General features: G+C 39.3%; 53 protein-coding genes and 3 tRNA genes (2 of these 56 cut by a window edge). 42 read left to right on the top strand and 14 right to left on the bottom strand.

The genetic code is table 11. The annotated features are described in order from the left end of the window. A protein-coding gene (locus tag MED134_RS13100; protein ID WP_038599952.1) for a hypothetical protein crosses the window boundary here: on the bottom strand, positions 1-309 show its 5' portion. It extends 138 nt beyond the left edge of the window; the window shows 309 of its 447 coding nt (coding positions 1-309); the start codon lies at positions 307-309; its stop codon lies beyond the left edge, outside the window. Positions 310-668: 359 nt separating this feature from the next. Here MED134_RS13100 and MED134_RS13095 point away from each other — a divergent pair, with 359 nt between their 5' ends. Both MED134_RS13095 and MED134_RS13090 read left to right on the top strand, forming a co-directional pair. Beyond that, complete coding sequence (locus tag MED134_RS13095; protein ID WP_038599949.1) at positions 669-2,264, top strand: hypothetical protein; 1,596 nt, start codon at positions 669-671, stop codon at positions 2,262-2,264. Between the two features lie 82 nt (positions 2,265-2,346). Then, a complete protein-coding gene (locus tag MED134_RS13090) occupies positions 2,347-4,167 on the top strand; it encodes a cytochrome c peroxidase (protein WP_038601277.1) in 1,821 nt (606 codons plus the stop codon). Between the two features lie 82 nt (positions 4,168-4,249). Here MED134_RS13090 and MED134_RS13085 read toward each other — a convergent pair whose 3' ends face one another. The 4 genes from MED134_RS13085 to MED134_RS13070 form a co-directional block, all read right to left on the bottom strand. Beyond that, the gene (locus tag MED134_RS13085) at positions 4,250-4,693 is read right to left on the bottom strand and encodes a rhodanese-like domain-containing protein (protein ID WP_237747120.1); all 444 of its coding nucleotides are present in this window, start codon (positions 4,691-4,693) and stop codon (positions 4,250-4,252) included. Positions 4,694-4,696: 3 nt separating this feature from the next. Further along, positions 4,697-5,002, bottom strand: coding sequence for a rhodanese-like domain-containing protein (locus tag MED134_RS13080; protein WP_038599946.1), 306 nt, complete (start codon positions 5,000-5,002; stop codon positions 4,697-4,699). Positions 5,003-5,168: 166 nt separating this feature from the next. Further along, on the bottom strand, positions 5,169-5,792 hold the full coding sequence (locus MED134_RS13075; RefSeq protein WP_038599943.1) for a thioredoxin family protein: 624 nt from the start codon (positions 5,790-5,792) through the stop codon (positions 5,169-5,171). Positions 5,793-5,795: 3 nt separating this feature from the next. Further along, complete coding sequence (locus tag MED134_RS13070; RefSeq protein WP_038599940.1) at positions 5,796-6,299, bottom strand: TlpA family protein disulfide reductase; 504 nt, start codon at positions 6,297-6,299, stop codon at positions 5,796-5,798. 166 nt (positions 6,300-6,465) lie between these two features. Here MED134_RS13070 and MED134_RS13065 point away from each other — a divergent pair, with 166 nt between their 5' ends. From MED134_RS13065 to MED134_RS15285, 12 genes are all read left to right on the top strand, one after another. Beyond that, positions 6,466-6,927, top strand: a complete 462-nt coding sequence (locus MED134_RS13065) for a MarR family winged helix-turn-helix transcriptional regulator (protein ID WP_038599936.1) — start codon at positions 6,466-6,468, stop codon at positions 6,925-6,927. Positions 6,928-6,931: 4 nt separating this feature from the next. Then, positions 6,932-7,504, top strand: coding sequence for a YceI family protein (locus MED134_RS13060; protein WP_038599933.1), 573 nt, complete (start codon positions 6,932-6,934; stop codon positions 7,502-7,504). Positions 7,505-7,745: 241 nt separating this feature from the next. After that, the gene (locus tag MED134_RS13055) at positions 7,746-9,143 is read left to right on the top strand and encodes an anthranilate synthase component I family protein (protein ID WP_038599930.1); all 1,398 of its coding nucleotides are present in this window, start codon (positions 7,746-7,748) and stop codon (positions 9,141-9,143) included. A 3-nt stretch (positions 9,144-9,146) separates the two neighbouring features. Further along, the gene (locus MED134_RS13050) at positions 9,147-9,716 is read left to right on the top strand and encodes an anthranilate synthase component II (protein ID WP_035336124.1); all 570 of its coding nucleotides are present in this window, start codon (positions 9,147-9,149) and stop codon (positions 9,714-9,716) included. A gap of 11 nt (positions 9,717-9,727) precedes the next feature. Then, positions 9,728-10,249 carry a hypothetical protein gene (locus tag MED134_RS13045; protein ID WP_038599928.1) on the top strand — a complete coding sequence of 174 codons (522 nt, stop codon included), beginning with the start codon at positions 9,728-9,730 and terminating at the stop codon, positions 10,247-10,249. Continuing rightward, positions 10,249-11,241: an anthranilate phosphoribosyltransferase gene (gene trpD, locus MED134_RS13040; RefSeq protein ID WP_035336121.1), complete on the top strand. Its 993-nt coding sequence runs from the start codon at positions 10,249-10,251 to the stop codon at positions 11,239-11,241. Before MED134_RS13045 ends, trpD begins: the two co-directional genes overlap by 1 nt. 1 nt (position 11,242) lies before the next feature. After that, positions 11,243-12,019 (top strand): indole-3-glycerol phosphate synthase TrpC, encoded by a 777-nt coding sequence (gene trpC / locus MED134_RS13035; RefSeq protein WP_038599925.1) that lies wholly within the window; start codon positions 11,243-11,245, stop codon positions 12,017-12,019. Positions 12,020-12,021: 2 nt separating this feature from the next. Continuing rightward, a complete protein-coding gene (locus MED134_RS13030; protein WP_038599923.1) occupies positions 12,022-12,384 on the top strand; it encodes a hypothetical protein in 363 nt (120 codons plus the stop codon). A gap of 10 nt (positions 12,385-12,394) precedes the next feature. Next, positions 12,395-13,003, top strand: a complete 609-nt coding sequence (locus MED134_RS13025) for a phosphoribosylanthranilate isomerase (protein ID WP_237747119.1) — start codon at positions 12,395-12,397, stop codon at positions 13,001-13,003. Continuing rightward, complete coding sequence (trpB, locus tag MED134_RS13020) at positions 13,000-14,199, top strand: tryptophan synthase subunit beta (protein WP_038599918.1); 1,200 nt, start codon at positions 13,000-13,002, stop codon at positions 14,197-14,199. Before MED134_RS13025 ends, trpB begins: the two co-directional genes overlap by 4 nt. 77 nt (positions 14,200-14,276) lie before the next feature. Next, on the top strand, positions 14,277-15,038 hold the full coding sequence (gene trpA / locus MED134_RS13015) for a tryptophan synthase subunit alpha (RefSeq protein WP_038599915.1): 762 nt from the start codon (positions 14,277-14,279) through the stop codon (positions 15,036-15,038). 78 nt (positions 15,039-15,116) lie between these two features. Beyond that, positions 15,117-15,257 (top strand): hypothetical protein, encoded by a 141-nt coding sequence (locus MED134_RS15285; RefSeq protein ID WP_157496178.1) that lies wholly within the window; start codon positions 15,117-15,119, stop codon positions 15,255-15,257. A 76-nt stretch (positions 15,258-15,333) separates the two neighbouring features. Here MED134_RS15285 and coaD read toward each other — a convergent pair whose 3' ends face one another. Continuing rightward, positions 15,334-15,831 (bottom strand): pantetheine-phosphate adenylyltransferase, encoded by a 498-nt coding sequence (gene coaD / locus MED134_RS13010; RefSeq protein ID WP_038599912.1) that lies wholly within the window; start codon positions 15,829-15,831, stop codon positions 15,334-15,336. A gap of 47 nt (positions 15,832-15,878) precedes the next feature. Beyond that, complete coding sequence (locus MED134_RS13005) at positions 15,879-16,925, bottom strand: D-alanine--D-alanine ligase (RefSeq protein WP_052084287.1); 1,047 nt, start codon at positions 16,923-16,925, stop codon at positions 15,879-15,881. 79 nt (positions 16,926-17,004) lie between these two features. Here MED134_RS13005 and MED134_RS13000 point away from each other — a divergent pair, with 79 nt between their 5' ends. The 5 genes from MED134_RS13000 (at position 17,005) to MED134_RS12980 (ending at position 20,930) form a co-directional block, all read left to right on the top strand. Continuing rightward, on the top strand, positions 17,005-17,598 hold the full coding sequence (locus MED134_RS13000) for a PASTA domain-containing protein (protein ID WP_035327865.1): 594 nt from the start codon (positions 17,005-17,007) through the stop codon (positions 17,596-17,598). A gap of 3 nt (positions 17,599-17,601) precedes the next feature. Further along, positions 17,602-18,645, top strand: a complete 1,044-nt coding sequence (locus MED134_RS12995; protein ID WP_038599909.1) for an RluA family pseudouridine synthase — start codon at positions 17,602-17,604, stop codon at positions 18,643-18,645. Positions 18,646-18,808: 163 nt separating this feature from the next. After that, positions 18,809-19,450 (top strand): hypothetical protein, encoded by a 642-nt coding sequence (locus tag MED134_RS12990; protein WP_148305674.1) that lies wholly within the window; start codon positions 18,809-18,811, stop codon positions 19,448-19,450. 229 nt (positions 19,451-19,679) lie between these two features. Beyond that, complete coding sequence (yaaA, locus tag MED134_RS12985; RefSeq protein ID WP_038599903.1) at positions 19,680-20,444, top strand: peroxide stress protein YaaA; 765 nt, start codon at positions 19,680-19,682, stop codon at positions 20,442-20,444. Positions 20,445-20,447: 3 nt separating this feature from the next. Next, on the top strand, positions 20,448-20,930 hold the full coding sequence (locus tag MED134_RS12980) for a hypothetical protein (protein ID WP_038599899.1): 483 nt from the start codon (positions 20,448-20,450) through the stop codon (positions 20,928-20,930). Here the strand turns inward: MED134_RS12980 and MED134_RS12975 are convergent. After that, entirely contained in the window at positions 20,927-21,046 is a 120-nt protein-coding gene (locus MED134_RS12975; RefSeq protein ID WP_035327856.1) for a 30S ribosomal protein THX, read from the bottom strand. The genes MED134_RS12980 and MED134_RS12975 overlap by 4 nt on opposite strands. A gap of 41 nt (positions 21,047-21,087) precedes the next feature. Here MED134_RS12975 and MED134_RS12970 point away from each other — a divergent pair, with 41 nt between their 5' ends. From MED134_RS12970 to MED134_RS12960, 3 genes are all read left to right on the top strand, one after another. Next, positions 21,088-21,750 carry a uracil-DNA glycosylase family protein gene (locus MED134_RS12970; RefSeq protein ID WP_038599896.1) on the top strand — a complete coding sequence of 221 codons (663 nt, stop codon included), beginning with the start codon at positions 21,088-21,090 and terminating at the stop codon, positions 21,748-21,750. 398 nt (positions 21,751-22,148) lie between these two features. Then, on the top strand, positions 22,149-35,147 hold the full coding sequence (locus tag MED134_RS12965; protein WP_038599892.1) for an HYR domain-containing protein: 12,999 nt from the start codon (positions 22,149-22,151) through the stop codon (positions 35,145-35,147). A 118-nt stretch (positions 35,148-35,265) separates the two neighbouring features. After that, the gene (locus MED134_RS12960) at positions 35,266-37,017 is read left to right on the top strand and encodes a M14 family metallopeptidase (RefSeq protein WP_038599889.1); all 1,752 of its coding nucleotides are present in this window, start codon (positions 35,266-35,268) and stop codon (positions 37,015-37,017) included. Here MED134_RS12960 and MED134_RS12955 read toward each other — a convergent pair. Then, positions 36,985-37,608, bottom strand: a complete 624-nt coding sequence (locus MED134_RS12955; protein WP_038599887.1) for an NUDIX hydrolase — start codon at positions 37,606-37,608, stop codon at positions 36,985-36,987. The two genes, MED134_RS12960 and MED134_RS12955, sit on opposite strands and share 33 nt — an antisense overlap. Positions 37,609-37,615: 7 nt before the next feature. Between MED134_RS12955 and pyrE the strand changes: the two genes are divergently transcribed. The 5 genes from pyrE (at position 37,616) to MED134_RS12930 (ending at position 41,357) form a co-directional block, all read left to right on the top strand. Beyond that, a complete protein-coding gene (gene pyrE / locus MED134_RS12950; protein ID WP_035327849.1) occupies positions 37,616-38,254 on the top strand; it encodes an orotate phosphoribosyltransferase in 639 nt (212 codons plus the stop codon). A 23-nt stretch (positions 38,255-38,277) separates the two neighbouring features. After that, entirely contained in the window at positions 38,278-38,670 is a 393-nt protein-coding gene (locus tag MED134_RS12945; RefSeq protein ID WP_038599884.1) for an orotate phosphoribosyltransferase, read from the top strand. Between the two features lie 112 nt (positions 38,671-38,782). Further along, the gene (locus tag MED134_RS12940; protein ID WP_038599879.1) at positions 38,783-39,628 is read left to right on the top strand and encodes a transketolase; all 846 of its coding nucleotides are present in this window, start codon (positions 38,783-38,785) and stop codon (positions 39,626-39,628) included. 47 nt (positions 39,629-39,675) lie between these two features. Then, positions 39,676-40,629, top strand: coding sequence for a transketolase family protein (locus MED134_RS12935; RefSeq protein ID WP_038599876.1), 954 nt, complete (start codon positions 39,676-39,678; stop codon positions 40,627-40,629). A 98-nt stretch (positions 40,630-40,727) separates the two neighbouring features. Next, positions 40,728-41,357 carry an outer membrane beta-barrel protein gene (locus MED134_RS12930; RefSeq protein ID WP_038599874.1) on the top strand — a complete coding sequence of 210 codons (630 nt, stop codon included), beginning with the start codon at positions 40,728-40,730 and terminating at the stop codon, positions 41,355-41,357. Between the two features lie 207 nt (positions 41,358-41,564). Here the strand turns inward: MED134_RS12930 and MED134_RS12925 are convergent, their stop codons facing one another. After that, a complete protein-coding gene (locus MED134_RS12925; RefSeq protein WP_038599871.1) occupies positions 41,565-42,632 on the bottom strand; it encodes a hypothetical protein in 1,068 nt (355 codons plus the stop codon). Between the two features lie 89 nt (positions 42,633-42,721). Here MED134_RS12925 and MED134_RS12920 point away from each other — a divergent pair, with 89 nt between their 5' ends. Then, complete coding sequence (locus tag MED134_RS12920) at positions 42,722-43,117, top strand: RNA-binding S4 domain-containing protein (RefSeq protein WP_038599868.1); 396 nt, start codon at positions 42,722-42,724, stop codon at positions 43,115-43,117. Between the two features lie 41 nt (positions 43,118-43,158). After that, positions 43,159-43,662: a phosphoribosyltransferase family protein gene (locus MED134_RS12915; RefSeq protein ID WP_038599865.1), complete on the top strand. Its 504-nt coding sequence runs from the start codon at positions 43,159-43,161 to the stop codon at positions 43,660-43,662. On the opposite strand, the gene MED134_RS12910 is transcribed toward MED134_RS12915, so the two are convergent. Next, complete coding sequence (locus MED134_RS12910) at positions 43,654-44,175, bottom strand: shikimate kinase (RefSeq protein ID WP_038599863.1); 522 nt, start codon at positions 44,173-44,175, stop codon at positions 43,654-43,656. The genes MED134_RS12915 and MED134_RS12910 overlap by 9 nt on opposite strands. A gap of 120 nt (positions 44,176-44,295) precedes the next feature. Here MED134_RS12910 and MED134_RS12905 point away from each other — a divergent pair. The 9 genes from MED134_RS12905 to MED134_RS12865 all read left to right on the top strand — a co-directional run bounded on the left by MED134_RS12905 (position 44,296) and on the right by MED134_RS12865 (position 50,822). Further along, positions 44,296-44,368, top strand: a tRNA-Lys gene (locus tag MED134_RS12905). A 135-nt stretch (positions 44,369-44,503) separates the two neighbouring features. Beyond that, positions 44,504-44,576: transfer RNA gene (locus tag MED134_RS12900), tRNA-Lys, on the top strand. Between the two features lie 144 nt (positions 44,577-44,720). Next, positions 44,721-44,803: transfer RNA gene (locus MED134_RS12895), tRNA-Leu, on the top strand. 220 nt (positions 44,804-45,023) lie between these two features. Continuing rightward, entirely contained in the window at positions 45,024-45,953 is a 930-nt protein-coding gene (locus MED134_RS12890; RefSeq protein WP_038599861.1) for a MerR family transcriptional regulator, read from the top strand. Next, positions 45,946-47,406 (top strand): phytoene desaturase family protein, encoded by a 1,461-nt coding sequence (locus MED134_RS12885; protein WP_038599858.1) that lies wholly within the window; start codon positions 45,946-45,948, stop codon positions 47,404-47,406. Before MED134_RS12890 ends, MED134_RS12885 begins: the two co-directional genes overlap by 8 nt. Then, a complete protein-coding gene (locus tag MED134_RS12880; protein WP_038599855.1) occupies positions 47,406-48,245 on the top strand; it encodes a phytoene/squalene synthase family protein in 840 nt (279 codons plus the stop codon). The genes MED134_RS12885 and MED134_RS12880 overlap by 1 nt, the downstream gene beginning before the upstream one ends. Positions 48,246-48,262: 17 nt before the next feature. Next, positions 48,263-48,730 (top strand): sterol desaturase family protein, encoded by a 468-nt coding sequence (locus MED134_RS12875; RefSeq protein WP_035327817.1) that lies wholly within the window; start codon positions 48,263-48,265, stop codon positions 48,728-48,730. Between the two features lie 92 nt (positions 48,731-48,822). Then, positions 48,823-49,815, top strand: coding sequence for an NAD-dependent epimerase/dehydratase family protein (locus MED134_RS12870; RefSeq protein WP_038599851.1), 993 nt, complete (start codon positions 48,823-48,825; stop codon positions 49,813-49,815). Next, positions 49,806-50,822, top strand: a complete 1,017-nt coding sequence (locus MED134_RS12865; protein WP_052084240.1) for a glycosyltransferase family 2 protein — start codon at positions 49,806-49,808, stop codon at positions 50,820-50,822. The genes MED134_RS12870 and MED134_RS12865 overlap by 10 nt, the downstream gene beginning before the upstream one ends. 4 nt (positions 50,823-50,826) lie before the next feature. On the opposite strand, the gene MED134_RS12860 is transcribed toward MED134_RS12865, so the two are convergent. Both MED134_RS12860 and MED134_RS12855 read right to left on the bottom strand, forming a co-directional pair. After that, positions 50,827-52,149 (bottom strand): M24 family metallopeptidase, encoded by a 1,323-nt coding sequence (locus MED134_RS12860; protein ID WP_038599847.1) that lies wholly within the window; start codon positions 52,147-52,149, stop codon positions 50,827-50,829. Positions 52,150-52,236: 87 nt separating this feature from the next. Beyond that, the gene (locus MED134_RS12855) at positions 52,237-53,355 is read right to left on the bottom strand and encodes a BamA/TamA family outer membrane protein (protein WP_052084286.1); all 1,119 of its coding nucleotides are present in this window, start codon (positions 53,353-53,355) and stop codon (positions 52,237-52,239) included. A 179-nt stretch (positions 53,356-53,534) separates the two neighbouring features. On the opposite strand from MED134_RS12855, the gene MED134_RS12850 reads away from it, so the two are divergent. From MED134_RS12850 to MED134_RS12840, 3 genes are read left to right on the top strand one after another with little or no spacing between them, the layout of a single operon-like run. Then, positions 53,535-53,990: a tRNA (cytidine(34)-2'-O)-methyltransferase gene (locus MED134_RS12850; RefSeq protein ID WP_038599842.1), complete on the top strand. Its 456-nt coding sequence runs from the start codon at positions 53,535-53,537 to the stop codon at positions 53,988-53,990. A 2-nt stretch (positions 53,991-53,992) separates the two neighbouring features. Continuing rightward, positions 53,993-54,514, top strand: a complete 522-nt coding sequence (locus MED134_RS12845) for a hypothetical protein (RefSeq protein ID WP_038599838.1) — start codon at positions 53,993-53,995, stop codon at positions 54,512-54,514. 5 nt (positions 54,515-54,519) lie between these two features. Continuing rightward, on the top strand, positions 54,520-54,996 hold the full coding sequence (locus tag MED134_RS12840) for a hypothetical protein (protein WP_038599836.1): 477 nt from the start codon (positions 54,520-54,522) through the stop codon (positions 54,994-54,996). A 13-nt stretch (positions 54,997-55,009) separates the two neighbouring features. Here MED134_RS12840 and bshC read toward each other — a convergent pair whose 3' ends face one another. Then, entirely contained in the window at positions 55,010-56,605 is a 1,596-nt protein-coding gene (gene bshC, locus MED134_RS12835; protein WP_038599833.1) for a bacillithiol biosynthesis cysteine-adding enzyme BshC, read from the bottom strand. A gap of 121 nt (positions 56,606-56,726) precedes the next feature. On the opposite strand from bshC, the gene MED134_RS12830 reads away from it, so the two are divergent. Then, positions 56,727-57,671, top strand: the 5' portion of a protein-coding gene (locus MED134_RS12830) for a M14 family metallopeptidase (RefSeq protein WP_038599830.1). Its footprint extends 1,545 nt past the window's final position; the window shows 945 of its 2,490 coding nt (coding positions 1-945); its start codon is at positions 56,727-56,729; the stop codon falls past the right edge of the window.

Below are 57,671 nucleotides of genomic sequence, written 5' to 3'. Positions count from 1 at the left end.
TGTAGGATGTTGTGGTCGTTTTGACTTTCGCGTAAGCGGTAACTCATACCCACACGCTTTTAAGAAAACGGCTTCTATTTCTAATAGCTCGCTAGGGAGATACCCATAAAGCCTGCGGCCAAAACCTTCATTAACCTTCCCCACATAATTAAGCTGTAAAGAGCCGTGTGTGTCTGTAAAGTGCTTCCAGGCATCTACCGTATCACATATAGTACCCACCGCGCAGGCTGTACAACACTCGGGATTGAGCTTTCCCGTGTATAGCGCAGTGTACAATTTATCAAGTGCTTGTTCTAATCTAGGCGTCATTTTTTCTTTTAAAATTACGACATCTCACTTAAAAGCGGTGTTAAAAGATGCATTACGCTTTCGCGAAAGCGTAAACCAAACTCTTAAAAGTAAAGCGGCTCATTGCCAAAAGGTCTGTTCAATCCAAAAATAACTCTTCAATAATGATAGGTTTTACCCCTATAAAATAGAAATATCAAAAACCCAAAAGGTTAACTCTACGTAAAATCTGTCTTTAAATTACTGTAAAATCAGTAACAATAAATACACATCAATTTAATATAAAAGCTACGCTTAATTAACCTGTAAAAAGAGATACAATTCTAATTTAGAGCCTCATACAAACACACAAATTAACCACTCAAAAAAATTATTTTACAATGAAAACTTTCAAATCAGTTTTTTTAAGTCTGCTTTTTGTAGCAGCAACAGCAGCCTTCACAAGTTGTGAAGATGGCGTAGATGGAATGAATGGATTAGACGGAATAGATGGTGTAGACGGACAAGATGGTGCAGATGGACAAGACGGTGCAGACGGGTCAAATGGAGAAGATGGTGTAGATGGTGTAGATGGAGAAGATTTTGAACCAGGAGAGACTATGTTTTCTGACAAGTCTCCTACGGCTCCACTTGTAGCAATGAGCTCACAGTTTAACTACGTAGAGGCTTTCTCTCTTGTATCTACTCCAGATGTAATAGGAGGAGATTTTCAACTTGCAGGATCTGCAGATGGTGCAGGATTCTTACAAGATGGAGAAGACTACATATTTGTAACAAACTGTGAAGACAGTTATGCTGTTGCACGTATACGTTTTGACCAGAACTTAATGCCTATCTCTGGAGATTACTTACTAGACTCTGGAGTAGCAGACTTTGCACGCCAGTGTAGTGCTACTATGTGGGAAGCAGATATACACGGTGGTACAGAAGACATTTTCTTAAGTGCTTCAGAAAGTATACACTATGATGTAAAAGCTATAGACCCTAGAACGTCTACTCCAACTCCTCAAGCAGATTTTGGTCTTGACGCACTAGGAGAATTCTCTTGGGAAAACGCAACTCCATTACCGCAAAACGCTTATCCAGGTGCTACAGTAATCGTAGGTGGTGATGATGACTCTAGTAACTCAGAAGGTCAAGTATCTATGTACTACTCTACTGCTGGTGATGCAGATTTTACAGGTGGTTCTATTTACGTATTACGTCTTAAGCAAGTAGGTGACGGTGCTGGTAACGTTGTAGATGTTGCTCCTAACACGGCTTACAACGAGTCTTCACTAGACTTCCAGACAGAATATGATGTAGAGTTTGTTGAGATACCAAACGGTGCTGCTCTTACTAAAAATGAAATGGAAAGCGCTTGTAACGACGTATTTGCTTCTCAGTTTATGAGAGTAGAAGATGTAGATTACCAAAAAGGATCTGATGCAAATGGTAGAAATGTATACTTTGCAGTTACAGGTCGTGGTCCAGGTCAAGGTACTTACAATGACTGGGGAACGGTATACAAGTTAAACCTAGATGAAACAAACCCACTAGAAGGTAAACTTACTCAAATCATAAGTGGTAATACAGATACAAATAATCAAGATGGTAACCTGGCAGCTTTACAAAGCCCAGATAATATCACTGTAACTGAGAACTTTGTATATGTACAAGAAGATCCTAACTCTTTTTCTAGAGGTCACGCAGCATACATCTACCAGTCTGACTTAAATGGTGTAAACATACAGCAAGTACTTGAGCTTGTAGTACGTCAAGACCTTGCAGATGATAATAGCACAGGACTTAGTGGAGAGTTTGGAGCACTTATAGATATATCAGATAAAGTAGGAGTGCCTAACACTTTTATATTAAACATACAGCCACACTACTGGAGAAACAGTGACTTTGCTGGACTTGATGGACACATCAACTCTACATATGAAGATAACCAAGCATCTCAAGTAGTATTACTTAAAGGTTTGCCTAGATAATATCCTCCCGGATTAGCCATTCGGAAATACTAAAAGCGCAATCCCTTTAAGGTGATTGCGCTTTAATTATAATTACATTGTTATGAATTACTTACGTTTATTAATTTGCCTACTAGCGATACCCTTAACCCTTTCTTGCAAGCAAGAGCAAGACACTTCATATAAAAAAAATATAGCCCCAGACTGGGAAGCTGCAAGAGCTATTTACTTACAAGAACTAAATAATGCACTCGCAGGTCTTGACTCTCTTAATGAGATTACTGCATCACATCCAGATGCCAAAAAGATTTATAACAACGCTAGACTTGCGTTTAAAAAAGCAGAACCCTACGCCTCTTACCTCAATCCAGAAGTAGGTCATCGCGCAAATGGACCAGCCTTACCTATTTATAAAGAGGACAATGACCGCACAATGAATCCTGTAGGTTTACAAAAGATAGAAGAATCTATCTATGAAGGAGGAACACCAACTCCACAATACAAAAAAGAACTAAAGATTACCACAGGCCTACTCGCTACTCTAAAAAAGAATATTGAAAAACGAGCTCTTACTCCACAACGCTATTTTATAGCTACACACCAGCAACTGTTACGTGTACTTAGTTTTTCTATATCTGGTTTTGACACACCTGCAAGCCAGCTAGGTATTACAGAAGGTGCTGCTTCATTACAAAACCTTTTAGACACTTATAAAGTAACGATACAACCTATCATAAAAGAGAAGGACACCACACTAGACCAGACATTTATAAATCAGGTCGACAAAGCAATAGCTTTTATGAGTTCTAATACTGATTATAACAGCTTTGACCGTTATACCTTTGTGAGCACTCACCTCTCTCCTATCACAAAAACTTGGGTAGCTATAAGAAAAACTAGCGACCTATGGGAAGGAACAACAAATACACCTTTTAACTTTGATGCGCCTACATTTTTTGAAAACGATAGTTTTAATACGGAATTCTTTACTCCTAACGTAAATAAGAATCCCACAGCAACACAAATCGCCTTAGGCAAAAAATTGTTTTTTGATGATAAGCTCTCTGCAAATGGCACGATGGCTTGTGCTACGTGTCACGTACCAGAAAAAGCCTATACAGATGGAATGGTCGTAAACCTCTCTAACGCAGGTAAAAATTTACAGCGCAACACACCTACCCTCATAAATACCGTTTTCCAGCAAAACTTCTTTGCAGACGGTCGCTCTCCTACATTAATAGATCAAGTATCTTCTGTTTTTACAAACAAGGATGAGTTTAACTCAAACGTACACGAGTTTTCAAAAGAGGTACTAGAAGACAGTACGTATATCACACTTTTTGATGAGGCCTATGGCGGTGTTTCAAAAAGAAATATTGATGTGATAAAAGCCATCTCGTCATATGTAAGTACACTCAATAGTTTTGACTCAAAATTTGATAAAAATATGCGTGGCGATGAGCGTTCATTTACATCAAGCGAGCAACGAGGTATGAATCTCTTTATGGGGAAAGCCCTTTGTGCAACTTGTCACTTTATGCCACTTACTAATGGTACAGTACCACCATTTTATGCAGAGACAGAGCGCGAAGTAATAGGCGTACCAGAAACCGCACAAAATAAGATGCTAGATGATGACTTAGGTTACTACTGGCGTTTTAAAGAAGAGCTCCACAAGGGGATGTTTAAAACACCTACGGTACGTAACGCCGCAGTAACTGGTCCCTATATGCATAACGGTGTATATAGCACACTAGAAGAGGTTATGGACTTTTATAATAAAGGTGGCGGCGGTGGCCTAGGGTTTGACCTGGAGCATCAAACGCTTCCCTTTGATAATCTTAATCTATCAGAGCAGGAACTTCAGGATCTGGTGGCTTTTATTAAAACACTTACAGCGACTAATGTTGATGAAGTGTATTAGATTGATATAGATTCCGCTTTCGCGAAAGCGTAAAAAAACCCCATCCTACTAAGATGGGGTTTATACTTTTTATGAGTATGTGTTACTCTACGGTCTTGCCACTAGCCTTCCAGCTTGTGAGACCACCTTTAAGGTCATAAATGGTAGTAAAACCAGCCTCTTCTAGCTGTTTTGCACACCTAGCACTACGACCACCTTTTGCACAATATACATATACGGGCTCATCTTTATCTAGAGTCTCTAGCTGTGACTGCCAGTTTACATTGTTCATCTCAAAATGCTTTGCACCCTTAATATGGCCACTCTCCCACTCGCGATCGGTACGTACATCTACTAGTTGAATTTCTTGAGCACTCATCGCAGTCTCAAGCTCATCTGGAGAAATGCGATTGATGACTATCTTTTGTTCTTGCACTTCACTAACTGAAGCTTCTGGCGATGCTTGCTGTGAGGTCGCTTGGTTACAAGATAAAGCCATCATCATAATTGCAATAACACTGCAAATGTGAGTTACTTTCTTTCTCATACTCTAGTTATTTTCGCTCCAGGCCATATAGCCTCCTAGCAAGTTATATGTAGTCTCAAAACCCAGCTGTCCCATAAGGGCACACGCTTGTGCACTACGTGCTCCAGAGCGACAATAAACGTAGTAGTTTTTATCTTTATCTAGTTTTTCTACCTCATCTATAAAGCCTTGACCTTGGTATATATCTATCACTTTTGCTCCTTCTATGATACCGTTTTCTGATTCTTCTTCGGTACGCACGTCTAGTATTACGGCGTCTTTATCTTGAGCTATTTTTTCTTTCCACTCTGGGATTGTGAGGTCTTTCATAATTATTATTATTTAAAAATACATTGCTGTAGTTATTTTAGATATTCAAATTTACCCATTATTATGAATATTACTTTTGGGGTTTAGCACCTATTTTAACTACACATTCATACGTTCATAAAAAAAGCGAGCTCGTGCCCGCTTTTTTTATACATTTTCTCAAAACTTAGGATTTGATAGAGCAACCTATTGCTTTGGTTTCGGTTACCTGTACATTTTTTCCAGCTAGTAAGGCATCTACAGCATCTTCTACATAACGCTCTGTTACTGCTGCCTCATTACGTGTATTATTATCTATTGCTCCTATGTACTTTATTGTATTTCTGTCGCTTTCCTTTTTTATAATATAAACGTGAGGTGTTTTTGTAGCTCCATACTTTGGATATACTTCTTGCCCATCATCAAGTAAGTAAGGAAAGGTAAAACCTTTATCTTGTGCTCGTTGCTGCATTGCTTTAAAACTATCTCCAGGCTTTATTTGTGGGTTGTTTGGATTTATAGCAATTACTGGATATCCGAGTGTTTTGTATTTTTTATCTAGTGCAATGATTCTATCCTCATTTGCTACAGAAAAAGGACAGGTATTGCAGGTAAATACTACTATAAATCCTTGTGCATTATCGTAATCCTTAAGTGACACCATCTTATTATCTACATTACGTAGATAAAAGTCTGCTGCATCGTCTCCTATACTGTATCCGTTTCTCACGTTTTTGACAACAGCATTTGCCGCAAAAGCGGACACTACTACTACCAAGGCAAGAAGGGTTAATATTTTAAAAGTTTTCATTTTTTAATTAATTATGTATTTCAATTCGCTTTCTAACAAGCCATACGTAAATGATTGTTCATAAAAGCGTTTTCTTTTATCACCTATTATAAGCGTTGCTGGTATAGCTCCACTCCAATTTTTATCTACTTTAGGTATCCATTTATTTGCATCTCCATCATCTAGAAATACAACCTCAGATTGCAAATCCTTTTTTTCTATAAAACTCTTGAGATGATTCATCTGCTCTGGAAAATCAAGACTTACTAAAATAACGTGTACATCTTGAGCTGCATAGGTCTCTCCTAGTTTCTCAAAAGCTGGTAATTCCTTAATACAAGGAGCACACCAGGTAGCCCAAAAATTAACTACAAGTGTCTCTGATGGATGTTGTTTTATGTAATCATCAAGTCCCTCATAATCAAACATCTTTATATCTGCACCATCTACATAATGATATGCCTTTTCTTCTACCTCTTTCTTACAAGAGATTGTACATAGAACCAACAAGAGTATTAAAAATCGCATCGTACAAAATTATACAGAGACCCAGAACTAAGGACATCTCTTAACAGACTTTAGTAATAGGATGTTAAGATAATGGAAAAAATCAGAAATACATTAACGTTAAAAAAATCTAAATATACTTAATCTCTTGTAAAATAATTATACATTTGTATATACAAATATTGTAATGACAATAGAAGAACACATAAAAACTACGAGTCTCAAGCCCTCACAACGGCTTAGTATTAACCTAGCCTATACAGCACAATGGTCTAATGATATCTTGTTAATGGCATTAAAGCCTTATGATATATCATTACAGCAGTTTAATGTATTACGCATATTACGTGGGCAAAAAGGAAAACCTGCAAACCTATCTACGCTCAATGACCGTATGGTTACAAAAGCAAGTAACACAACACGCCTCGTAGATAAACTACTCAAAAAAGAACTTGTAAATCGCAGTACCTGCCCCTCAAACCGTCGTAAAATTGAGATTACAATTACAGAGGCTGGCTTGTCATTACTTAATGAGTTAGACAAAGTAGTGACTCAAGCCGAAAATAAAATAACCACTCAACTAGACAATAATGAGATAGAGCAGCTCAATAACTTGCTCAATAAACTAAGAACAGAAACTAAAAATTAGAAAAATGAAAAAGAAAATCACAACAGCATTCTTAGCTCTTATCGTAACCACTGGAGCCATTGCAAACACAGAACCTGTAGAAAGAACAGTAAACGTAAAAGAAAGCACCATTACTTGGACTGGTAAAAAAGTACTAGGACAACACACAGGTACTATTAACCTAAAGTCTGGAACACTTGAAATGGATGGTGACCAACTAGTAGGTGGTAGCTTTGTAGTAGATATGACTACCATTGCGGTAACAGACTTAAAAGCTGGCGAAGGAAAAGAAAAACTAGAAGGACACTTAAACTCTGCGGACTTCTTTGATACTACAAACCATAGCGAAGCTACATTTGTTATCACAGAAGTAGCAAAAAGTGGTAATGGGTATAGCGTAGTAGGTGATCTTACTATAAAAGGAACCACATTACCTACAAAAGTTAATATGACCATAGAGAATGGCGTAGCCACTACCGTTTTTAATGTAGATCGTACAAAATATGGTGTACGTTATGGCTCTGCATCGTTTTTTGACAACTTAAAAGACAATGCTATTTCAGATAATTTTGAGCTTGCAGTGAGCTTGACTCTCTAATAATTTCCTAATTATTCCCCCGTAAAAAGCTCAATGTATATTTTTTATCCATTGGGCTTTTTTATTATAAAATCGCTCCCTATCTTTACATCATAAATGAAAAACAATACAGTACATACTTGGTGGTGGATTACACAACAATCGTTGTCGTAAGCACGCACCTATGTACCATTCATATACAGCCTGTCTTTACGACAGGCTTTTTTTTTGTTCTCAATTTTGAGAAAACAATATGTAACAAATGAAATATCAATTAACTACATTTTCAAAAAGACTCCTAGCAGATACCATCACTCCCGTATCGGTATACTTAAGGCTGCGCGATCGTTTTCCTAATAGTTTACTGCTCGAGAGTAGTGACTACCACGCAAATGATAATAGCTTCTCTTACATATGCTGCAACCCTATTGCTTCTATAAGCGTGGGCGATGGTATAATCACACAACAATTTCCAGATGGCAAGAAGGAGGAAATTACAATTACAGCAGAGACTAATGTTGTAGAGGTTTTAGACGCTTTCGCGAAAGCGTTCTCATCTACAAAGACAGCACACAAGTTCATAAACAATGGCTTGTTTGGTTACCTATCGTATGATTCTGTGCAGTACTTTGAAGATATAGAAATCGCCAAAAAAGAAGGAGATCTCCACATACCGGATATTTACTATGCCGTTTACCAAAATATTATCGCTATTAATCATTTTAATAATGAGGCACATATATTTTGTCACAACACGACGGGAGACAATAATATCGATGAGATTGAGCAGCTTTTAAAATCAAAAAACTTTGCAGAGTTTAACTTCAACCGAAAGAACGAACTCACCAGCAACATCACAGATGCAGATTATAAAGCACTCGTAGAAACTTGTAAAAAGCACTGCCAGCGTGGGGATGTTTTTCAGATTGTGCCTAGTAAACGCTTCTCGCAGCAATTTACAGGAGATGAGTTTAATGTATACAGGGCTTTACGCAGTGTAAACCCGTCGCCATATCTATTTTATTTTGACTACGGAGATTATAAAATCTTTGGCTCATCACCAGAAGCTCAGATTATTGTGCAAGATGGTCTCGCAGAGATTCACCCTATTGCAGGTACTTTTAAACGTACCGGTAATGATGAGCAAGACGCCATACTTGCAAAAGAACTAGCCAAAGACGAAAAAGAAAACTCAGAACACGTGATGCTTGTTGATCTTGCTCGTAATGACTTATCACGCAATGGTCACGATGTAAAGGTAGACACCTATCGTGAGGTGCAGTTTTTCTCACACGTGATACACCTCGTGAGTAAAGTAACGGGACAAATGCACGAGGGTAGCAATACCTTACAAGTGGTAGCAGACACCTTTCCAGCAGGAACGCTCAGTGGTGCGCCTAAGCATATGGCAATGCAGCTACTTGAGAAGTATGAAAACCGCAATCGCACCTTCTACGGCGGAGCGATAGGTTTTATGGATTTTTACGGTAATTTTAATCACGCTATTATCATACGTTCTTTCTTAAGTAAAAATCACACCCTACACTGGCAAGCAGGTGCTGGAGTGGTATCTGGCAGTAATCCAGCTAAAGAATTACAAGAAGTTTACAACAAATTAGGAGCGCTTAATAAAGCACTTGACATCGCAGAAGATATTTAGACAATGAAAAAGATATTAGTAATAGACAACTATGATTCCTTTGTGTACAACCTTGTGCACTACCTAGAAGAATTAGATTGCATCGTTACCGTAAAACGTAATGACCAGTTTGCGCTTGAAGAGTGCGAGCAGTATGATAAAATATTACTTTCTCCAGGCCCTGGTATTCCAGAAGAAGCTGGACTGCTCAAGCAAGTAATAAAAACTTATGGAGGAAGAAAACCCATACTTGGAGTTTGCCTTGGGCAACAAGCCATAGGTGAAGTGTACGGAGGTACGCTTATTAATCTAGATAAGGTTTTTCACGGTGTCGCGACACAAGTGAGTATCACGCAGCCAGACACAGTACTTTTTAAAGATCTTGGTGAAGAAATAGCCGTAGGGCGTTACCACTCGTGGGTGGTAGCTACAGAAGATTTTCCGCCAGCATTAGAAGTTACTGCTGTAGATGAAAATGGCCAGATAATGGCACTGCGTCACAGAGAACTTGATATACGCGGTGTACAGTTTCACCCAGAATCTGTACTTACTCCAGAAGGAAAAACAATGATTAAAAATTGGGTGATTAGTTAATACTATATACGATGAGATTTACATTATTTCTACTAGCAAGTTGTTTTCTATTAATAGGTGGTTGTGAGAGCACAAAATCAACACCTAAAGAAACTACAAAACCTGCGACACCCGTGGTCGTAATAGAAGCCGAACCTGAGCCTCTTAAAGAAGTGGTAGAAGATGAGAATGTAGATGTCTATAAAAACCTGATTTTTAACACAAAACTTGGTGTAAGTCCTAAGCGACCTAACTGGGTACTTTTTTCTAACGGTACCTATATTATTTTCCCTACGGGAACGAGTAAAGAAGATATGCGTAAAAGCGCATTAGGTTTCTTGCAACGCTTTACGGGCGAGAGTGCTTCTGTAAGAAAGTCACCACTTACAAAAGGATGGATAGCAAGCACACCAAAGGGAGTTTACAATTACGTAGCACTTAACCAAGCTAGTTCAAGACTAGCAACAGATCAAGAACTAGCAACAATAGGATTGCAAAACATAAAGAAAGATAAAGCAGACCCTATTATTGTTCACATCAACACGCCTAAATAATGAAAGCCATACTTAATAGATTAATTAACCACGACCAACTCACAAAAGCCGAAAGCCGTGAGGTTCTGGTAAACATCTCTGAGGGTAAATACAACCAGAGTCAGATTGCTTCTTTCCTTACCGTTTATATGATGCGTAGCATTACGGTAGAGGAGCTAGAAGGTTTTAGAGATGCCTTGCTGGATCTTTGCCTTGCCGTAGATTTTTCTGAGTATAATGCCATAGATCTTTGTGGTACAGGTGGTGATGGTAAAGACACTTTTAATATCTCAACACTCTCTAGCTTTGTAACAGCGGGTGCTGGTGTACACGTGACTAAGCACGGTAATTATGGGGTGAGCTCTGTAAGCGGCAGTAGTAATGTGATGGAGTATCTAGGCATAAAATTTAGTAACGATAAGGACTTCTTAAAGCGCTCTATGGATGAGGTAGGGATGTGTGTGCTACACGCACCACTCTTCCACCCTGCTATGAAAAACGTAGGCCCTATACGTCGAGAGCTAGGTGTAAAAACTTTTTTTAATATGCTAGGCCCTATGGTTAACCCAGCATTTCCGAGCAACCAGCTAGTGGGAGTTTTTAACCTAGAACTCGCAAGAATGTATGGATATTTATATCAAAAAGGAGATAAAAACTTTACCATACTGCACGCCCTAGACGGTTATGATGAGATATCACTTACAGGAGCTACAAAGGCTATTACAAATGAAACAGAGCTTATGCTCACACCTCGAGATTTTGGTGTAAATGCACACGCTCAAAAAGATATTTATGGTGGTGACTCTGTTGAGTCTTCAGCGCAGATTTTTACAAATGTAATTTCTGGCAAAGGCACCCAGGCGCAAAATAATGTGGTGTGTGCAAACGCTGGGATGGCTATTGCAACTGTAAAAGGGCTAACACCTTTACAAGGTTTTGAACAAGCAAAAGAGAGCTTACTCTCTGGTAAAGCCGCACAAAAACTCAAACAACTTCAAGCCCTAAGCAACTAAGATGACCATACTAGATAAAATTACAGCAGATAAAATCAAGGAAGTAGCGTTGAGAAAAAGTCTCATTCCTGTGAGCCAGCTAGAGCAATCTGTGCTTTTTGAGAGAGCTACCGTATCACTTGCAAAAGCAGTAAGCACAGGCTCTGGGATTATTGCAGAGCATAAAAGAAGGTCTCCTAGCAAGTCTGTTATAAACAACAGCCTGAGCGTGCAAGATGTCGCAAGCGGTTATGAGCAGGCAGGCGTGAGCGGGATGTCTGTACTCACAGATGGAAAATATTTTGGCGGCTCGCTAGATGACTTATTGCTCGCCAGAGCAGCAGCACAGTTTCCGCTATTGCGTAAGGAGTTTATAGTAGATGAATATCAGATTCTTGAAGCCAAAGCCTACGGTGCAGATGCGATATTACTTATTGCAGCTACGCTTTCGCGAAAGCAAATAGAGCAGTTTTCAACCTTTGCAAAAAGTCTTGGTCTCGATGTGCTTTGTGAATCTCATAATGAAGAAGAATTACAGAAGTCAATTATGAAATCTGTAGATATGCTAGGCATAAACAACCGAAACCTAAAGACCTTTGAAGTAAGCCTAGAGACCAGCAAAGAACTCATCAAGCAAATTCCAGATGAGTTTGTAAAAGTGTCAGAAAGTGGTATCAGTTCTGTAGAGGCGATCAAGGAATTAAAGCCACACGGTTTTCAAGGGTTCCTTATAGGTGAAAATTTTATGAAAACAGATAACCCAGGTGAGAGTGCCGCAACTTTTATAAAACAGTTATAGCAATGGGGTTTTGGAACAAATTGTTTAAAAGTAAAAAACGCAATAATCCAGAAGATTATTACAAAACAGAAATCACAGAGACTTATGTTCGTGTTACACATCCTCACAGAAAAACAGAGGAAATAAATTGGTCAGAAATTGAAGAAATTAAGTTGGCAAACACAGATGATGGACCATTAGCAATTGACATATGGCTTCTTCTTATTGGGAATAACAAGGGTTGCTCAATACCCCACGGAAGTAATGGGTATGAAGATGTGTACGATATCATATCTACTTATGAAGGGTTCAATTTTGAGAATGTTATAAAATCTATGAGCTGTACAGATAACCAGTTATTTGAATTGTGGAAAAATGAAACTTAAAATATGCGGTATGAAATATAACACACAAGAGGTCGCTGCGTTGCAGCCAGACTATCTTGGGTTTATATTTTATGAGAAGAGCAAACGAGATTTTGGCGACCTAGAGATTCCAGAATTACCTGAGGGAATTAACCGCGTAGGGGTTTTTGTAGATGCTGATATTGCTTTCGCGAAAGCGAAAATAACACAGCATAACCTCAACGTAATCCAGTTACACGGGAGCGAATCCCCTGAATACATAAAAGAGCTTCAAGGTTGTCTGGTCGAGCGCAGTCGAGACCTCAAGGTTTGGAAAGTTTTTGGAATCAAAGACAGTTTTGACTTCGAGCAGCTCACACCTTATGAGGGCCTTGTAGATGGTTTCCTTTTTGACACAAAGGGAAAAGAAAAAGGAGGCAACGGCTACACCTTTGACTGGAGTGTTTTAAAAAATTACACGTCTCAAACGCCTGTCATTTTAAGTGGCGGCATAGGGCTGGAAGAAGTAGAAAAAGTAAAAGAAATACTGGCAACAGATTTGCCTATTATCGCACTAGACGTAAATAGCAAGTTTGAGGATAAGCCAGGATTAAAAAATATTGAAAAATTAACCGAATTTAAAAAAGTATTGCAGCTATGATACTAGAAAATAACACCAGTTACCAGGCAGACGAGAGAGGGTACTACGGAGATTTTGGCGGAGCATTTATTCCAGAGATGCTCTATCCTAACGTAGAAGAACTGCGCTCTCAGTATGTGCAAATTATGCAGGAGCCTTCTTTTCAAGAGGAGTTTAAACAACTCTTAAAAGATTATGTAGGTCGTCCTACACCGCTTTATTATGCAAAACGCTTTAGCGAGAAGTATGGCACAAAGGTATATCTCAAAAGGGAAGATCTCTGTCATACTGGAGCTCATAAAGTAAATAATACCATAGGCCAGATTCTTATGGCTAAGCGACTAGGTAAGAACCGCATTATCGCAGAGACTGGCGCAGGACAGCACGGTGTTGCTACGGCAACGGTGTGTGCACTTATGGGACTAGAATGTATCGTATATATGGGTGCTGTAGATATTGAGCGCCAAGCGCCTAACGTAGCCCGTATGAAAATGCTAGGAGCAACCGTACGTCCAGCAATGTCTGGAAGTAGAACTCTAAAGGACGCGACTAACGAAGCGATACGTGACTGGATTAATAACCCAGTAGACACACATTACATCATAGGTTCTGTGGTGGGACCACACCCTTATCCAGATATGGTGGCTCGTTTTCAGTCGGTGATTTCTGAGGAGACTAAGAAGCAGTTGCTAGAAAAAGAAGGAAAAGAAAATCCAGATTATGTAGTAGCCTGTGTAGGTGGTGGTAGTAACGCCGCTGGATTATACTACCATTATCTTGATGAACCAAAAGTAGGTATTATAGCGGTAGAGGCTGCTGGTAAAGGTGTAGATACTGGTGAGAGTGCTGCAACTTCTGCACTAGGACGCGAGGGAATTATACACGGGAGTAAGACCTTATTAATGCAAACAGACGATGGGCAGATTACAGAGCCTTACTCTATCTCTGCTGGTCTTGATTACCCTGGTGTAGGACCTATGCACGCAAACCTCTTCCGCTCTGGGCGTGGGGAGTTTATCTCTGTCACAGATGCAGATGCGATGACGGCTGGACTAGAACTGAGTAAACTAGAAGGTATTATCCCTGCGATTGAGACAAGTCACGCGCTTGCCATTTTTGAAACTAGAAAATTCAAAAAAGACGATATCGTAGTGATCAATCTTTCGGGACGTGGTGATAAGGATTTGAATACGTTTATAGAATATTTTAATTTATAGAACTACGCTTTCGCGAAAGCGAAATAAACATCAATATTAATTCCCGCTTAGGTGGGAATGACAAAATATTTATTGAGATGAATAGAATAAAAGAAAAATTACAAGAAGATAAAAAGCTACTAAGCTTATACTTCACTGCTGGATATCCAGCCATAGATGATACTGTATCTATCTTAACGCAGCTTCAAGAAAGTGGTGTAGATATGGTGGAGATAGGATTACCATTTTCAGATCCGCTGGCAGATGGGCCTACTATTCAAGAGTCAAGTACTGCCGCACTTCATAATGGGATGACTACCGAAAAGTTGTTTAACCAGTTAGACGGTATTCGTGAGACCATACATATCCCACTTATTGTGATGGGCTACTTTAACCCGATGTTACAATATGGGGTTGAGAAATTCTGTAAGCGTTGTCAAGAAATAGGGATAGATGGTATTATTATGCCAGACTTACCACTTGCCGAATATGAAGCTGAATATAAAGAGATTTTTGAAAAGTACGGACTTATTAATGTATTCCTTATTACACCACAAACTAGTGACGCGCGTATACAACAGATAGATGCCGCGAGTGATGGGTTTATCTATATGGTGAGTAGTGCAAGTACGACGGGCGCTACGAGCGGTTTTGGCAACAGCACAGAAGATTACTTTAAACGTATTGCAGCTATGAATCTTAACAACCCACAAATTGTAGGTTTTGGGATAAGTAATGAGGAAACTTTTAAGGCAGCCACTACCCATCAAAAAGGAGCCATTATAGGAAGTGCTTTTATAAAGCATATTACTAAGAATGGAGCAAATAGTGTGGCTAGCTTTGTAGAAACCATAAGATAATCAACACTTTAACCTAAGACTAACAAGCCTTTAAGACGAATTAACAACCGTGATTTTTATCTTTATATCAACTTAAAAATGAAAAAGATTATGGAACGTAAATTTGAAAGAAAAGTAGAGCAAACTAACCCGACCAATCCAACGGGAAATATAAATCAAACTACAAATGACTTTGATATCGATAAAAAGACCATCAAAGAACAGCAGAATAAGAAGTAATTAGGTTTTAGAAGATATATATAAATGGTAAAAGCCGCCCAGTGGGCGGCTTTTTTATGGATAAAGGTTTTGAGCTTTATTTTGGTTTTGCTTGTATCTCTTTCCAGATCTTATTTGCGCAAGGCTCAACCACATCTGGTACTAGACCAGAGCAGTCACCACCGTTACGTATTACATCACGTACTATGGAAGAAGATATATAGCTCTTACCAGAACTCGTAAGTAAGAATACGGTCTCGATACCAGATAATTTTCTGTTAGTATGGGCGATTGCCTTTTCAAACTCAAAATCTCCAGGATTACGCAGTCCTCTTAAAATGAACTCGCTTTCTTGCTCTTTACAAAAGTCTATAGTAAGACCTTTATAGGTCATTACTTTAATGCGTGGCTCATCTTTAAACGTATCTTCTAGAAACTGCTTGCGCTGCTCTAGAGAGAACATATATTTTTTATCTGAGTTGACACCTATAGCAAGTATTATCTCGTCAAAGAGGGTAAGACCTCGTTCTATTATATCGTAATGCCCAAGTGTAATGGGATCAAAACTCCCCGGAAATACTGCCTTTCTTTTCATAATCTTAATCTTAATGTTCTATTCTATGTGTTAACCTAGATACGCTATTACTTCTGTGCTTTAATACAAGTTTCTATAGCTTTGCCAAACACTTCTGTAAGTGATAATCCTGCTGCTTTAAACTCTCTTGGAATGATACTCTCTTTTGAAAGACCAGGGTTTGTATTGACCTCAACAAAATGTGGTTTACCCTCGTGAAAGATAAAATCTATGCGGCAAATCCCCTTAAGCCCCAGCAATTCATAAATACCCTTTGTAAGTCCCTGCACATCTGCCGTCTCACGCTCATCTAGTCTTGCTGGCACAATCTCTTGTGATTTTCCAGAGTACTTTGCTTCTAGGCTAAAGAAGTCTCCATCTGGTACAATCTCACAAACTGGAAGCACCTCTGCCCCATTGCCAAAATCATACACTCCTACAGATACTTCTGTCCCGCTCAAAAATGACTCAATCAAAACCTGATTATCTTCCTTAAACGCATTATCAAGCGCCGCAATAAGATCACCTTCTTTGTACACCTTACTCACTCCATAACTAGATCCTGCGCGGTTAGGCTTTACAAAACAAGGGTAGCCCACTTTTATAGCTAGCAGGTTTTTAAAAGACATATCAATCTCATCGCCCTTATTTACATATACAGATGCTGCCATAGGTACTCCATAAGAGCTTAGCACACTTAAGCTATCACGCTTGTTAAAGGTGAGCGCGCTCTCATAAAATCCACAACTTGTCTGTGGGATGCCTAGCAATTCTAAGTAGGCTTGTAGTTTTCCGTCCTCGCCCGGCGTTCCGTGTATGGTATTGTAACAGGCGTCAAAGGTTACCTTTTTCGCGGAAGCGTCCTTAAAGCTAAAGTCACCTTTATCTATCGTAAATCGCTCACCATCTACCACACAAAACCATCCTTCGGCAAGGATGTGCACGGCATATACTTGGTATTTTTCTTTATCTAAAGAGGCAACTACGGTGGCACCACTATTAAGCGATATTTCATACTCGCTACTGTAGCCACCCATTAAAACGGCGATATTTTTTTTCTGCACTTTCGTGAAAATTTTAAAGGAGACAACTAAATCTGTCTCATTAACGTACATTGTAAAAATAGGTATAATCATACCTACGCCAAATAGGCTGTCAATTTTATATATTTGCACCTCTAACCACATCCCATTTATGAGTTTTGTAAAATTTCTAGTAAGCAAAGCATTTGTAAAACAAATCGCCCTTGCCATCATTATTGTAATTGCCTTAATTTTTATCACCAGATGGTGGTTAGGTAGTACCACAAATCACGATGAGCGCATCGCAGTGCCTAATGTAAAAGGGATGACACTAGACCTCGTGAGTCAAGAACTAGAAAATGCGGAGCTGCGCTACTTTATCATAGACAGTGCAAACTTTAACCCAGATTACCCTAAGTACTCTGTCATAGACCAAGAGCCTAACGCTGGAAAATTTGTAAAAGAAAACAGACAGATATACTTAGTGCTTAACCCTTCTGGTTATCAAAAAATGACCATCCCTCCTATTGTGGGAAAAACACGCCGCCAGGCAGAGCCTACACTTAAAGCCCTAGGTTTTAAAATAGGAAAAATCACCTACGTAGACTGGATAGGTGAAGACGAGGTAAGAGACTTGAGACACAAAGGCAAAAAAGTAAAAGCAGGAGATCGCTTAGAAAAAACATCTGTGATAGACCTCGTACTAGGTAATGGTAAAGGAGATTACCGAGATGCTATTTCTAATAACGCATCTGACGATAATTAAACAATGAACGAAGAACAACCCATAGGTCCAGAACCTCAAGACGATGAGCTATATGAGCATTATAGCTTTACTGCCAGTAAAGGTCAAGAACCGCTACGAGTAGATAAGTTCTTAATGAACTTTGTAGAAAATGCTACACGTAATAAAATACAAAAGGCTGCCAAAAACGGTAGCATACAAGTAAACAACAAAGTTGTAAAACAAAATTACAAGGTAAAAGCAGGAGATGTGGTACGCGCAATGTTTGAGCACCCGCCACACGAGTTTTTACTCACTCCAGAAGATATCCCACTAGATATTATTTATGAAGATGATGATCTTCTCGTGGTAAACAAGCCTGCCGGTATGGTCGTGCACCCAGGTCACGGTAACTACTCTGGCACCTTGATTAATGCACTTATACACCACATAGATAATCTACCTAATAACTCTAGCGAGCGCCCAGGACTTGTACACCGTATAGATAAAGACACCAGTGGTCTTCTAGTGGTAGCAAAGACGGAGCACGCGATGACCCACCTCTCAAAGCAGTTTTTTAATAAAACGACAGAGCGTGAGTATGTGGCCATCGTATGGGGTAACGTGGTAGATGATGAGGGTACGATAGAAGGTAACATAGGCCGTCACCCTAAAAACCGCCTTCAGAACACCGTTTTTAAAGATGATGAGGAGGAGCAAGGAAAACCTGCTGTTACACACTACAAAGTACTAGAACGCCTAGGATATGTAACTCAGGTGGCTTGTAAGCTAGAGACGGGACGCACACACCAGATACGTGTGCATATGAAGTACATAGGCCACACCCTTTTTAATGATGAGCGTTACGGTGGTAATGCTATTTTAAAAGGAACCTCTTTTACAAAGTACAAGCAGTTTGTAGAAAACTGTTTTAAAATATTACCACGCCAAGCACTACACGCAAAAACACTAGGTTTTGTGCACCCCACCACAGGCGAGTACAAACGTTTTGAAACTCCCGTACCAGAAGATATGGCAGGTTGTATAGAAAAGTGGCGCGCCTATGCCGTACACAGCAAAGAGCAGTAAGGTTTTTTTACGCTTTCGCGAAAGCTGATACTACTAGCTAATAATTACATTAAAAGCGAGTCATTGTTTAAAAACAGTGACTCGCTTTTTTTATTGAGATTGTTGACAAATCTGTTATTTAAAAAACTGGTTTACGAAGTGTTGTGAGGTGAAAGCTTGTATATTGAATTCCATATCTAGAAAGTTAAAAAGAGTAATGCCTAATCAACATACTGAAATGGTTTATAAAAGTCAGTTATCTACATTCAATGTGGCTTTCTTAGGGGTTGGGAGTCTAGCAATGATTGGGTTTGGCACTAAATTTTTATTAGACACCCAAGAATCTGAAATAAATTGGTTTATCATTTTTCCTCTAATAATTATCTTCATCGGAGGTCTTATTCTATCTGAAACATTAACTCTTTGCTCTGTGGCTATTACTAGAGAATTTCTTATTCTTAATTATCCGTTTTTGAGAAAAACAACACACATTCCTTGGAAATCAATTACAGATGCTGGAATGACATTTGTAACAACCAAAAGTAGCGGCTCTGATTACGCGTTTAGAAAAGGAAAAGAAATTCGACTATTTGCTGACGGTAAACATTATAGATTTACAACTTTTACAATACAAGATTCTGAAAGACTTCTTCTTGAATTAAAAAAAAGACTAGATAGTAGTCTCAAAAAAAAGATGAAGGACGAGTACCAAAAAAGCAAGTCTCTCTTTTGGAAAAGTGAAAATGATTATCGAAGATGGATGAAGAAAATTGTTCTTCCCATTAGTTTAATTATTTTGATATTGTTGTGGGCTTTCAATAAATAAGGAAGTGCCATTCAACACCTACCTCAACCTTCCCCTCAAAGGGAAGGAGCTAGAAGTCTCCCTTTGAAGGGAGATTTAGAGGGATGTTGAACATTTGGTATTATTAAATTTTACATCTTTATAAATCACACACCACATTAAACTACCAATCCCACCATAACCAAAAACAATAGCCAAGCACTTAATTATAAGACATAATTGCTAACTTTGATACAAAAGAAAAACACCTATGAAAATCGTTGTATCACCAGCAAAGTCACTTAATTTTGAAGATAAGCTACCTACTACGCGTGCTACACAGCCGCAGTTTTTAGAGCAAGCAGAAAAGCTTAACAGCAAGCTTTCTAATACGACAAAAAAAGAGATTCAAGACCTGATGCACATCAGTGAGAAGCTTGCAGACTTAAACTACCAGCGATACCAAGATTTTACCACTCCATTTACAAAAAAGAATGCGAGACCAGCGGTGTACACCTTTGATGGTGATGTATACACGGGACTTGATGCCTATACCCTACCTACAGAAAAGCTTGACAAACTTCAAGACACTTTACGTATTTTAAGTGGAATGTACGGGATCTTACGACCGCTAGATTTAATGCAGGCATACCGCCTTGAGATGGGCACAAAACTGGAGTACTACAGTAATAAAAATTTATACGAGTTTTGGGGAGACACCCTTACCGAAGCGCTTAATAAAGAACTTAAAGATGATGAGCTTTTTGTAAACCTTGCGAGTCAAGAGTATTTTAAATCTATAAAACCTAAGCAGCTCAAAGTACCCGTAATCACACCTATCTTTAAAGATTTCAAAAACGGGAAACTTAAGATTATTTCATTCTTTGCAAAAAAAGCCCGTGGCTCGATGGTGCGTTATATTATAGATAAGGATGTAAACACAATAGACGGTCTCAAAGGTTTTGATTATGACGGCTACGCGTACAGCGCAGAAGAGTCTAATGAAGATAAAAACGAATTTGTTTTTACAAGGTAATCGATGCTAAGATCACTAATTATAGCGCTGTTTGTTCTCACTAGTGTACCAGTAATTGCCTGCACCTGTGCAAAAGACCCGAAGGTTTCAAAAAAAGAAGAAATTACAGAAAAGTACAAACGCGCCGATGTCGTTTTTAGTGGTAATCTTATCAAGAAGGAAGTACTTAATAAAGCACGCAAGCGCAGTAGTGCAGATCCCGTACGTTATACCTTTGAAATTATCAAGCAGTACAAGGGCTCTTTTTCTAAAAGTACGATTGAGATACTTTCTGAAGCTTCTGGGAGTAGTTGTGGCTATGTATTTAGTAAAGGTTTGACTTACTTAGTGTATACAAGAGCTAGTTCGCATTTTAATGATAGATTTCCACAGCTGGTAGATGATAAAAATGCACATACAACCAGTCTCTGTTCTGGGAATATGCTTAGAAAAAAGGTAGACAAAAAACAACTACGCATTTTAAAAAGACTAAAAGCAAAAGGTTAAACCTTCTCCATCTTTGCGGCTTCTTTAGCTTTTTTACGTCCTTTCTTTCGGCGGCGTGCGCCAAAGGTCCCTCTACTTATCTTGCCTCGTCGTGATTTTTTATCTCCGCGTCCCATAATGCTATTGTTTCCTTTCAATTTACGAACTTTACGAGCATATGTCAAGACCTTTTAAGCATACACATCCCTACCCGCCATTTAATCTAGAGAAAGCAACCAAGCTTATTGTGGGTACATTACCGCCACCACGCTTTACAACGGGTGACTTAAAAGTGGGTGATGTAGATTTTAGTTACGGTAGCATAGACGGGCAATTGTGGCCCATACTTAATAAAATTTTTGACTTAAACCTCACATTTGAGACTACGGCAGAAGCCATAAACCAGCGCAAGGCATTTCTAAAATCAAGAAACATAGGTGTTTGTGACATTGTAGCCTCTTCAGAGAGACAAAAAGTAGATGCCTCAGACATAGGGATGAGTAACATCACACTGCGCGATATCTTCGGTTATCTCTCTAAACATAAACAAGTAGACACCCTATTATTTACCGGCGGAAACAGTAAAAATGGCCCAGAGTATTTCTTTAGGAAAGCTTGTAAAGAAAAACAGGTGCGCCTTAAGGTTGTAAGCGATGTAGTACCTAGAGTACACAACTTTGACTGGGAAGGTCGTACTATTAAAACGGTATCACTCACAGCACCATCTGGAGCCGCAAATAGAGCTGTGGGAAGCCTGGCGCTTTATAAAAAACTAAAGGCAGAAAACTCCGACTTTAACACCATAGATTTTAGAGTATTACAATACACTCCTTTTTTCTAAAAGCTAGATTACATCACTTAAAAAGCGACTAATTATTTGTTTATCAAAACAGTGGCCACGCATCTCATTTCGGTAAAGTGTACGGCGATTATCACCTCAAATTGTATGATACGTATGGACCAAAGGGGCAATAAGCTATAACCGCAAGTTTTTTATGTCTAATAGAAAGTGGTGTGAGCTACCTTCATAAATATGCCTTGTAGACGTACTTAGTGCGTAATGTGGGAAGAATTACGCTTTCGCGAAAGCGTACATACCCTCAATCATTTTAAATGAGACACATAGGGCATTTACCCGTGTAGATTGACGCGATTTCTGACGGAAATTTCTGACTTAACTCACTTTATACAAACCACTTATAGTGCATACATTTAGTCTTCATTAATTGGGGGATTAATATGAAACAAATTACTACTGCGATACGCGTACTCTTGGTATGTGGTATCTTTTCGACTGCCATTGCGCAAAACGCACCGACTTTTACAGACTGTCCTGTTGCACCTATTACACAAATAAATGATGCTGGATTATGCGGTGCAAATGTCACATTTGCCACGCCTACTCCAAACGATCCGGATGGAACGGCAACCTTTACGGTTACACAAATAGAAGGACCAGCATCTGGAGACTTCTTTCCTGTGGGAGATACTACAGTAACCTTTGAGGCTACTGGCGATCCAGATGGGGTGGCGACTTGTACCTTTACAGTTACAGTAACAGACAATGAAGCGCCAGTGGCAAACTGTATTGCTCCATTTACAATTACGTTAGATGAGGATGGCCTTGCAAGTATTACCACAGCAGATGTGGATGATACCGTTACACCCTCTGCTGACAATTGTCCAGACGCTGTATTATCACTTGACATAACCAGCTTTGACTGTTCTAACATAGGCGATAATACGGTAACGCTCACCATAACAGATGCTGCAGGAAATACAGATACCTGTACTACAACGGTAACTGTAGAAGCAGGAGTACTTGATATTACCTGCCCAGCAGATATCATACTTAACCTTTCTGAGAATGTTGCGACGGTTACACCTGTCTCTGCCTCTACATCCTTCACAACTGTTTTTGACAGTTCGCTTAACAATACCTTTAACGGTAGTGGCTTATCAGAATTTCCAAGTTTTACTGCAACTCACGACGCTACAGTGCCTGCAAACTCCTTTATAGGTGGTGGTACTAGTGGTATTATAGAATATAGTTTAGGCGGTACAGAGCGCATAAATGGAATCTACATCTGGAATCAAAATGCAGGTGGCCCTGGTGCCTCAGGCTCATCTGGTATACAAGATGTTATTATAAGTGCATCTACAAATGGGACAGATTTTACACCTATTGCAGGCGCTCCTGCAACATTTGCACAAGTAATAGCAAGTGATAACGCTGCAGTGCAAGAATTTACTTTTGAACCTATTGATGCCTCGACTATACGCATAGAGGTATTATCTAATTATGGAGATGGCAACACAGGTCTGGGAGAAATCATTTTTTCTAGTATTACAGATGGTTGTGGAGCAGTCATCACCTATGATGCACCTATAGTAGCTACAAATTGTGTGGCAGCCACCGTTACTCAAACAACAGGATTTGCAAGTGGAAATCCTTTCCCCATAGGTACAACTACAAATACCTTTATTGTTGATGATGGAAACGGAAACACAGCAACTTGCTCTTTTGATATTACCATTATAGATGATGTGGCTCCTATCGCTATTTGTCAAGATATTACGGTACAACTAGATGCAACGGGCTCTGTTACCATCACTCCTGAAGAAATAAACAATGGCTCTACAGATAACTGTGGTACGGCAACCCCAACCTTAGACATAACAGATTTTACGTGTGCAGATATAGGAGAAAATACCGTAATTCTAACCATAACAGATGACAATGGTAATAGTGCTACCTGTGAGGCTATTGTCACAGTAGAAAATACTGTAGTACCCACCGTAGTATGTCAAGATATTACCATAAGTCTTGATGATACAGGAGTAGCAACCATTGTAGCTGCTGATATTGATAATGGTAGTTCTGTAGCTTGTGGAGCTCCTATACTAAGCGCAGACATCACAGAATTTAACTGTGAAAATTTAGGAGTTAATACCGTTACACTTACGGTTACAGATGATCAAGGTAATACAGCAAGTTGTGAAGCAATCGTTACGGTAGAGAGTAACAGTATTACAACCATCACTTGTCCAGCAGATATTACGCTTAATCTTTCTGAAGTGGCTACACCTATCATACCCTCATCTGCTAGTACTAGTTTTACCACTGCTTTTGGGTCGAGCCTTACTAATACTTTTAATGGTAATGGACTTACCACTTTTCCAGATCTCAATTCTGACCACAGCTCTTCTGGAGTTACAAACTCGTGGATAGGTGAAGGAACCTCTGGTACAATCACTTTTAATCTAGGTGGTAGTCAGACCATAAGTGGCTTTTCTTTTTGGAATCAAAACAACGGAGGTCCTGGTGCTTCAGGAACCTCGGGCATTCAAAATGTCATTATCTCATCATCAACAAATGGAACAGACTTTACACCTATCCCTGGGGCGCCAGCAGTATTTGCACAAGTAACTGGAGATGGTCCTGTGGCCCCAGAGGTCTTTAACTTTATACCTATTATTGCTTCTAGCATTCGCATAGAAGTACAATCAAATTATGGAGATGGTAATACCGCTTTCGCGGAAATAGCATTTTCTGATGATACACCAGGTTGTGGTGCACTAGTAGCTTATGTAACGCCATTTTCTAATGCTGCCTGTAATGGTGGTGGTGAAGTAACACAAACAGCGGGGTTACCTAGCGGAAGTGCTTTCCCAGTAGGAACAACCACAAATACCTTTGAAGTTACAGATGGCAGTGGCGGAACACAAACCTGCTCATTTGATATTGTTATTACCGATAATGTAGCACCAGATGTATTATGCCAAAACATTGAGGTTGTTCTAGACGGTACAGGTAATGCTATCATCACAACAGCCGATATTGATAATGGTACTACAGATAATTGTGGAGATGTAACCTTGAGTATTGATCAAGATACATTTACTTGTGCAGATGTAGGTACGCCAGTTACTGTGACGCTTACAGCAACAGATGTAAATGGAAACAGCGCTTCTTGTGAGGCAATGGTTACGGTTACTTCTAATGAACTACCGGTGGCCGTTTGTCAAGATATCACTATACAGCTTGTGGGTGGTATGGCAAGCATCACTCCTGCAGACATTGATAATGGCTCGGGATCTACGTGTGGTACTGCTGTAGAATTATCGCTAGATGTTCAAGAATTTACCTGTGAGAATCTGGGGGATAACACTGTAACGCTTACCGTAACAGATGCTTCTGGTAATACAGATACCTGTACCGCAATTGTTACCGTAGAAAATAATGAGCCGCTCGTAATTACTTGTCCGGCAGATATAAACATTAACTTATCTGAGGTCGCTACGCCTATCATTCCTAACTCGGCTTCTACTAGTTTTACTACGGCATTTGGTACAAGTCTCAATAACACTTTTGACGGTACAGGGCTTGAGGCTTTCCCTTCTTTGGAAAGTGAGCACGCACCATCAAGTAATACTAACTCGTGGATAGGTGAAGGAACTACTGGAACTATAGATTTTTCTCTAGGTGGTGTGACAACCGTTTCTGGACTTGCCTTTTGGAATCAAAATGGCGGAGGTCCAGGGGCAGATGGAACTTCGGGTATTCAAAATGTGATTATCTCATCATCAACAAATGGAACAGATTTTACACCTATTCCTGGAGCGCCTACTTCTTTCACGCAAGTGATACCAAATGCTGCTGCCGCACCAGAAATGTTTAATTGGACGCCAGTAATGGCATCTACTATACGCATTGAAGTACAATCTAATTATGGAGATGGAAATACTGCCTTTGCAGAAATTGCTTTCTCAGACACTACCTCGGGATGCGGCGCATTGATTACTTATGAAGGACCGTTTACAAATCAAGAATGTTTCCCAGGAAGCACACTTACTCAAACCGCTGGATTTGCATCGGGAAGTGCATTTCCACTGGGCACTACTACCAATACTTTTGAGGTAGATGATGGTGCTGGTAATATCATCACTTGCTCTTTTGACGTGACAATAACAGATGATGTCGCTCCAGATGTGGTATGTCAGGATATCGAAGTGGTACTTGATGAGACAGGAAACTTTGTAATCACAGCAGCCGATATTGATAATGGCACTACAGATAATTGTGGAGATGTAACCTTGAGTATTGATCAAGATACATTTACTTGTTCAGATGTAGGTACGCCAGTTACTGTGACGCTTACAGCAACAGATGTAAATGGAAACAGCGCTTCTTGTGAGGCGATTGTAACGGTTACTTCTAATGAACTACCGGTAGCTGTTTGTCAAGATATCACTATCCAGCTTGTGAATGGTATGGCAAGTATCACCCCAGCAGACATTGATAATGGTTCAGGCTCTACGTGTGGTACTGCTGTAGAATTATCGCTAGATGTTCAAGAATTTACCTGCGAAAATCTGGGGGACAACACTGTAACGCTTACCGTGACAGATGCTTCTGGTAATACAGATACCTGTACCGCAATTGTTACCGTAGAAAATAATGAGCCGCTCGTAATTACTTGTCCGGCAGATATAAACATTAACTTATCTGAGGTCGCTACGCCTATTATTCCTAATTCGGCGTCTACAAGTTTTACCACGGCATTTGGTACAAGTCTCAATAACACCTTTGATGGTACAGGGCTCGATACGTTCCCATCTCTAGAAAGTGAGCACGCACCGTCGAGTAATACCAACTCGTGGATAGGTGAAGGAACGACTGGAACCATAGATTTTTCTCTAGGTGCTGTGACAACCGTTTCTGGACTTGCCTTTTGGAATCAAAATGGCGGAGGTCCAGGGGCAGATGGAACTTCGGGTATTCAAAATGTGATTATCTCATCATCAACAAACGGAACAGACTTTACACCTATTCCTGGGGCGCCTACTTCTTTCACGCAAGTGATACCAAATGCTGCTGCCGCACCAGAAATATTTAACTGGACGCCTGTAATGGCGTCAACCATACGTATTGAAGTACAATCTAATTATGGAGATGGGAATACCGCCTTTGCAGAAATTGCTTTCTCAGACACTACCTCGGGATGTGGTGCAGTGATTACTTATGAAGGTCCGTTTACAAATCAAGAATGTTTCCCAGGAAGCACACTTACTCAGACCGCTGGGTTTGCATCGGGAAGTGCTTTCCCACTAGGTACTACTACGAATACTTTTGAGGTAGATGATGGTGCTGGTAATATCATTACTTGCTCTTTTGACGTGACAATAACAGATGATGTTGCTCCAGATGTGGTATGTCAGGATATTACTATACAACTAGATGAAACGGGCAGTGCTTCTATACTTGCCTCAGATATAGATGGAGGTACTGCAGACAACTGTACAGATGTTACATTGTCTATAGATATAGACAAATTTGGTTGCGTAAATGTGGGCGAAAATATAGTAACCCTTACTGCAACTGATGGTAATGGAAACACCTCCTTTTGTGAGGCAATTGTAACAGTAGAAAATCTAAATATACCAGAGGCTATCTGTCAAAATATAACTGTAGAACTAGATGCTACGGGCATAGCAATTTTAGATCCTGTACTACTAGATGGAGGAAGCACTTTTGTTTGTGGGCCGCTTACTTATGAAGCAGATGTCACAGAATTTACCTGCGAAAACTTAGGTGAAAACACCGTCGTTCTTACAATTACAGATCCTCAAGGTAATACCTCAACCTGTGAGGCGATAGTTACCGCAGTAAATAATGAACCGGTAACCATAACTTGCCCAGATGATATTATTCTTAATCTTTCTGAGGCGCTAGAACCTATAGCGATTACAAGTACTTCTACAACTTTTACGGCTGCCTTTGGTAGTGAACTTTCAAATGCTACAAACGGTACGGGGCTAACAGTTTCTCCAAGTACTACAGCTACACACGAGCCTACAACTCCGAGCAACTCTTTTATAGGAACCGGTACTACTGGAACTTTAGATTTTAACTTTGGTAGTGAGACTCTTGTGAGCGGACTATCATTTTGGAATCAAAATGGTGGTGGTCCCGGTGCAAATGGTTCTTCTGGTGTTCAAAATGTTGTTTTTTCTTATAGCACAGATGGAACAAACTTCATCCCTATACCAGGTGCTCCATCCATTTTTGCACAAGTCACAGATAATGACTTTTCGGCACCAGAGATTTTTACTTTTGATCAGATAGCGGCTACGGTAATACGTATGGAAGTGACGAGTAATTATGGAGATAGTAATACCGCTTTCGCGGAAATAGTCTTTGCCGATATTTCGTCAGGCTGCGGAGCAATTGTCACTTACGAAGGACCATTTACAAATGCGCTTTGTGCTGGAGGTGGTGAACTTGTACAAACCGAAGGTTTTGCGAGTGGAAGTCCATTTCCGCTAGGAACAACCACAAATACTTTTGAGGTAACAGACGGCGCAGGAAACGTGCAAACGTGCTCTTTTGATATCACTATAATAGACGATGTTGCGCCAAGAGCTGTATGCCAAAACATAACCTTAGAAATAGACGAAACTGGTTCTATAACAATTACTCCAGAAGATATAGATGGAGGTAGTACAGATAACTGTGGTGACATTACATTGTCAATAGACACAGATACATTTACCTGTGATAATGTAGGAGAAAACATTGTGACCTTAACAGTTACAGATAGTAACGGCCTATCATCTTCTTGTGAAGCTATTGTTACGATTATAGGAAGTGATGCTCCTACTGCTGTTTGTCAAGATATCACTCTACTACTTGATGCTGATGGTATAGCGACGCTTACCCCAGAACAAATAGATGGAGGAAGCTTTGCAGGGTGTGGAACATTTACCCTTTCTACAGATATAGCAACTTTTACCTGTGATGACCTAGGTGAAAATATAGTAACGCTTACAGCAACAGATGCTTCTGGAAATAGCACTACTTGTGAGGCAATTGTAACCATAGAAAATAACCAGCCACTTAATCTGTCGTGCCCAGAAGATATTGTCATAAATCTTTCTGAAGTGCTAGAGCCTATTACACCTACTAATGTGACAACGAGTTTTAATTCAGCCTTTGGTAGTAGTATACAAAATACCATTAACGGCGTTGGTCTTGCAACCTCACCAAGTCTTACTGCCACTCACGATGGAACTACAACAAACAATGCCTTTATAGGAGCAGGCACAACGGGAACTATAGATTTTGATCTCGGCACCGAAAGAACAATAACTGGTTTTTCTTTTTGGAACCTTAACGGCGGTGGTCCAGGCGCTAATGGCTCTTCAGGAATTCAAGATGTAAGCATTTCTTATTCGGTAGATGGGACAACCTTTGTTCCGGTAGATGGAGCGCCGGCAGTTTTCGCGCAAGCGTTATCATCACAAGATGTAGCTCCAGAGACATTTAACTTTACACAAATAGCAGCTACTGTTATACGCTTTGAAGTATTAAGCAATTATGGTGATAGTAATACTGGATTTGCAGAAATTGCTTTTGCAGACACCACGGTAGGTTGTGGTGCAGCAATTGTATATGAAGGTCCTTTTACAAATGTAGATTGTCTAGGTGGTGGAGAGCTTGTACAGACGGCAGGTTTTACTAGCGGCAGTATTTTTCCACTAGGTACAACCACAAATATCTTTGAGGTGACTGATACAAATGGCACCACTCTTAGCTGTTCTTTTGATATTACGGTGATAGATGATGTAGCTCCAAGAGCAGTGTGTCAAGATATCACGATACAATTAGATGAAACAGGCTCTGCAACTATAGAGGCGGCAGATGTAGATGGAGGTAGTACAGATAATTGTGGTGATGTGAGCATTGCTATAGACATAGATAAATTTGGTTGTGAAAATGTAGGAGAGAATATAGTAACCCTAACCGTTACAGACAGTAATGGATTAATTTCTACTTGTGAAGCAATTGTGACTATTGAAAACCCTAATATACCTGTTGCAGTTTGTCAAAACATCACACTAGAACTTGATGCTACCGGTGTAGGCATACTAGACCCTGCCTTACTAGATGGAGGAAGCACCTTTGTGTGTGGACCACTTACCTATGAAACAGATATCACAGAGTTTACGTGTGAGAATCTAGGTGAAAATACTGTTGCCCTTACAGTGACAGACCCTCAAGGCAATACCTCAACCTGTGAGGCTATTGTAACTGTAGTTAATAACGAACCAGTAACCATTACGTGCCCAGAAGACCTCATTCTCAACTTATCTGAAGTACTAGAACCTGTCACCATAAGTAGTGTAACAACGAGCTTTAGTCCTGCTTTTGGTAGTGAACTTTCAAATACCACAAACGGAACGGGATTAAGTACCACACCTAGCACTACAGCAAACCACGAGGCTACCACGCCTAGTAATTCTTTTATAGGCGCAGGAACTTCTGGTACAATTGATTTTAACCTGGGAGGAGAGACTCTTATAAGTGGCTTGTCTTTCTGGAATCAAAATGGTGGTGGTCCTGGTGCAAATGGCACTTCTGGTATACAAGAGGTAACAATGCTCTACTCTACAGATGGCACAACTTTTACTGCCATACCGGGTGCTCCTACTACGTTTGCTCAGGTAACGACAAGTGAGTCATCTGCGCCAGAGCTATTTACTTTTGATCAAATTGCTGCTACCGTGATTCGTATGGAGGTGATGAGTAATTATGGAGATGGTAATACCGCTTTCGCGGAAATAGTCTTTGCCGATACTCCGTCAGGTTGTGGGGCAATTGTCACTTACGAAGGACCATTTACAAATGCACTCTGTGCTGGAGGTGGTGAACTTGTACAAACCGAAGGTTTTGCAAGTGGAAACCCGTTCCCGTTAGGAACAACCACAAATACTTTTGAAGTTACAGACGGTGCCGGTAACGTACAAACGTGCTCTTTTGACATCACCATTATAGATGATGTAGCACCAAGAGCTGTTTGCCAAGCGATTACTATAGAAATAGGTGAAGATGGTACGGCTAGCATTACACCAGAAGATATAGATGGAGGCAGTACAGATAACTGTGGTGATATTACATTATCAATAGATACAGATACTTTTACTTGCGATAATGTAGGAGAAAATACCGTGACGCTTACTGTAACTGATAGTAATGGTCTTACCGCTACTTGTGAGGCTATCGTTACTGTCATAAGTGACGGCCCTCCTACTGCTGTATGTATGGACCTTACCATACAACTCGATGAAGACGGAATGGCAATCATCACCCCAGAACAAGTAGATGGAGGTAGCTTCTCAAACTGTGGCACTTTTGAGCTTACACTAGATCAAGACACCTTTACTTGTGAGCAACTAGGTGAAAATATAGTAATACTTACTGCAACGAGTCCTAGTGGCGAGTTTACGAATTGTGAAGCTATTGTGACTGTAGAGAATACACAGCCGCTTAGTATAGAGTGTCCAGAAGATATTGTTCTTAATCTTTCTGAGGTATTGATGCCTGTAGAAGTTTCTAATGGTACGACATCATTTAGCCCTGCATTTGGCAGTGAGCTTGCAAATGCTATTAATGGCACTGGTCTTGAGATGTCTCCTAGCTTAATGGCAAATCACGAAGCCTCGACACCTAGTAATGCTTTTATAGGTACTGGATCGAGCGGTAGTATAGATTTTGATCTTGGGCAAGAAACTATTATAAATGGATTCTCCCTATGGAATTTAAACGGTGGAGGTCCTGGAGCAGAAGGTTCTTCTGGTATTCAAGATGTTACTATACTCTACTCGTTAGATAACGTGACATATACAGTACTTCCTGAAGCGCCTACAGTATTTGCTCAGGTTACTACTTCAGAACCTGTAGGTCCAGAGGTATTTACATTTACTCAGGTGGCCGCTCGCTACATACGCTTTGATGTACAAAGCAATTATGGCGATGGTAATACGGGAATAGCAGAGGTCGCTTTTGCAGATGTAACAGATGGATGTGGCGCTATTGTAAACTACGATGGTCCTTTTGAAAATCTTGATTGTCTGGGTGGTGGCACATTAGAACAAACAGCTGGTTTTGAAAGTGGTAGTCCGTTCCCGCTAGGCACCACTACAAATACATTTATAGCAACTGACACTACTGGTAATGAGGTGACTTGCTCATTTACAATCACCCTAATAGATGATGTAGCGCCAAGAGCTGTTTGCACACCTATAACTGTCGTGCTTGATGAAAATGGTATCGCAACCATTACCGCAGATGATATTGACAATGGCAGTTCTGATAACTGTGGTGATATTACTACCGCTATAGACATTGATTCATTTACTTGTGAGCAACTAGGGGAAAACACAGTAGTACTTACCGTAACAGATGCAAATGGAAATAGCTCGACTTGTGAAACTATTGTCACTGTCGAAACCAACATAGCACCTACAGCTGTATGTCAAAACATTACAGTAGAACTAGATGAAGAAGGAATGATTACCGTAGAACCAGTACTAGTAGATGGAGGCAGTACTGCTGTTTGTGGCGAACTAACTTATGTACTAGATGTGTTTGAGTTTACTTGTGATAACTTAGGTGAAAACACTGTTATTCTAACAGTAACAGATGAGCAAGGTCTCACTGCTACTTGTGAAGCTGTAATAACAGTAGTTAATAACCAACCGATAGAAATTACCTGTCCAGAAGATTTGGTTGTAAATCTATCTGAAATTTCTAACCCTATTGTACCTACGGGAGCTACTACTACATATAATAGCGCCTTTGGTAGTACGCTTTCAAATGCAATAGACGGAACGGGCCTAAATACCTCTCCTAGCCTTACTACAGATCACGCTCCTTCTACTCCTGAAAATTCTTGGATAGGAGAAGGAAGTACTGGTACAATTGATTTTGATTTAGGAGTAGAAACAACCGTGAGCGGATTCTCTTTCTGGAATCAAAATGGTGGTGGTCCGGGACCAGATGGAACTTCAGGTATAAGAGATGTTTTGATTTCTTATAGTGTAGATGGTAGTACGTTCATAGATATAGATGGAGCGCCTACAGTTTTCGCGCAAGCGGAAGAAAACGCACCGAGCGCACCAGAGATATTTACATTCACCCCTATTACGGCAACTACAATCCGTATGGAAGTACTATCTAATTATGGAGATGGAAACACAGGTTTTGCAGAAATTGTATTTTCTGATGCGGCATCAGGTTGTGGGGCAATTATTTCTTACGAAGGACCATTTACAAATGAGAACTGTGTTGGCGGTGGTACTGTTACACAAACTGCTGGTTTTGCAAGCGGTAACCCATTCCCCGTAGGTACCACTACTAACACCTTTACTGTAGAAGATGGTAATGGTAACCTAGATACTTGTTCTTTTACAATCACAATTATAGATGATCTAGCACCTAGAATGTTTTGTCAAAATATTGAGATAGCACTAGATGAAAATGGAATGGCAACCATAACTCCAGAAGATATTGATGGTGGCACAAGTGATAACTGTACGCCAGTAACTTTAAGTATAGATATTGATTCATTTACGTGTGAAAATCTTGGAGAAAACGTGGTTACCCTCACGGCTACAGATGAGAATGGAAATACAGCAAACTGCGAGGCTATTGTAACGGTTACAAGTAGTGTTATACCGCAAATCACTTGTCAAGATATCACTGTTGAGCTTGATGAGAATGGTATGGTTACTATTGTACCAGAAGATGTACTTGCAGATACATCTTCTACTTGTCTTATAGATAATTTAGAATTAGACATATCAGAATTTGGCTGTGCAAACACAGGTCCAAATGTGGTAATAGTTACTGCTACAGATAATGCTGGTAATACGGCTACTTGTGAAGCGATTGTTACAGTAATAGATGTTACTGCACCCACACCAGAATGTATGGATGCAACCATCTCACTAGATGAAAATGGTATCGCAATTCTTACTCCAGAAGATGTAATAGGTAACCTCGTACCTGTACAGGGTATTCCTTTTACTGGTGACGGAGTGCCTGAAAGTATCCCGATGACGGGTACAGGAGGTACAAATTGTGCTGGAGGACCTACCACCTCTACAGCAGCAGTAGATCTTGAGGGCACTATAAGTGACGCCTATCGCATTGCTACGGTCATTGTAGATCTGGATCACTCTTTTGTAGGTGACCTAAACTTAACCCTTACATCACCACAAGGTACAGAACTTGTACTCTCTGCAGGTAATGGCGGAAATGCACAGGGTTATGAAAATGCAACCTTTGATGATGATGGAGAAGACATCACAATGGTGACAGGCCCTGTAAACGGAATTTATTCTCCAGAAGGAGGAACCTTTGCAGATACTTTTGCTGGTGAACAAATAAACGGAAACTGGAGTCTATCTGTCTGTGACAATACACAAGGTGACGTTGGTCAACTATTGAGATTTGAGATAAGCTTTGCAGATCCAGATGATGATCTTCTAGGAGTTCCTGACAACTGTACGCCTACTTCAGATATTGAGTTTGACGTAGACACTTTTGATTGTTCTAATCTAGGCGAAAATGTTGTAAATATTACTGTGACAGATGCAAAAGGCAATGTAGCCACTTGTACAGTAAATGTCACTGTAGTAGATGAGGCTCCACCTACGGCAATCTGTCAAAGCATTGTTGTTATACTTGATGAAGATACTGGTACAGCTAGTATAACACCAGATATGATAGACAATGGAAGTACAGACAACTGTGGTGGAGAGGTAACACTTAGTCTAGACATTACAGAATTTGGTTGTGCAGATGTGGGAGAAAATATCGTGACACTCACCGTTACAGATCAAAACGGAAACACTGCCACTTGTGAAGCGACTGTTCTTGTAGATGCAGATGATTTTGGGCTCATCTCTTGTCAAGAAGATTTTACCGTAGAGGCAGATCTCTTTGACCTTTATGAGATAGAAAACTACATAGAATCACTTACAGATAATTGTGGGGGCGGCACCTTTACAAACGTATCTCAACAACCTGTTGCTGGCACGATCATAGATGCTCCTCAAGAGGTACCCGTAACGCTTACAGGTTTTGACGAAGATGGAAATATGGTTACCTGTGAGTTTACAATCACAGTGACAAACAACCCGCTAAGTGTAGATGATTTAAGCTTACGCGAAAGCGACATCATACTCTTCCCTAACCCTACGCGAGGAGACATTACTCTCAAAAACTTGAGTAATACTCCACTAGATTATATGGTTATAACAGATATAAGAGGTCGTATTGTTGAGCGTATAGAGTTATCTAGTAGCGGTATAAACACAAACATATCACTCAGATATTATGAAGCTGGAGTATATTTTATGCACATAACGGCAGGCAAACACAACTTGTAAAAAGAGTTGTAAAAAAATAACAACTAACCAATCTCCCTGCTTTAGGCCTCATTTTTAAAAAGAAGATGGGGCCTTTTTTTTGTCAATTTGTATCTTCACAGCACAATCCAACCATCATATGAAAAAAGTTATCGTACTCATCGCCATCTCTATCCTTAGTTTAAGTTGTGGAGAGCACAAAGACAATCCAGATAATACAGACTTTACAACTCTCTTTGAAAAAAGCGACGGTACAGAAACACCTACTTATGATGAGGTGATCACATTTTATCAAGATCTTGACAAGGCATACAGATCTATAAAAACCTACGAAGTAGGAATGACAGATGCAGGTAAGCCCCTCACGCTAGTCACTTTTAATCCTAATCGTAGTTTTGATAGTGAGTTTTCTGATGATATAGATGTGCGCCGTATTCTCATAAATAATGGCATTCACCCGGGAGAGTCAGATGGGATAGATGCAACAATGATGCTTATGCGTGACCTCGCACAAGGCAAGATAGAAGCACCAGAAGATACTTGGGTAAGTGCCATCGCCATATACAATATAGGAGGTGCTCTTAATCGTAACAGTACATCACGCACAAATCAAAATGGGCCAAAAGAATATGGTTTTAGAGGTAATGCAAGAAACTACGACCTCAACCGCGATTTTATAAAACGTGATACAAAAAACGCACAAGCCTTTGCAGAAATCTATCATATGATATCTCCAGACGTTTTTATAGATAATCACGTGAGTAATGGCGCAGACTATCAGTACACCCTTACCCATCTTTTTACACAACACAATAAACTAGGCGGTGCTTTAGGTAACTACGTGCACGACACCTTCCAGCCTATGCTTGAGGAGGATCTTAAGAGTAAAGATTGGGAAATCACTCCTTATGTAAACGTTTTTAATAGCGTTCCAGAAAAAGGTTTTAGCCAGTTTATGGACTACCCTCGTTACTCAACAGGCTTTACATCACTATGGAACACCATAGGCCTTATGGTAGAGACACATATGCTCAAGCCTTATAAACCACGTGTAGAAGGTACATATGAGTTAATGAAAAGTGTATTAAAACTCACTGCTCAAAACGGAGATCAGATAAAAGAAATACGTGCAGAGGCTTTTAACGCTTTCGCGAAAGCGGAAACTTACCCCGTACAATTTGCTCTAGACACAACAAAAACCACAACCTTAGAATTTTTAGGCTACGAGGGAGAAATGATACCAAGTAAAATCACAGGAAAACAACGCCTCAAATATAATAGAACAAAGCCTTTTACCAAAGAAGTAACCTACTACGATTACTTTAAACCTACTAAGGAAGTGCGTGTACCTAAGGCATATGTGATACCTAGAGGCTACCGTGACATTGCTCTTATTCTCAAAGACAACAACATTAAGTTCAAACAGCTTAAAAGGGATACTACGTTTACGGGAGAAGTATATCATATAGATACCTATGACACTCGCAAAAGTGCTTACGAGGGTCATTATTTACACTACAACACAGCTGTAAAAACTACCAGCCAAGAAGTAACTGTGGCAAAGGGTGGCTATCTCGTGCCTACAGATCAAGATGGAATACGCTACTTGCTAGAAACCCTCGAGCCAGAGGCAACAGACAGTTTCTTTAACTGGAACTTTTTTGACACCATATTGCAACAAAAGGAAGGATTCTCACCATATGTGTGGGAAGACAAAGCACTCGAAGTCCTTAAACGCAACCCACAATTACAAATTGAATTTAACCTCAAAAAATCACTAGAACCGCAATTTGCCGAAAACTGGTATGCCCAGCTGGACTGGCTTCATAAAAAATCACCTAACTATGAGAAAGCACACCTACGCTACCCTATCGTTAGGATGCTTAACTAGATATGTACTCGGGAAGATGAGCTTGATATTTTCGTAAGATTTATCAAGCGCTTTTTGTGCTTTTTCAAAGTTGAGCCACTTTGCTTTTTTTATACCCTCTTTAGTTTGCGGCACAAGAGCCTCTGTAGAGCTTGTATGCATTTCATACCAGAAAGTCTCTTTAAGTCTAAATTTACCGTTGCGTTTAAAAACGTGATAAGTAATTTCAAGCGGTCTCTTAATAGTAAGTCCTTTTACACCGGTCTCCTCCTCTACTTCTCTCAGAGCACATTCTTCTATGCCCTCTTTCTTTTCTATCTTTCCTTTAGGGAGGTCCCACCTGCCGTTGCGGTGTATAAAAAGAATTTCCTTTTTGTCATTATAAACAAGACCACCACCAGCTATCACGAGCTTAAGCTTCTTGCGTAAATGTTTAAGAAGTTTTTCTTCTTTAGGGTGATATAGATTGATGTATAGCTGTTCTCCCTTGTATAGTTTTTTGATTAATTTTTTAATCTTAACCGTCTTAATCGGAATCGTCTTATACTGTTTACCTATTACCTTTTCGGTAGATAGAATAATAGGAATATCATTGACAAAAACTTTATACATTTGCAATATGATTTTAGACAAAGAAACGGCAAAAAAAACTGCCGAATTGCTTTTGCAAATTAATGCAATAAAACTACAACCGCAAACTCCTTTTACGTGGGCTTCTGGTTGGAAATCTCCCATTTATTGCGATAACCGTATCACACTGTCGTACCCAGCAATACGTAATTACATACATCAAGAGATGGCAAAACAAGTAGAGTCTATCTACGGTAAGCCAGATGCGATAGTAGGCGTTGCTACGGGAGCAATAGGTATTGGTATGCTTGTTGCAGATTATCTTAATGTACCTTTTGCTTATGTACGCCCTGAACCAAAAAAGCACGGACGTAAAAATCAAATAGAAGGTCACCTAGAGCCTAACAGTAATGTAGTGGTAATAGAAGATCTTATAAGCACTGGTAAGAGTAGCCTTATGGCAGTAGAAGCTCTTAAAAATTCTGATATGAATGTAAAAGGGATGCTAGCCATCTTTACTTATGGGTTTGACACAGCCGCTACAAATTTTGAAGAAGCTGGCGTAGCACTTAATACATTAAGTGATTACTCGCACCTATTATTACAAGCTCGCGATACAAACTTCATAACAGAAGCGCAGCAAGAAACCTTAGAAAACTGGCGTAAAGACCCAGCAAACTGGGGATAATTATACAAATTAAAAAAAGCTAAATGAACTTAGAGAGCCCAGTAAAAACTTTAGATAAATCTCAAGAAGAGGTATACAACTTCTTGATGAACATTGAGAATTTTGAAAAATTAATGCCAGAAAACACCAAATTTGAAAAAATAAGCGATACCCGTTTCTTATTTGGTCTTAAAGGAATGCCAGAGATTGTATTAGATCTTAAAGAAGGTATACCACACAGTAAAGTAGTACTAGGTGCTGCCAGTGACAAAATTCCTTTTGAGCTCACTGCAGATATTAAAGAACTAGAAGCCTCAAAAACGGAAGTGCAACTCCTTTTTCAAGGTGAGTTTAATGCAATGATGGCAATGATGGTAAAAGGACCTATCACAAAATTTATAGGTACACTTTCAGAAAATATGGATGTTATTGCATAAAGCAATTTAAATTCAATATTTCGCAAAAATCAAAGAAGTCCTACAATCTTGAGCAATCTAGATGGTAGGACTTTTTTATATGCTTATTTTTACGTGATAAAATTTATCCAAGATGGCAGATATTAAGAAGCTAGAAGCATTTGTAACACAAGTGCGCAGAGACATTGTACGACAAGTACACAAAGTAAGTTCAGGTCACCCTGGAGGATCCTTAGGATGTGCAGAATTTATTTCGGTTCTCTATCAAGAACTAATGGAACGTAAAGAAGGATTTGATATGGATGGTATAGGAGAAGATCTCTTCTTCTTATCTAACGGTCACATATCACCCGTATTTTATAGCGTGCTCGCACGATCTGGGTATTTTCCCGTAGAAGAACTTAACACTTTTAGATTGTTAGACTCACGTCTACAAGGTCACCCTACTACACACGAAGGGCTACCAGGAGTGCGTATAGCCTCTGGATCACTAGGCCAAGGACTTAGTGTTGCCGTAGGTGCCGCTCAAGCAAAAAAACTTAATAACGATAACCACACCATCTATGCACTTATGGGTGATGGTGAGTTACAAGAAGGACAAAACTGGGAAGCTATAATGTATGCCTCTGCAAAAAAGGTGGACAACCTTATTGCAACTGTAGACCTCAATGGTCAGCAAATAGACGGTAGCACAGACCACGTACTTGATTTAGGAAGTGTGCGTGCAAAGTTTGAAGCCTTTGGGTGGATTGTTTTAGATATAGAAAAAGGAAATGACATTCAGGCCATTGTATCTGGAATGAACGAGGCAAAAGCTGCATCTGGTCAAGGTAAACCTGTCTGTGTGTTATTACACACAGTTATGGGTAACGGTGTAGACTTTATGATGGGCACTCACGCCTGGCACGGTAAAGCTCCTAATGATGAGCAACTCGCTAGTGCACTAGAGCAAAATCCAGAAACACTAGGCGATTACTAAACCTTTTCTTATTACGCTTTCGCGAAAGCGTACCAAAAACTTTTACAATGAAAACATACGAAAATACAGGCAGTAAAGACACAAGATCAGGTTTTGGCGCAGGAATGACAGAACTAGGTAGAACAAACCCAAACGTGGTTTCGCTTTGTGCAGACCTTATAGGATCTTTAAAAATCCAAACCTTTATAGATGAAAATCCTGAGCGCTTTTTCCAGATAGGAATCGCAGAGGCAAATATGATGGGTATCGCAGCAGGTCTTACCATAGGAGGTAAAATACCTTTTACAGGTACTTTTGCAAACTTCTCTACAGGTCGTGTTTATGACCAGATAAGACAGTCTATAGCATACTCTGGTAAAAATGTAAAGATTTGTGCATCTCACGCGGGTCTTACCCTAGGTGAAGATGGTGCAACACACCAAATACTAGAAGACATAGGCCTTATGAAAATGTTACCAGGTATGACAGTAATAAATACCTGTGACTATAACCAGACCAAAGCCGCTACAATAGCCCTTGCAGACCACGTAGGGCCGGTTTATTTACGTTTTGGCCGTCCGGTAGTACCTAACTTTACTCCAGCAGATCAAACATTTGAAATAGGTAAAGCCGTACAATTACAAGAAGGTAATGATGTGACAATTGTTGCAACTGGTCACCTAGTATGGGAAGCGCTAGAGGCTTGCAAAGTCCTTAACGAGAAAGGAATCACGGCAGATGTAATAAACATACACACCATAAAACCGCTTGATGCAGAGGCAATCATTAAGTCTGTAAAAAAGACTGGATGTGTCGTGACTGCAGAGGAGCATAACTTTCTAGGAGGTCTTGGTGAGAGTGTTGCTAGAGAGCTATCACTTACGTACCCAGTACCACAAGAGTATGTCGCTACAGAAGATACTTTTGGCGAGAGTGGAACTCCAGCACAACTTATGGAGAAATATGGTCTTAATGCAAACGCGATTGTTAAGAAAGTAGAAAAAGTGATTTCAAGAAAATAATAACGTATACCATACGTTTTTAATATATGACATAGGCAGTATGATTGTAACATACTGCCTTTTTATTTGTCTTTACATTAATCAATAAAATTTCAATTATGAAAAAAATCATTGTCGCCGTACTACTTTTATCAGGTATTACAGCATTAAGCCAGAGTACTGGCTTTGGTATTAAAGGAGGACTTAATTATGGATCTGTAGGTGACTTAGAGTTTACGTCTGAGTTTGCAAATGGCACTTTTAGCAAAGAAAACAAAACCGGTTTTCACGCTGGTGTTTTTTATAAAGCAAAGTTTGCTGGACTCATTATACAACCAGAGCTGTTATATACAAAGCTCAATACAGAATACACAAACGACGGAGTATCTTCAGACGTATATGATTATGAACTTTCAAAAATAGACATTCCGCTTCTCGTAGGATTTGACATAATAGGCCCACTTAACATCAAGGCGGGACCGTCATTTCAATACATTCTTGAAAATGGATTTGAAGAGGTAGATATAGATTTTGAAGATCCAGAAAATTCATTTACTGTAGGATATCAACTAGGTGTAGGAGTAACACTAGGCCAGCTAGGTATAGATGTAAGGTATGAAGGTGCCTTTACAGATAATACGATTATCACTGAGTCACAAGTAGAAGATAACAGTGTAGGTTTTCAAGTAGATGCAAGGCCTTCACAATGGATTTTAAGTCTCTCATACGCTTTTGATAAAAAGAATTAAAACAAGCTTCAAAAACTGATATAAAACACCTCATCTGGGGTGTTTTTTGCTTTTTAAAGAATGACCATTGTACTATTTTCTATAATTAATTTAGTCATAGCGTCTCACCAAAAATGGATGTGATAAATTTAATCTAACTAAAAAACCCACATTGTAATGTACAATGTGGGTTTTTATTACGCTTTCGCGAAAGCGGTATACCGTCTACTAGCTATCTGAATCTAGATAATCTGGTGTACCGTCTCCATCTGTATCTGTGTAAGTGATTTCACCCGTAAGAGTGTTTACAATAATTTCATCTATTGTAGGTCTTCCATCACCATCATCATCTGTGTCTAAATGATCATTTATACCATCTCCGTCTGTATCAAGTAGACTTACAAAATTTCCGTCTTCATCTGTAACAGTTTCTAGTTTGGTAAGGATACCATCATTATCATCATTTGGATCTCTAAAGGCTGGTACAGCATCTCCATCTGGATTATCTGCTTCGTCAAAAAGGAAACCGTTATTATCTATATCTTCATTGATAGTGATAATACCATCACCATCGTGATCTGTAATTACCACATCAAAAACAGAAAAAGTAAACACTATAGATCCGTATAAGCTAATGTCTGCTGGAGGCTGGTTAAAATAAGCAAGACCTGATGGTACAAATACAGCACCTACTCCGTAATCTTGGTTAAAAGAAGTAGTACCATCTGGCTCTACTGTAAAGCCTGAAGCTCCTCCAAAACCTACATTATTATCTTCTGAAACTGTACTTAATAAATTTACAGAAGTTCCTAACCCATTTGCAAAACCATCTATGGTAGTAGGAAGGTTAAGCCAGATAGGGTTAACAGTAGCGTCAAAAGTTTCTCCGTAAAGATTGAAACCCTCATATGCTATTAAGGTAGAATCTGTAAAAGTTGCTACAGGCTCTACTCCACTACCCTCTCTTACTTGTAAGATATATAGTGAGTTATCTGTATCAAATCTATTATACTGCTTTTTCTTAAGCTCTGGTCTGTTTATTAATGGTGTTTTATCACTATTATCACCCGCTATAGTGTCAAAAACTATTTTATAATCAAAATCTGCAGGTGGATTTTCAAACTCTTCATAATTATAAAAGTGAGTAGAAAGGTACTCTACCAGTAACTCGTCATCTTCTATAGACTGCTCGCCACGGTCTCTTACGGGAACCTCTATAAGGTCATCATCATTATTAGGACAAGCTACACAAACTAGTAAAACCAGCACTAAACCAAGGTAATTTCTTAATTTCATCAATATTATTTTAAGGAGCGCAAGATACAATTTTGATGTATTTTTGCACATTACTTTACAGTTATTAACGCTGTTTTAGGGCTTTTTATATGCGAGTAGACAAATATTTATGGTGTGTGCGTTACTTTAAGACGCGATCTATAGCCACGGCTGCCTGTAAAAAAGGGCAGGTAAAAATGAATGGAGCTTCTGTAAAACCATCGCGAGATGTGTATCCTACAGACAAGATCTCTGTGCGAAAAAATCAAGTTACCTATATTCTTGAAGTTCTAGACCTACCAGAAAGTAGACTGGGGGCAAAACTAGTGGGAATGTATGTACAAGATCATACTCCAAAAGAAAATCTAGAAAAATTAGAACTTCTCAAATATTCAAAAGATTATTACCGCAAGAAGGGGTCTGGTAGACCTACTAAAAAGGATCGTAGAGATATAGATGATATATATAATAATGACTCCTTTTTTGGTAGTGACGAAGAAGAATAAGCAGGATATTAAATATCTTTATACCATAAGCAATTTCAAGTATGAAAGTTAAGTTGGAAAAAATACTAGATCACACAGCTATACAGCATAAAACAAAACGTATAGCGTTTCAGATTTACGAGAGTAATGCAAATGAAGAAGAGATCATACTTGCAGGTATAGCAGATAATGGCTACAAATTTGCAGAACGTCTAGCCAAAGTACTTTCTGAAATCTCACCTTTACAAACCAAGCTTTGTAAAGTGACTATGGATAAGAAAAATCCTTTAGGCACTGTAGAAACCAGTATGTCACCAGAAGAATACAAGGATAAATCTGTGATACTTATAGATGACGTACTTAATTCTGGAACAACACTCGTTTATGGTGTAAAACACTTCCTTAACGTACCACTTAAAAGGTTTAAAACCGCCGTACTTGTAAATAGAAACCATAAAAAGTATCCCGTTAAGGCAGACTTTAAAGGGATTTCATTAAGTACTTCTCTCAATGAGTCTGTAAAAGTTACTTTTAGAAAAGGTAATGATACTGCTGTATTAGAGTAAGGAGTTCTTTATACTATCTACAACTTCTTGAGGACTTTGATCTTCTATTTTTAGAACTAGATCTGACTGGTTGTAATAAAAACCTCTTTCAAATAAGTGCTTTCTAACATAATCTTCTAGATCTTCATAAGATTGCATACTAGCGATGAGAGGACGCTCTTCTTTTGCAGACCATAAACGTTGAGCAAGTGTTTTAAAGTGCCAATTAAGATATACCGTTTGCGCATCACTATCCTTTAACACCTGAAGATTTGTGCCATAACAAGGGGTACCTCCTCCTAATGCAACAACGACCTGCTCAGATTCTTCTTCTAAAAGTTGTTGTAAGTAAGTAGACTCTGCTTTTCTAAAATATATTTCTCCCTTATTTTTAAAAATTTCAGAGATACTCATCCCCTCTTTTTGAGTAATGTAGGTGTCAAAATCTATAAATTTATAAGAAAGCACTTCGGCAAGTAGCGGTCCGATGGTTGATTTTCCAGACCCCATATAACCTACTAGATATATTTTCATAAGCGAACTTGTTGAGAAACAAAAGTATATATTAATCTAAAAAAAAGATTGAAAATTTTATTTAAAACACTTGGCAGTAAGAATTAATTAACTGTATATTTGCACCCGCATTAAGGCAATGACCTGGTAGCTCAGTTGGTAGAGCATCTCCCTTTTAAGGAGAGGGTCCTGGGTTCGAGCCCCAGCCAGGTCACTTATAAGTGCAAACCTCTGTCTAACGATAGAGGTTTTTTTATGTGTCACCGCTAAAAAAACGTTCTTAAAATAATTACATAATAAGCCCAAAATCTCAAAAGAAGATTTTATATTTGCACCCCGTTAAAATAACGACCTGGTAGCTCAGTTGGTAGAGCATCTCCCTTTTAAGGAGAGGGTCCTGGGTTCGAGCCCCAGCCAGGTCACTTTACAAGCATAAACCTCTATCTAACGATAGAGGTTTTTTTATAGAACAGTTTTATCCTATTTTAAAATATCTGTGGATTAATACACAAGTTTGATAAGAAGATTTTATATTTGCACCCGCATTGATAAAATGCCGCTTTTCTACCCGGGTGCTGAAATTGGTAGACAGGCACGGTTGAGGGCCGTGTGCACTAGTTGCGTGTGGGTTCAAGTCCCATCCCGGGTACAATAAAAGAGTTAATCGTAAGGTTAGCTCTTTTTTTATACAAGTACTCTTAACTATACAAATAGACCCAAAACACCTATACTTTAAGCACCACGGAAATAACTTTTACACACTTACAGCATAAGAAAATATCGCATATTTGATATTTTGTTTAAAACTTAACACTATTTGATTAAACAAAATAAGTAAATTCGCTATTTTTACAAGAAATAAGTGTAGTATGAAAAATGCCGTAAAGACAAAATTTAGCATTAAAGACTTAGAGAGTTTAAGTGGTATAAAAGCCCATACCATACGTATCTGGGAGAAAAGGTATGGTCTTCTTGAACCACAGCGTACTTCTACAAATATTAGAACGTATGCCTTAAGCGACTTGCAAAAGCTTCTTAATGTTGTATTTCTTACAGAGAATAAATTCAAGATTTCTAAAATAGCAAAGCACTCCACAAAGGAAATTGCAGCGCTCGTGGCAGAGCTAGTAACCGAAACCAGTGCTGCAAATGAAAATCACGCTATCAATTCTTTTAAGATAGCAATGATGAATTTTGATCAAAACTTATTTCACAAGACCTATAATGCTCTTAATGAAGATAAGCCATTTGTCACCATTTTTTATGAGACGTTTATACCTTTACTACAAGAGATAGGGTTATTATGGCAAACGGATACCATAAACCCATCTCACGAGCATTTTATCTTTAACCTTATTAAGCAAAAGATTCTTATAAATATTGAAAAGACACAAATTAATGTGCCGCCTCTCAAGGATAAAACATTTGCACTTTTCCTACCAGAAAACGAGATACACGAGCTAGGCCTACTCTTTTTAAATTATGAACTTGTTGCAAATGGCTACAAGGTGATTTATTTAGGGCAGAGCATAATGTTATCAAACTTAAAGTACCTCTCTTCAAATCACCCTAACCTCTCATTTGCAACGTATTTTACTGTACAGCCGCTGGCAGAAGATATACCTGCATATTTTGATGAGTTTAATGAGCTTTTTGGTAACCAGAAACTAGATTTATATGTTTTAGGAGCTATGACTAGTAAAATAGACGAGCTTAGCCTTCCTAAAAATGTTCATATAATGATGAGTATAAGAGAATTTGTAAATGTTGTAAAAAACAAGTCTGCTACGTATGCCTAAAAAGATTGTGATTATAGGATCTGGATTTTCATCCTTATCTGCTGCGTGTTATCTTGCTCAAGCTGGTAACGAGGTGCACCTTTATGAAAAAAATCAAACCCTAGGTGGTCGTGCCAGACAACTTAAAGAAGAAGGCTTTACTTTTGATATGGGCCCTAGCTGGTACTGGATGCCAGATATCTTTGAAAAGTTTTTTGGAGATTTTAATAAAAAGGTTTCAGACTTTTACCAGTTAGAAAAGCTGGACCCCGCTTATTACGTTTGGTTTAAAGATGAAGTTGTAACCATAGGTGATACGCTAGATAAAATAGCTACAGAGTTTGAGCGTATAGAGCCAGGAAGCTCTCCTCAACTCAAAAAGTTTATAAAAAATGCTGGGATCAACTATGACATTGCTATTAATGATGTAGTTAACAAGCCAGGGCTTTCTCCTTTTGAACTTGTAACTCCAGAAACAACGGTACGCGTAAATCAGTTTTTTAAAACTATAAGTGATGACGTGCGCAAGGCTTTTAAAAATGAGAAGCTGGTTTCTATCTTAGAATTTCCAGTATTGTTTCTCGGAGCTAAACCTAACAATACACCTGCATTCTATCGTTTTATGAACTATGCAGATTTTGGCTTAGGGACTTGGCATCCTAAAGGTGGTATGCACGAGGTCATCAAAGGAATGATTAAGCTGGCACACTCACTAGGAGTAAAAACTCATACAAGCGCTGGTGCCAGTAAAATTCTGGTAGATCAAGGAAAAGTACAAGGAATTATAGTTAATGGTGAAACCATTACTGCAGATTATGTCGTAAGTGGAGCAGACTATCATCATAGTGAGACTTTGCTAGATTCATCATATAGACAATACACAGAGAAGTACTGGGACAGCCGTGTATTTGCACCGTCATCACTACTCTTTTATGTAGGTTTTGATAAAAAGTTTGATAACGTGGCGCATCACAACTTGTTCTTTGATACAGATTTTGACCAGCACGCAAGAACCATTTATGACGATCTTGCTTGGCCAGAAGAGCCTTTGTTTTATGCAAATTTCCCATCGGTATCAGATGAGACAATGGCGCCAGAAGGTAAAGAAAATGGATTTTTCTTAATCCCTATAGCTCCTGGAGTAGAAGATACGCAGGCACTACGTGATCAATATTTTGATATTATAATGGAAAGACTAGAGCGATTATCTGGTCAAAATTTTAGAAATCATATTATCTTTAAGAAGTCTTTTTGTGTAGATGACTTTGTAAGTGAGTATAACAGTTATAAAGGAAATGCCTACGGAATGGCAAATACTTTAAAGCAAACAGCTTTTCTTAGACCTAATTTAAGAAGTAAGAAAGTTAAAAATTTGTATTTTACTGGACAGTTAACGGTTCCAGGACCTGGCGTACCTCCAGCCCTCATATCTGGTAAGCTTGTATCACAATTAATAAGCAAATCAATTAAATAATGAAATCTCTATTTGACACCGTATCGAGAAGCTGTGCAAAGGTTGTAACTCAATCATATAGCACCTCATTTGCAAGCGCGACTAAAATGCTTGCACCCTGTATACGTCAGGACATTTATAACATTTATGGTTTTGTAAGATTTGCAGATGAGATTGTAGATTCTTTTCACGACTATGACAAGCCTACACTATTCAAACGTTTTGAAGAAGATCTTGAGCACGCGCTTACAGATAAAATAAGCCTCAACCCTATTCTCAACGCCTTTCAAGAGACCGTGCATAAATATGATATAGACCCTGCTCATATCGCATCGTTTATGAAAAGTATGCGCCTTGATCTCACAAAACTAGATTATCTCACAGATGCAGAGTACAAGGAATACATATACGGAAGCGCAGATGTAGTAGGCCTTATGTGTCTTACCGTTTTTGTAAAAGGAAACAAAGAAAAATACGAAAGCCTTAAAGACAGCGCTATGAGTTTAGGCTCTGCCTTTCAAAAAGTAAACTTTTTACGTGACCTCAAGGCAGATTTCGAAGGACTAAGTCGCACCTACTTCCCTAATACAAATCTTGTAAATCTTGATGAAGCATCTAAGCAACGTATTATCGAAGAGATAGAAGAAGACTTTGCAAAGGGACTAGCAGGTATAAACAGACTTCCTATAGAAGCAAAGTTTGGTGTGTACACCGCTTTCCGTTATTATAGAAAATTACTCACAAAACTTAAACGCGTTCCCTCTGCCGAAATTAGGAACACAAGAGTACGCGTACCAGACTACGTAAAGGCAAGTCTTCTTGCACGTAGCTATGTAAAATATCGTTTAAACCTTATTTAAAAGAATCCCCTATACAAATGCAAACATTACTTTGGATCTTCGTTTTTGTTATGACTTTTGTCATTATGGAATTTCTAGCCTGGGCAACACATAAATATGTAATGCACGGCTTTTTATGGTCTTTACACCAGGACCACCACCATAAAAAACACAACTCTTGGTGGGAAAAAAATGACCTCTTCTTTATCTTTTATGCGCTAGTTTCAATAGGCTGTTTCCTATTGTGGCAGTACGAAGGCGTATGGATAGGTTTACCTATAGGCTTAGGTATTTTTGCCTATGGTCTTGCCTACTTTGGCGTGCACGACATCTTTATCCACCAGCGATTTAAATTGTTTCGTAATGCAAATGGATGGTACGGTAAAGCATTAAGAAGAGCACATAAAATGCACCACAAACACCTAGGTAAAGATGATGGAGAATCTTTCGGGATGCTCTTTCCTCCAGTAAAATATTTTAAGCAAGCCAGAGCAAGCAAAAGATAATATATAAAGACCACTGTCAAAGGTGGTTTTTTTTTACGCTTTCGCGAAAGCGTAACAACGCCCCTCTCAATTCCTTTTCCTAAGTTTGCAGTATGCAAATAACCTCATTAGTTACCGGTGGCGCTGGCTTTATAGGAAGCCACGTTGCTCGTCATTTACTAGCTTTACATCACCAAGTAATCATACTTGACGACCTCTCTGGCGGCTTTACAAGTAATGTTCCTCAAGGTGCGATTTTTATAGAAGGTAGCATTACAGACACCACACTTATAGATGAGATATTTGAACAACATCACATAGATTACATCTACCACCTAGCCGCATATGCCGCCGAAGGGTTGAGCCATTTTATACGTAAGTTCAACTACGAGAATAACCTCATTGGGAGCATCAACCTCATTAATGCTGCAGTTAATCATAACATAAAGAAGTTCATCTTTACAAGCTCTATTGCTGTGTATGGAACTCAAGAATTACCACTTAAAGAATCGCAAAAACCACAACCCGAAGACCCTTATGGTATTGCAAAATATGCGGTAGAGATGGATCTAGATAATGCACATAAAATGTTTGGGCTTGACTATATTATCTTTCGCCCGCATAATGTGTATGGGCCTGGACAAAACATCGGAGATAAGTATCGCAATGTGGTGGGTATATTTATGAATCAGATGTTAAAAGATGAACCGCTTACCATCTTTGGCGACGGAAATCAGACCCGTGCCTTTACCTACATAAATGATGTGGCACCTTATATTGCGGCTAGTTACGCTTTCGCGAAAGCGGACAACCAAATCTTTAACATAGGCGCAGACACCGAAAACACGGTAAATGATCTAGCTAAAGAAGTAGGAGTTGTTATGAAAAAAGAAGTGACTATCAACCACCTTGAACAGCGCGAGGAAGTAGTACACGCCTATGCAGACCACTCAAAATTTATAGAAATCTTTAGCCCAAAGCCAGCCACAACACTTGCACAAGGATTACAAGAAACCGCAAAATGGGTAACTGAATACGGCGCGAGAGAAAGTAGTACTTTTGACCCTATAGAAATCACAAAAAACCTTCCAAAATCGTGGCAGTAAATCAACCCCTCGTATCTATCATAATGGCCGTAAAAGACACGGCTCCATATCTACACGATTGCATAAACTCTATTATAAACCAGACGTATCAAAACTGGGAACTTATTGCTGTAAATGACCACAGTACAGATGAGACTCCAGAGATTCTTGCGGCATTTGCAAAGCAAGATGCACGCGTTCGTGTTTTTGACAGTGATGGCTATAAACTCATCCCAACATTACAATGTGGATACAGAGAAGTACGCGGAACCCTGCTCAACAGGATGGACTCTGATGATAAAATGCCAAATTATAAAATTCAGCTTCTCGTAGATGAGTGGCATAAGTATGGAAAAGGGCACGTGATTGCTGGAGGTACAGAGCACTTTGTAGATGAGGGCGAGGTAGGTGATGGTTTTTTACGCTATGAGCGCTGGCTTAATGAAGTGGCAAGAACAAGCACACACTACCAGCAGATTTATAAAGAGTGTGTTATCCCGTCACATTGCTGGATGATTCATAAAGATGATTTTGATGCCGTAGGTGCTTTTGATCCTGTTATCTATCCAGAAGATTATGATTTGTGTTTCCGTATGTATAAACACGGGCTCAAAGTTATAGGGATAGATGCCATACTTCACCACTGGCGTGATCGCTCTAACCGCATCTCACGTACTTGGGATGAGTATAAAGACAATCGCTATTTTGATATGAAAATGCGTTTCTTTTATGAGATAGATCGTGATAACACACGACCACTCGTACTCTGGGGTGCCGGTCGCAATGGTAAGGATATGGCTAAGGTTTTACAATCGTATAATGACACCTTTCACTGGGTTTCTAATAATAAGAAACAGATAGGTAAAGACATTTATGGTGTACGTATGCAATCTTTTACAGATGTCCCGTCTATAGAAAATGCACAGATTATGATTGTAGTTTCTTCTCCCGATGGAAAGAAGGAAATACAAGCACTACTCGATTCTTGGGGCAAAGAAGCCGTTAAAGATTACTGGTTTTTTGCTTAGATAATTAATTTGAGATAATAACAAGTTCCTCTTGTGGAGCGATAAGATACTCCGCTCCATTTTCTGTTACTACGGCCATCTCCTCTACAGACATTGTTTTTACACCACCGTCTGCTAGTTTCCAAGAGTGAAAACCGTCAAAGGCAAACGTCATACCTTCCTTGATCACTTTTTCTGAGGCTGGTCTCACGTGTGATGCTTGAGAACCTCCTAGATTAGGTCCTACATCGTGAGCGACATAGCCTACTGGGTGACCCGTGCTCCACATCACATAATCAGACCCTGCTTTTTCCATAAGTACGCGCTGGGCTCTATCTACATCTACTCCTTTTACCCCAGGTTGCATCGCAGCGAGTGCTGCCCTATTTCCAGCTTTAGAACTTTCCCAGTAGTGCATAATCTCATCTGGAGCCTCGCTCTCACCTTCTTTTAAAACATAGGCAAATCGCTGTATATCTGTCACCCATCTGTCATATACTTTGATACCAAAATCTATTTGTATCACATCACCAGGCATAATTACTTTATCTGTAGCGTGCGAGTGCCCACGGTCTGGCCCAGAATTTACATTAGGATTTTGAGCAGGTGCCCATCCATCTGTCACGCCATACTCGGTCATTCTTTGTTTTAAATATTTTGCAATATCTGCATCTGTAGATGTGCCAGGTACTACTTGCTCGTAGGCTTCAATCTGCCACTGGGTAGTGAGCTTTGCTGCTTTCTTTAAGATGGCAACTTCTTCTGGTAGCTTTATAGATAACCACTCATAGACAACCTCTTCTGAGGATACTAGTTTTGAGGTTTCGTCACCTAAGGCACTAGCAAATTCTTCATACTGTGTATGCGTAAGTCCGTCTGCCATCACATTTTTTGAAGATGTGTTTACGGCAATACTTTTAAAATCTTTTGTTTTGATAAAATCTGAGGCTTGCTCAATAGCAGAGGTTCCTCGCTCTACACTCACAACCTCCTCGTGTATATCTAGATCATCTAGCGCAGTTGCTTCTCCAGAAGGAGAGAACACTTTAGAGTGAAACCCCGTTGCGTCGTTGTAAAATAAAAATACGGCGGTACCACCAGCATTTTCTCCTCCTATGTGATCTGCAATAGGATCATTATTATTTTCTCTACAAATACTCATCCAGCAATCTACCTCTGCAGTTTTGAGCGCTTGCGGTAATAGCTGACTAATACGCTTCTTTCTAATGTCTGGCCAAGGATTTTCTCCCCAGTACGTTTCTGGGTTTACGGCAACTTCTGGTTCTTGTTGTTGAGCACAACTACAAACTAAAAAAATGGAAAGAAAAAAGAGTACAGGTTTAAGCATCGTATCAGGATTATTTTCAGAGTAATATAGAAATTTTGTTCCTATCTCTAAAAATAAAATGATGCAAATTAAACTAGCTGCTAGCTATTAAAATGCCTCTGCAATCCCTAAGTAAAACTCACTAGAGCCTCTACCAAAACCTACATCAAAACGAAGATTGAGACGCTCTTCCTTATCTATCATAAAACGAAGACCACCTCCATAGGTAGGTTTTAAGTTCTTAAACTGAAAATCGCTCACATCATTATAGATATCACCTCCACCGGCAAATAATACAGCGCCAAAACGAGAGTTCTTAAACGTCTTTCTATACTCTACCTGACTTGCCAGTAAATCTCTACCTACATAACGGCCTTCTCTATAACCACGCATAATCTCACTACCTCCAAGAAAAGAAAACTCAGAAAATGGTAAGTCACCACGCGTAAATCTCCCCACCATCTGGAATGCAATAATATCATCCTTATCTGCAAATGGCTTTGTGTAATGTCTTAAATCAAAACGTGTCAAATCAAAGTTATGTGTACCTCCCAGCGCCTCGAAGTATTGACCTCTCGTCGTCTCGAGGTACCATCCATTTTGAGCATTTAGTACATTATTTCTGTTATCATACAGTGCAGCAACTTCAACACCTAGCGATGTAGACCCATCATAACCCGTAGGTCTAGTTTGATCTATAAGTCCGCCCTCTTCTATATCAACAGAGTAAACGTGATTAAATCGCACACCAGCACCTACAAAAAGGTAACGTGTAAAAGCCTGTTTTAAAAAGATAGGCTCCACTAGCAACTGGTAATAATTATACTCCTCCTCTGCACTTTCTGGAGAATTTGTGCCAAAACCATAAAACAGTCTTGGGTAATTTTGAAATAGGATATTACCCTCTATCACCCACTTCTCTTGGTTTGTAAAAATCTCAAATCCAGAATAAACAAAAAACTGACTATTAAGTGTGTACTGCAGCGTGATAGGCATATTAGACACACGCGTCTCCTCCCCACTACCGTTAAATTTAAATAAGTATTTTGCACCTGTCCCAAAGGCAAAATTTGTCTCCGGACTGTAGCTCATTACTGGTGCTGCTATAAACTTAGAAAGATATAAGGTAGAATCTCTCTCTACCGCTTTCTTGTTAGGATAAAACGTAAAAAACTCTTTTATCTTCTCAAAATCCTGTGCTTGTGCCGTCTGTGTATTACTCATCATAAAAAGTACGATGGCAATAACATATATCAATTTCTGGGGGAAGTAATTTATTCTCAAAATGTTATTTTTGGGTAAAGATACTGTAGACGGGAGTTATAGCCCGTGACAAGCTTTAGTTTTTGTGATAACATTAGTATCTCACACACCATTTATACACCATACATCCCATCAAGCAAGCCATTATGCTCAATATTGTACTCATCAATCCAGAAATCCCAAACAACACAGGTAACATAGGTAGGCTTGCCCTCGGTTCTGGCTGCAGGTTGCACCTTGTAAAACCCTTTGGTTTTAAGATAGACGACACCCGCCTTAAACGCGCAGGTCTTGACTACTGGCAGCATCTAGACGTACAGTATTATGATAATACAGAAGACTTTTTTAAAAAGAACGCTTTCGCGAAAATGGCCTTTCTCTCAAGTCACGGCACAAAATCACATTATGACATTCCTTTTGAAGAAGACCTATTTCTCGTCTTTGGAAAAGAATCCAAAGGACTCCCAAAAGAAATCACCGAAAAACACCCGGACCAACTTTATAAAATCCCATTATTTAGCGAACACATCAGAAGTTTAAATCTCGCAAATGCCGTAGGAATTGTAGCTTATGAGGGGATAAGGCAGTTGAATTTATAGATATGAAGTTACGTTTAATGTTTCTTTTTCTACTTATTGTAGGTTATCAAAATGTATTCTCTCAAGACACATTATCTGTCAAAGAGATATATTTTGACAACAATCTTGCATATCAAGGCTATAATGATGAGCTATTTACTGGTGTTGCACAAAAACTTAGAAAAAACGGAAATGGTCATATTGTTGCAGAAGAGATATATAAGAATGGTGTTCTTCTAGAATGGCGTTCATATTTTGGAAGGAGCAACAGACGTCTCGCCGAAAAAGTTCTCTATTATAAAGAGGACCCGCTCGCACCAAAAGAAAGAATACGATACATAACAAATAAGAATGGAAAATTTACTGAAAAGACTTATTACGACACTAATTTTAAAAAGACTTTAGTCACAAGACATAAGGATACTACTTTAATATATAAATGTCCTTATACAGACGGAAAGAAAGATGGTGAAGAATTTTGCATAAATGATAATGGAAATCCAATGATCATCAAATTCATAAACGGGAAAAAGATCAAAAATTAAAATTTATGAATCTATTTCCGACTAGAGAATACAAATTCAAGTTAATTAGCTCGCAAAAAGAAACAATTGAACGTCTTGAAAGACGCACCGAATATTCAAAATACTTAACATCAAATTGGACGACAAAATCTTTCAGAGGTCAAATTTCAGATAATGAATTTAAAATTATCTCTTCAACGGTTGGAAAAGGAGCATTCTGTGTATTAACAGGAGAAATCAACACTGAACTAGGTTCTGTCACAATTACAATTAACAAGGCGTTTAAAATAATGTTAAGTATACTTTTAATCTTTCCTATAATTGCAATGTGCTTAATAGTGACTTTTGATTTGGAAAAATTCGAACCGTTTATGATACTATCAGTAATTGCTCAAATTGTAATGATAAGATTTATAGGCATACGATTCTTTTTTAAAAGATTCTCAAAACAGAGTTTGCATAAACTGAGAGATGCTTTAGATGTAGAGCTAATAGAAAACTAAACAAACTAATCCCCTACAAAGTAACCACCGTAAACTCCCCTCCTAGCGGCTCCAGCGCATTTACAAGTTCAGGGATGAGTTGCTCGCCGTATTCTAGATAAAACTGTGAGAAGTTAGTATTTCTTTCTTGCAGGCTTTGCATTGGGAATACTTCGTTTTGTAAATCTACTAGGCGTTGTACGTGATCACTCAGTTTACGCTTTTGTGCACGCAGCAATCTACTCTCTAAGTTTTCTAAACCTTTGAGTTGTTTTACTTCTTGTGCTTTTACGGCTCCTATAAAACTAGCATCTGTCTCTTCGGCTAGTAAGTACATTGCTTTAAACTGCTCTTTCAAGAAGCTGCGTTGTGCAGAGAAGTCTATCTCTATATTTGAGATGGCACGTACCTTTCGGTTGATGAGTTCGTTTTGTTTTAGAAATAAATTTGGCAACGACACGCCTAGATTTTCGGCTTTTGTACGTTGCTTTTCGGTACGTATTAATGCCGAGTTACGAAGTAGTAATGCCGGAAAAGGAACTCCCACTTCTTCAAAATATGTTTTAAGCTGGAACCAGTACGCCAGCTCTCCGCCTCCACCTATGTAACAAAGGTTTGGTAAAATCACTTCTTGAAAAAGTGGTCTCAGTAAGGCGTTAGGCGAGAACCGTTCTGGATGGTTAGCAAGCTCGTTGAGTATCTCATTTTCGCGAAAGCGGATATCTGTATCATTTACCACATACATATCATCCACCTTGATAATACGCTCACGGATGCCTTTTGTGATGTAGAACAAGTTAATCTCACGAGGGTGTACTTGCTCTGGGTAGCCTAGCGCAGTGAGTTGCTCGGTTTGCTGCGTCACCTTTGCGTGCGATACGCCCTCTAGCAATTCTCGTTGTACATAAGGAGCAAATAATTCTTTAAGTCCTGCATCGTTACCATCTACAATGACAAGGCCGTACTCACCAAAAAGCTCGTTACCCAGATAGCGCGTTGCATCTGCCAGATTATCGTGATTGAGGTAGGCGTCGTTAAAGAGTTTTGAGAGGTACTCCGCATTTCTAGAAGTCCCCAGCTGTGTTTTAAACAATGCTAGTACCTCAGCCAGTCCATCGGTTGAGAGTTCGCCCACGGCACCTCCGTCCTCACGATTCCACTGCACTTTTTTACCTTGAAAATTGAAATAGTTAATCTCGTCAAAATCGTGATCTTCTGTCGCCATCCAGTAAATAGGCACATAATTGCGGTCTGGATCTTTCTCTTTAAGCTCCTTGCAGAGGTTAATAACAGAGATAATTTTATATAAAAAATAGAGCGGCCCCGTAAATAAATTGAGCTGGTGCCCTGTGGTGATGGTAAACGTGTTTTCGCTGGCAAGATGCTCTAAGTTGAGCTGTGTCTTGGCAGAGGTGTTTGTATTTTTATATTGCGCGATGAGGGAATCATATAAACGCTTTCGCGAAAGCGGACTAAAAAATTGTCCTTTCTCTTCTGCCTGTTTGATAAGATTATCTGCTGTAGGAAATCTGTGATAAAAGGGTTTAAGTGCTTCTTCTTGATCTAAATAGTTTGTGATAAGCTTAGAAAAATACCCCGTTTCTCGGTACGGCAGACAGTCGGTTGGCATAAATTATGGTTTAGATAGTAAAGATAATTCTGATAAATTGCGAGTTTTCCCAAAAAAACGTTAAAACGCTGATTTGCGGCGAGCTCTTTTTATAGCTTTAGCTTTTGCTAAAACGAACCAAATGCTCAGAATCTACAGCTTTTTTGTCGCCTTATTTCTCACAACATTACTTACCGCTCAAGTACAATCTCCATCAGAATTTCTGGGTTATGAGATTGGAACACAGTTCTCACGACACTCAGACGTGGTGCGGTACTTTGAACACGTAGCCAAAAATAGTGACCTAGTCACCTATCAAGAATATGGTAAAACTAACGAGCGTAGACCTCTTACATATGCCGTTATTACCACAAGCGCAAACCATAGCAATCTAGAAAATATACGCAAGGCAAACCTGGAGCAAACGGGTATTGCAACAGGCAACTCTGGTACGGCAGACAAGGCAATAGTCTGGCTTTCTTATAACGTGCACGGTAATGAAGCATCATCTACAGAGGCTTCTATGGTGACACTATATGAGTTAATCACTTCAAAAAAAGAATGGTTAAAAGATGCCGTAATTATTATGGACCCTTGTGTAAATCCAGATGGGCGTGATCGCTATGCAAACTGGTTTAACCAAGTAGCGTCTACACCTTATGACCCAGCACAAGTAGCTGCAGAGCACGATGAGCCGTGGCCAGGAGGAAGACCTAATCACTACCTTTTTGACCTTAACCGCGACTGGGCGTGGGCATCACAAGTAGAGTCACAACAACGATTAAAAGTATATAACAAGTGGATGCCTCACGTGCACGTAGACTTTCACGAGCAAGGAATAAACAATCCTTATTATTTTGCTCCCGCAGCAGAGCCATATCACGAGATTATCACAGACTGGCAGATGGATTTCCAAACGCAAATAGGAGCAAATCACGCGCGTTATTTTGATAAGGAAGGTTGGCTGTTTTTTACAAGAGAGAGTTTTGACTTACTCTACCCTTCTTACGGTGACACCTACCCTACCTTTATGGGGGCAATAGGGATGACCTATGAGCAGGCTGGTCACGGTCGTGCCGGTTTAGGT

Source organism: Dokdonia sp. MED134 (assembly GCF_000152925.2).
In the GTDB taxonomy this organism is placed as follows: domain Bacteria; phylum Bacteroidota; class Bacteroidia; order Flavobacteriales; family Flavobacteriaceae; genus Dokdonia.
The sequence above is the reverse complement of the archived record's forward strand: the minus strand, read 5'-3'. Positions and strand labels throughout refer to the sequence as shown.

What these genes read in the sequence shown, in the direction of transcription:
- MED134_RS13095 (WP_038599949.1), top strand. Translation starts at nt 669, where the DNA reads ATGAAAACTTTCAAATCAGTTTTTTTAAGTCTGCTTTTTGTAGCAGCA.
- MED134_RS13090 (WP_038601277.1), top strand. Translation starts at nt 2,347, where the DNA reads ATGAATTACTTACGTTTATTAATTTGCCTACTAGCGATACCCTTAACC.
- MED134_RS13085 (WP_237747120.1), bottom strand. Translation starts at nt 4,693, where the DNA reads ATGAGAAAGAAAGTAACTCACATTTGCAGTGTTATTGCAATTATGATG.
- MED134_RS13080 (WP_038599946.1), bottom strand. Translation starts at nt 5,002, where the DNA reads ATGAAAGACCTCACAATCCCAGAGTGGAAAGAAAAAATAGCTCAAGAT.
- MED134_RS13075 (WP_038599943.1), bottom strand. Translation starts at nt 5,792, where the DNA reads ATGAAAACTTTTAAAATATTAACCCTTCTTGCCTTGGTAGTAGTAGTG.
- MED134_RS13070 (WP_038599940.1), bottom strand. Translation starts at nt 6,299, where the DNA reads ATGCGATTTTTAATACTCTTGTTGGTTCTATGTACAATCTCTTGTAAG.
- MED134_RS13065 (WP_038599936.1), top strand. Translation starts at nt 6,466, where the DNA reads ATGACAATAGAAGAACACATAAAAACTACGAGTCTCAAGCCCTCACAA.
- MED134_RS13060 (WP_038599933.1), top strand. Translation starts at nt 6,932, where the DNA reads ATGAAAAAGAAAATCACAACAGCATTCTTAGCTCTTATCGTAACCACT.
- MED134_RS13055 (WP_038599930.1), top strand. Translation starts at nt 7,746, where the DNA reads ATGAAATATCAATTAACTACATTTTCAAAAAGACTCCTAGCAGATACC.
- MED134_RS13050 (WP_035336124.1), top strand. Translation starts at nt 9,147, where the DNA reads ATGAAAAAGATATTAGTAATAGACAACTATGATTCCTTTGTGTACAAC.
- MED134_RS13045 (WP_038599928.1), top strand. Translation starts at nt 9,728, where the DNA reads ATGAGATTTACATTATTTCTACTAGCAAGTTGTTTTCTATTAATAGGT.
- trpD (WP_035336121.1), top strand. Translation starts at nt 10,249, where the DNA reads ATGAAAGCCATACTTAATAGATTAATTAACCACGACCAACTCACAAAA.
- trpC (WP_038599925.1), top strand. Translation starts at nt 11,243, where the DNA reads ATGACCATACTAGATAAAATTACAGCAGATAAAATCAAGGAAGTAGCG.
- MED134_RS13030 (WP_038599923.1), top strand. Translation starts at nt 12,022, where the DNA reads ATGGGGTTTTGGAACAAATTGTTTAAAAGTAAAAAACGCAATAATCCA.
- MED134_RS13025 (WP_237747119.1), top strand. Translation starts at nt 12,395, where the DNA reads ATGAAATATAACACACAAGAGGTCGCTGCGTTGCAGCCAGACTATCTT.
- trpB (WP_038599918.1), top strand. Translation starts at nt 13,000, where the DNA reads ATGATACTAGAAAATAACACCAGTTACCAGGCAGACGAGAGAGGGTAC.
- trpA (WP_038599915.1), top strand. Translation starts at nt 14,277, where the DNA reads ATGAATAGAATAAAAGAAAAATTACAAGAAGATAAAAAGCTACTAAGC.
- MED134_RS15285 (WP_157496178.1), top strand. Translation starts at nt 15,117, where the DNA reads ATGAAAAAGATTATGGAACGTAAATTTGAAAGAAAAGTAGAGCAAACT.
- coaD (WP_038599912.1), bottom strand. Translation starts at nt 15,831, where the DNA reads ATGAAAAGAAAGGCAGTATTTCCGGGGAGTTTTGATCCCATTACACTT.
- MED134_RS13005 (WP_052084287.1), bottom strand. Translation starts at nt 16,925, where the DNA reads ATGTACGTTAATGAGACAGATTTAGTTGTCTCCTTTAAAATTTTCACG.
- MED134_RS13000 (WP_035327865.1), top strand. Translation starts at nt 17,005, where the DNA reads ATGAGTTTTGTAAAATTTCTAGTAAGCAAAGCATTTGTAAAACAAATC.
- MED134_RS12995 (WP_038599909.1), top strand. Translation starts at nt 17,602, where the DNA reads ATGAACGAAGAACAACCCATAGGTCCAGAACCTCAAGACGATGAGCTA.
- yaaA (WP_038599903.1), top strand. Translation starts at nt 19,680, where the DNA reads ATGAAAATCGTTGTATCACCAGCAAAGTCACTTAATTTTGAAGATAAG.
- MED134_RS12980 (WP_038599899.1), top strand. Translation starts at nt 20,448, where the DNA reads ATGCTAAGATCACTAATTATAGCGCTGTTTGTTCTCACTAGTGTACCA.
- MED134_RS12975 (WP_035327856.1), bottom strand. Translation starts at nt 21,046, where the DNA reads ATGGGACGCGGAGATAAAAAATCACGACGAGGCAAGATAAGTAGAGGG.
- MED134_RS12970 (WP_038599896.1), top strand. Translation starts at nt 21,088, where the DNA reads ATGTCAAGACCTTTTAAGCATACACATCCCTACCCGCCATTTAATCTA.
- MED134_RS12965 (WP_038599892.1), top strand. Translation starts at nt 22,149, where the DNA reads ATGAAACAAATTACTACTGCGATACGCGTACTCTTGGTATGTGGTATC.
- MED134_RS12960 (WP_038599889.1), top strand. Translation starts at nt 35,266, where the DNA reads ATGAAAAAAGTTATCGTACTCATCGCCATCTCTATCCTTAGTTTAAGT.
- MED134_RS12955 (WP_038599887.1), bottom strand. Translation starts at nt 37,608, where the DNA reads ATGTATAAAGTTTTTGTCAATGATATTCCTATTATTCTATCTACCGAA.
- pyrE (WP_035327849.1), top strand. Translation starts at nt 37,616, where the DNA reads ATGATTTTAGACAAAGAAACGGCAAAAAAAACTGCCGAATTGCTTTTG.
- MED134_RS12945 (WP_038599884.1), top strand. Translation starts at nt 38,278, where the DNA reads ATGAACTTAGAGAGCCCAGTAAAAACTTTAGATAAATCTCAAGAAGAG.
- MED134_RS12940 (WP_038599879.1), top strand. Translation starts at nt 38,783, where the DNA reads ATGGCAGATATTAAGAAGCTAGAAGCATTTGTAACACAAGTGCGCAGA.
- MED134_RS12935 (WP_038599876.1), top strand. Translation starts at nt 39,676, where the DNA reads ATGAAAACATACGAAAATACAGGCAGTAAAGACACAAGATCAGGTTTT.
- MED134_RS12930 (WP_038599874.1), top strand. Translation starts at nt 40,728, where the DNA reads ATGAAAAAAATCATTGTCGCCGTACTACTTTTATCAGGTATTACAGCA.
- MED134_RS12925 (WP_038599871.1), bottom strand. Translation starts at nt 42,632, where the DNA reads ATGAAATTAAGAAATTACCTTGGTTTAGTGCTGGTTTTACTAGTTTGT.
- MED134_RS12920 (WP_038599868.1), top strand. Translation starts at nt 42,722, where the DNA reads ATGCGAGTAGACAAATATTTATGGTGTGTGCGTTACTTTAAGACGCGA.
- MED134_RS12915 (WP_038599865.1), top strand. Translation starts at nt 43,159, where the DNA reads ATGAAAGTTAAGTTGGAAAAAATACTAGATCACACAGCTATACAGCAT.
- MED134_RS12910 (WP_038599863.1), bottom strand. Translation starts at nt 44,175, where the DNA reads ATGAAAATATATCTAGTAGGTTATATGGGGTCTGGAAAATCAACCATC.
- MED134_RS12890 (WP_038599861.1), top strand. Translation starts at nt 45,024, where the DNA reads ATGAAAAATGCCGTAAAGACAAAATTTAGCATTAAAGACTTAGAGAGT.
- MED134_RS12885 (WP_038599858.1), top strand. Translation starts at nt 45,946, where the DNA reads ATGCCTAAAAAGATTGTGATTATAGGATCTGGATTTTCATCCTTATCT.
- MED134_RS12880 (WP_038599855.1), top strand. Translation starts at nt 47,406, where the DNA reads ATGAAATCTCTATTTGACACCGTATCGAGAAGCTGTGCAAAGGTTGTA.
- MED134_RS12875 (WP_035327817.1), top strand. Translation starts at nt 48,263, where the DNA reads ATGCAAACATTACTTTGGATCTTCGTTTTTGTTATGACTTTTGTCATT.
- MED134_RS12870 (WP_038599851.1), top strand. Translation starts at nt 48,823, where the DNA reads ATGCAAATAACCTCATTAGTTACCGGTGGCGCTGGCTTTATAGGAAGC.
- MED134_RS12860 (WP_038599847.1), bottom strand. Translation starts at nt 52,149, where the DNA reads ATGCTTAAACCTGTACTCTTTTTTCTTTCCATTTTTTTAGTTTGTAGT.
- MED134_RS12855 (WP_052084286.1), bottom strand. Translation starts at nt 53,355, where the DNA reads ATGATGAGTAATACACAGACGGCACAAGCACAGGATTTTGAGAAGATA.
- MED134_RS12845 (WP_038599838.1), top strand. Translation starts at nt 53,993, where the DNA reads ATGAAGTTACGTTTAATGTTTCTTTTTCTACTTATTGTAGGTTATCAA.
- MED134_RS12840 (WP_038599836.1), top strand. Translation starts at nt 54,520, where the DNA reads ATGAATCTATTTCCGACTAGAGAATACAAATTCAAGTTAATTAGCTCG.
- bshC (WP_038599833.1), bottom strand. Translation starts at nt 56,605, where the DNA reads ATGCCAACCGACTGTCTGCCGTACCGAGAAACGGGGTATTTTTCTAAG.